This is a genomic window from Pectobacterium sp. IFB5596, from assembly GCF_021432585.1.
Lineage (GTDB): Bacteria > Pseudomonadota > Gammaproteobacteria > Enterobacterales > Enterobacteriaceae > Pectobacterium > Pectobacterium punjabense.
Genome location: NZ_LXFY01000007.1, coordinates 1 through 57671, shown reverse-complemented (window position 1 = coordinate 57671; position 57671 = coordinate 1). Strand labels below are relative to the sequence as shown.

49 protein-coding genes (1 of these 49 running past the window's edge) are annotated in these 57671 nt (G+C 52.8%); 31 read left to right on the top strand and 18 right to left on the bottom strand.

Annotated features, from left to right (window positions below; all coding sequences use genetic code 11):
• The 3 genes in view from hemX to hemC are tightly spaced (at most 23 nt apart) and all read right to left on the bottom strand, a layout consistent with a single transcriptional unit that may run on beyond the window.
• On the bottom strand, nt 1-782 hold the 5' portion of the coding sequence (gene hemX / locus A6301_RS07885; RefSeq protein ID WP_234257504.1) for a uroporphyrinogen-III C-methyltransferase. 343 nt of this gene lie to the left of the window's left edge; 782 of the gene's 1125 nt are visible here — the first part of the coding sequence; its start codon is at nt 780-782; its stop codon lies off the left edge, out of view.
• A 23-nt stretch (nt 783-805) separates the two neighbouring features.
• Nucleotides 806-1546: a uroporphyrinogen-III synthase gene (hemD, locus tag A6301_RS07880; RefSeq protein ID WP_107170511.1), complete on the bottom strand. Its 741-nt coding sequence runs from the start codon at nt 1544-1546 to the stop codon at nt 806-808.
• Nucleotides 1543-2484 carry a hydroxymethylbilane synthase gene (hemC, locus tag A6301_RS07875; protein WP_234257503.1) on the bottom strand — a complete coding sequence of 314 codons (942 nt, stop codon included), beginning with the start codon at nt 2482-2484 and terminating at the stop codon, nt 1543-1545. Before hemC ends, hemD begins: the two co-directional genes overlap by 4 nt.
• A 605-nt stretch (nt 2485-3089) precedes the next feature.
• Between hemC and A6301_RS07870 the strand changes: the two genes are divergently transcribed.
• Both A6301_RS07870 and A6301_RS07865 read left to right on the top strand, forming a co-directional pair.
• Nucleotides 3090-5648, top strand: coding sequence for a class I adenylate cyclase (locus A6301_RS07870; RefSeq protein ID WP_234257502.1), 2559 nt, complete (start codon nt 3090-3092; stop codon nt 5646-5648).
• A gap of 48 nt (nt 5649-5696) precedes the next feature.
• Nucleotides 5697-6869, top strand: coding sequence for an MFS transporter (locus A6301_RS07865; protein ID WP_234257501.1), 1173 nt, complete (start codon nt 5697-5699; stop codon nt 6867-6869).
• Between the two features lie 37 nt (nt 6870-6906).
• On the opposite strand, the gene cyaY is transcribed toward A6301_RS07865, so the two are convergent.
• Nucleotides 6907-7227 (bottom strand): iron donor protein CyaY, encoded by a 321-nt coding sequence (gene cyaY / locus A6301_RS07860; RefSeq protein ID WP_234257500.1) that lies wholly within the window; start codon nt 7225-7227, stop codon nt 6907-6909.
• Between the two features lie 59 nt (nt 7228-7286).
• Here cyaY and A6301_RS07855 point away from each other — a divergent pair, with 59 nt between their 5' ends.
• The 10 genes from A6301_RS07855 to A6301_RS07815 all read left to right on the top strand — a co-directional run bounded on the left by A6301_RS07855 (nt 7287) and on the right by A6301_RS07815 (nt 16482).
• Nucleotides 7287-7472 (top strand): lipoprotein, encoded by a 186-nt coding sequence (locus A6301_RS07855; protein ID WP_107170506.1) that lies wholly within the window; start codon nt 7287-7289, stop codon nt 7470-7472.
• Nucleotides 7473-7549: 77 nt separating this feature from the next.
• Nucleotides 7550-8374: a diaminopimelate epimerase gene (gene dapF, locus A6301_RS07850; protein WP_234257499.1), complete on the top strand. Its 825-nt coding sequence runs from the start codon at nt 7550-7552 to the stop codon at nt 8372-8374.
• Nucleotides 8371-9075, top strand: a complete 705-nt coding sequence (locus A6301_RS07845; RefSeq protein WP_107170504.1) for a DUF484 domain-containing protein — start codon at nt 8371-8373, stop codon at nt 9073-9075. The genes dapF and A6301_RS07845 overlap by 4 nt, the downstream gene beginning before the upstream one ends.
• Nucleotides 9072-10007: a tyrosine recombinase XerC gene (xerC, locus tag A6301_RS07840; RefSeq protein ID WP_107170503.1), complete on the top strand. Its 936-nt coding sequence runs from the start codon at nt 9072-9074 to the stop codon at nt 10005-10007. Before A6301_RS07845 ends, xerC begins: the two co-directional genes overlap by 4 nt.
• Nucleotides 10007-10723 (top strand): 5-amino-6-(5-phospho-D-ribitylamino)uracil phosphatase YigB, encoded by a 717-nt coding sequence (gene yigB / locus A6301_RS07835; protein ID WP_234257498.1) that lies wholly within the window; start codon nt 10007-10009, stop codon nt 10721-10723. Before xerC ends, yigB begins: the two co-directional genes overlap by 1 nt.
• Nucleotides 10724-10805: 82 nt before the next feature.
• Nucleotides 10806-12968 (top strand): DNA helicase II, encoded by a 2163-nt coding sequence (gene uvrD / locus A6301_RS07830; RefSeq protein WP_137740741.1) that lies wholly within the window; start codon nt 10806-10808, stop codon nt 12966-12968.
• A gap of 144 nt (nt 12969-13112) precedes the next feature.
• Nucleotides 13113-13859, top strand: a complete 747-nt coding sequence (locus A6301_RS07825; protein WP_234257497.1) for a cyclase family protein — start codon at nt 13113-13115, stop codon at nt 13857-13859.
• A gap of 189 nt (nt 13860-14048) precedes the next feature.
• Entirely contained in the window at nt 14049-14105 is a 57-nt protein-coding gene (ysgD, locus tag A6301_RS22470) for a YsgD/CorL family protein (protein ID WP_349814568.1), read from the top strand.
• 166 nt (nt 14106-14271) lie between these two features.
• A complete protein-coding gene (corA, locus tag A6301_RS07820) occupies nt 14272-15222 on the top strand; it encodes a magnesium/cobalt transporter CorA (protein ID WP_048262883.1) in 951 nt (316 codons plus the stop codon).
• Between the two features lie 201 nt (nt 15223-15423).
• Complete coding sequence (locus A6301_RS07815; RefSeq protein WP_234257496.1) at nt 15424-16482, top strand: AbrB family transcriptional regulator; 1059 nt, start codon at nt 15424-15426, stop codon at nt 16480-16482.
• Here A6301_RS07815 and rarD read toward each other — a convergent pair.
• Together rarD and A6301_RS07805 are read right to left on the bottom strand one after the other, a co-directional pair.
• Nucleotides 16448-17377 (bottom strand): EamA family transporter RarD, encoded by a 930-nt coding sequence (gene rarD / locus A6301_RS07810; protein ID WP_234257495.1) that lies wholly within the window; start codon nt 17375-17377, stop codon nt 16448-16450. The genes A6301_RS07815 and rarD overlap by 35 nt on opposite strands.
• A gap of 90 nt (nt 17378-17467) precedes the next feature.
• Nucleotides 17468-17938 (bottom strand): thioesterase family protein, encoded by a 471-nt coding sequence (locus tag A6301_RS07805; RefSeq protein ID WP_205543215.1) that lies wholly within the window; start codon nt 17936-17938, stop codon nt 17468-17470.
• A gap of 286 nt (nt 17939-18224) precedes the next feature.
• Here A6301_RS07805 and pldA point away from each other — a divergent pair, with 286 nt between their 5' ends.
• The 3 genes from pldA (at nt 18225) to rhtC (ending at nt 21666) form a co-directional block, all read left to right on the top strand.
• Entirely contained in the window at nt 18225-19091 is an 867-nt protein-coding gene (pldA, locus tag A6301_RS07800) for a phospholipase A (RefSeq protein WP_107170496.1), read from the top strand.
• Between the two features lie 82 nt (nt 19092-19173).
• The gene (gene recQ / locus A6301_RS07795; RefSeq protein WP_107170495.1) at nt 19174-21000 is read left to right on the top strand and encodes an ATP-dependent DNA helicase RecQ; all 1827 of its coding nucleotides are present in this window, start codon (nt 19174-19176) and stop codon (nt 20998-21000) included.
• 42 nt (nt 21001-21042) lie between these two features.
• Nucleotides 21043-21666 (top strand): threonine export protein RhtC, encoded by a 624-nt coding sequence (rhtC, locus tag A6301_RS07790; RefSeq protein WP_107170494.1) that lies wholly within the window; start codon nt 21043-21045, stop codon nt 21664-21666.
• Nucleotides 21667-21736: 70 nt separating this feature from the next.
• Here the strand turns inward: rhtC and rhtB are convergent, their stop codons facing one another.
• Nucleotides 21737-22357 (bottom strand): homoserine/homoserine lactone efflux protein, encoded by a 621-nt coding sequence (rhtB, locus tag A6301_RS07785; RefSeq protein ID WP_107170493.1) that lies wholly within the window; start codon nt 22355-22357, stop codon nt 21737-21739.
• A gap of 132 nt (nt 22358-22489) precedes the next feature.
• Between rhtB and pldB the strand changes: the two genes are divergently transcribed.
• Both pldB and yigL read left to right on the top strand, forming a co-directional pair.
• Nucleotides 22490-23527, top strand: coding sequence for a lysophospholipase L2 (pldB, locus tag A6301_RS07780; protein ID WP_234257494.1), 1038 nt, complete (start codon nt 22490-22492; stop codon nt 23525-23527).
• Nucleotides 23528-23575: 48 nt separating this feature from the next.
• A complete protein-coding gene (yigL, locus tag A6301_RS07775; protein ID WP_107170491.1) occupies nt 23576-24376 on the top strand; it encodes a sugar/pyridoxal phosphate phosphatase YigL in 801 nt (266 codons plus the stop codon).
• Between the two features lie 61 nt (nt 24377-24437).
• Here the strand turns inward: yigL and glpQ are convergent, their stop codons facing one another.
• A complete protein-coding gene (glpQ, locus tag A6301_RS07770; protein WP_234257493.1) occupies nt 24438-25523 on the bottom strand; it encodes a glycerophosphodiester phosphodiesterase in 1086 nt (361 codons plus the stop codon).
• 75 nt (nt 25524-25598) lie between these two features.
• The gene (gene glpT / locus A6301_RS07765) at nt 25599-26948 is read right to left on the bottom strand and encodes a glycerol-3-phosphate transporter (RefSeq protein ID WP_107170489.1); all 1350 of its coding nucleotides are present in this window, start codon (nt 26946-26948) and stop codon (nt 25599-25601) included.
• A 320-nt stretch (nt 26949-27268) separates the two neighbouring features.
• Between glpT and glpA the strand changes: the two genes are divergently transcribed.
• From glpA to glpC, 3 genes are read left to right on the top strand one after another with little or no spacing between them, the layout of a single operon-like run.
• Nucleotides 27269-28939 (top strand): anaerobic glycerol-3-phosphate dehydrogenase subunit A, encoded by a 1671-nt coding sequence (gene glpA / locus A6301_RS07760; RefSeq protein ID WP_370642189.1) that lies wholly within the window; start codon nt 27269-27271, stop codon nt 28937-28939.
• Entirely contained in the window at nt 28929-30191 is a 1263-nt protein-coding gene (gene glpB, locus A6301_RS07755; RefSeq protein ID WP_234257492.1) for a glycerol-3-phosphate dehydrogenase subunit GlpB, read from the top strand. The genes glpA and glpB overlap by 11 nt, the downstream gene beginning before the upstream one ends.
• Nucleotides 30188-31399 carry an anaerobic glycerol-3-phosphate dehydrogenase subunit GlpC gene (gene glpC, locus A6301_RS07750; RefSeq protein ID WP_234257491.1) on the top strand — a complete coding sequence of 404 codons (1212 nt, stop codon included), beginning with the start codon at nt 30188-30190 and terminating at the stop codon, nt 31397-31399. The genes glpB and glpC overlap by 4 nt, the downstream gene beginning before the upstream one ends.
• A gap of 326 nt (nt 31400-31725) precedes the next feature.
• Here the strand turns inward: glpC and A6301_RS07745 are convergent, their stop codons facing one another.
• The 4 genes from A6301_RS07745 to A6301_RS07730 are packed head-to-tail and all read right to left on the bottom strand — an operon-like array spanning nt 31726 to nt 34795.
• The gene (locus A6301_RS07745) at nt 31726-32967 is read right to left on the bottom strand and encodes an MFS transporter (RefSeq protein WP_107171079.1); all 1242 of its coding nucleotides are present in this window, start codon (nt 32965-32967) and stop codon (nt 31726-31728) included.
• 51 nt (nt 32968-33018) lie between these two features.
• Nucleotides 33019-34275, bottom strand: coding sequence for an acetyl-CoA carboxylase biotin carboxylase subunit family protein (locus A6301_RS07740; protein ID WP_107171080.1), 1257 nt, complete (start codon nt 34273-34275; stop codon nt 33019-33021).
• Between the two features lie 47 nt (nt 34276-34322).
• Nucleotides 34323-34592 carry an SDR family NAD(P)-dependent oxidoreductase gene (locus tag A6301_RS07735; protein ID WP_304622713.1) on the bottom strand — a complete coding sequence of 90 codons (270 nt, stop codon included), beginning with the start codon at nt 34590-34592 and terminating at the stop codon, nt 34323-34325.
• The gene (locus A6301_RS07730; RefSeq protein ID WP_234257490.1) at nt 34589-34795 is read right to left on the bottom strand and encodes a 2OG-Fe dioxygenase family protein; all 207 of its coding nucleotides are present in this window, start codon (nt 34793-34795) and stop codon (nt 34589-34591) included. Before A6301_RS07730 ends, A6301_RS07735 begins: the two co-directional genes overlap by 4 nt.
• Before the next feature lie 218 nt (nt 34796-35013).
• Between A6301_RS07730 and A6301_RS07725 the strand changes: the two genes are divergently transcribed.
• From A6301_RS07725 to gntR, 4 genes are all read left to right on the top strand, one after another.
• Nucleotides 35014-35925, top strand: a complete 912-nt coding sequence (locus A6301_RS07725) for a LysR family transcriptional regulator (protein WP_107171084.1) — start codon at nt 35014-35016, stop codon at nt 35923-35925.
• 143 nt (nt 35926-36068) lie between these two features.
• Nucleotides 36069-36764 carry a pirin family protein gene (locus A6301_RS07720; RefSeq protein ID WP_215482706.1) on the top strand — a complete coding sequence of 232 codons (696 nt, stop codon included), beginning with the start codon at nt 36069-36071 and terminating at the stop codon, nt 36762-36764.
• Nucleotides 36765-37082: 318 nt separating this feature from the next.
• Nucleotides 37083-39038: a glycoside hydrolase family 3 protein gene (locus tag A6301_RS07715; protein ID WP_215482704.1), complete on the top strand. Its 1956-nt coding sequence runs from the start codon at nt 37083-37085 to the stop codon at nt 39036-39038.
• A gap of 78 nt (nt 39039-39116) precedes the next feature.
• The gene (gene gntR, locus A6301_RS07710) at nt 39117-40112 is read left to right on the top strand and encodes a gluconate operon transcriptional repressor GntR (protein WP_205543213.1); all 996 of its coding nucleotides are present in this window, start codon (nt 39117-39119) and stop codon (nt 40110-40112) included.
• A gap of 9 nt (nt 40113-40121) precedes the next feature.
• On the opposite strand, the gene A6301_RS07705 is transcribed toward gntR, so the two are convergent.
• Entirely contained in the window at nt 40122-40634 is a 513-nt protein-coding gene (locus A6301_RS07705) for a gluconokinase (RefSeq protein ID WP_039474158.1), read from the bottom strand.
• 158 nt (nt 40635-40792) lie between these two features.
• Between A6301_RS07705 and A6301_RS07700 the strand changes: the two genes are divergently transcribed.
• Nucleotides 40793-42169 (top strand): GntP family permease, encoded by a 1377-nt coding sequence (locus tag A6301_RS07700; RefSeq protein WP_215482700.1) that lies wholly within the window; start codon nt 40793-40795, stop codon nt 42167-42169.
• Nucleotides 42170-42505: 336 nt separating this feature from the next.
• Here A6301_RS07700 and A6301_RS07695 read toward each other — a convergent pair whose 3' ends face one another.
• Nucleotides 42506-43099 carry a YhgN family NAAT transporter gene (locus A6301_RS07695; RefSeq protein ID WP_039484765.1) on the bottom strand — a complete coding sequence of 198 codons (594 nt, stop codon included), beginning with the start codon at nt 43097-43099 and terminating at the stop codon, nt 42506-42508.
• A 291-nt stretch (nt 43100-43390) separates the two neighbouring features.
• On the opposite strand from A6301_RS07695, the gene asd reads away from it, so the two are divergent.
• Complete coding sequence (gene asd / locus A6301_RS07690) at nt 43391-44494, top strand: aspartate-semialdehyde dehydrogenase (protein WP_107168949.1); 1104 nt, start codon at nt 43391-43393, stop codon at nt 44492-44494.
• Between the two features lie 155 nt (nt 44495-44649).
• Here asd and A6301_RS07685 read toward each other — a convergent pair whose 3' ends face one another.
• Both A6301_RS07685 and A6301_RS07680 read right to left on the bottom strand, forming a co-directional pair.
• Entirely contained in the window at nt 44650-45141 is a 492-nt protein-coding gene (locus A6301_RS07685) for a hypothetical protein (RefSeq protein WP_215482698.1), read from the bottom strand.
• Nucleotides 45142-45256: 115 nt separating this feature from the next.
• Nucleotides 45257-46975, bottom strand: coding sequence for a sensor histidine kinase (locus A6301_RS07680; RefSeq protein ID WP_234257489.1), 1719 nt, complete (start codon nt 46973-46975; stop codon nt 45257-45259).
• Nucleotides 46976-47343: 368 nt separating this feature from the next.
• Between A6301_RS07680 and glgB the strand changes: the two genes are divergently transcribed.
• The 5 genes from glgB (at nt 47344) to glgP (ending at nt 56803) form a co-directional block, all read left to right on the top strand.
• Nucleotides 47344-49521, top strand: a complete 2178-nt coding sequence (gene glgB / locus A6301_RS07675) for a 1,4-alpha-glucan branching enzyme (RefSeq protein ID WP_107168946.1) — start codon at nt 47344-47346, stop codon at nt 49519-49521.
• The gene (glgX, locus tag A6301_RS07670; protein WP_234257488.1) at nt 49522-51498 is read left to right on the top strand and encodes a glycogen debranching protein GlgX; all 1977 of its coding nucleotides are present in this window, start codon (nt 49522-49524) and stop codon (nt 51496-51498) included.
• A 36-nt stretch (nt 51499-51534) separates the two neighbouring features.
• The gene (gene glgC / locus A6301_RS07665) at nt 51535-52812 is read left to right on the top strand and encodes a glucose-1-phosphate adenylyltransferase (protein WP_137741813.1); all 1278 of its coding nucleotides are present in this window, start codon (nt 51535-51537) and stop codon (nt 52810-52812) included.
• 28 nt (nt 52813-52840) lie between these two features.
• On the top strand, nt 52841-54280 hold the full coding sequence (gene glgA / locus A6301_RS07660) for a glycogen synthase GlgA (RefSeq protein WP_234257487.1): 1440 nt from the start codon (nt 52841-52843) through the stop codon (nt 54278-54280).
• A gap of 75 nt (nt 54281-54355) precedes the next feature.
• On the top strand, nt 54356-56803 hold the full coding sequence (glgP, locus tag A6301_RS07655) for a glycogen phosphorylase (RefSeq protein WP_107168942.1): 2448 nt from the start codon (nt 54356-54358) through the stop codon (nt 56801-56803).
• Nucleotides 56804-57435: 632 nt separating this feature from the next.
• Here the strand turns inward: glgP and A6301_RS07650 are convergent.
• The coding region (locus A6301_RS07650) for a hypothetical protein (protein WP_234257486.1) at nt 57436-57671 on the bottom strand (236 nt) is incomplete at its 5' end.

Here is a 57671-nt window from a genome sequence, read left to right as displayed (position 1 = left end):
CGGCGAATAGTGATGAAATCAGCCATGAAGTTGTGCCAGCTTTTGCTCAGATTCTGGCGCCACTCGCTCAATGACGCGGACAACTCCGTACTGTTAGCGTCCATCGGCGCTTCATCGGTGTTGTTGTCGGCGAGTTGCAAGTTGTCCAATTGGTCGGTGAGCTGGTTCACTTTGAGAATGATGCCATCAAAATCAACTTGGCTCACGCCAGCCAGCGCGCTGATATCGCTGGTCAATGCACGACGGATGTCTATCAGGCTAGGGTCGTTCATTTCTGCCAGACTGGCATCCGCGCTCTTCAACAATGCGCCTGCGGTGGTGACATCTTTGTCGCTCCACAGCTTGCGTCCTGCCAGTTTCACCAGAAAATCTGCCTGAGCGATCAGCCAGGTATTGGTGTCATGGCTGGAAAGTGCCGCCAGCTTATCGCGCAGCTCGTCTGATTGACGCGTTAATGCCTCAAGACGCTGTGTGGCGCTGTCCTGCGCTTTACTTTGCTGCTGCTGAGCGTCCAGCCACTGCTGCTGTTCTTGCTTATGCTGCTGTTGCAATGCGTTTAGCTGTGATTCCAGACGTTGAAGCGAGGCAGTTTCTCTCTGTGCCTGCTGGTGGCCGTGATAATACAAGCCAGCGCCTATTGCCAGCGCAACCACGATGGCGATCGCCCCTAGTATGGCACCACTGCGCTTGGGCTGTGGTACGGGATCTTGCTGCTGATGAGCGGGTTCAACCCGTTCAGCAACCTCGTCGGATGGAGCTGTGGGGGTATTGTGTTCCGTCATAATGGTACATCCCATGATCAGGTTTATTGTAGTGCGCGCACAAGCGCATCGTTATCGGCGTTATCGGCCACCCGGATATCATGCCAGCCGAACTGACGTGCCTGTTCTGCCAGTCGTTCACTGACGACGATCAACTGGCAGCCAAGTAACCAGGAAGCCCGATAGTAATCAGGTACTAAAGTATAGATCCGTTGTAGCATTTCTCCGCTGGTAATCACCAGCTTGTCGATGCCTATTTGCTGCCAGTGGCGGCTTTGTTCCGAACCATCATAGTGAACATCTCTACGCTGATAGCATTCACAGTAGATGACCTGTACACCCCGCTCAGTTAATGTTTCTCCCAATAATTCCCTTCCGCCATTGCCGCGCAGTATTAGAGCACGTCTCCCTGCAACATCTTGCAGCTCAGGGAGCTGCAATAGCGTTTCGCTGGTTTCACGTTCAGGTGGATAGGTGACAGGGTGTGCGCTGATTTTATGCAGCGCCAGTGCTGTGGTTCGGCCAATGGCATAATAAGCGAGATGCGCAGGCCAGCTTATGCCCGTGCGTGCCAGCATGGGATCGGCGTAATGAATCGCGTGTTGTGAGAGTGCAAACACCAGATCGTCGGCGTGTAGCGCTTGTAATTGTGCAGGCAGACCAGCGAGTTCTCGTCCAGGCGAAAACTCGATCAGCGGGCTGTGCCAGGCGTGATAGCCGAGCTTCCTTAAACGGGTCACCAGTTGTTCGCCAGCGGGTGACGGACGGGTAACCAGAATCGTCATGATGAACTTGACCCTTGATAAACGGCCTGAAGGATGGCGCTAGCCCCTTTCGCTAACAGCTCTTCGGCCAAGGCAATACCGATTTTTTCAGCATCGACGATGCTTCCTTTACGTTCACCGACAATCATCTGGCTGCCATCCGGTGCACCAACCAGCGCACGCAACCACAGCGTATTGCCTTCCAGCTCGGCGTAGCTACCAATCGGCACCTGACAGCCGCCTTCAAGACGTACATTCATCGCACGTTCAGCCAGTACGCGGGCAGCGGTCTCGGTGTGATTGAGTGGAGCAAGGAGCTGGCGAATGCGATCGTCATCCAAACGGCATTCGATGCCGATAGCGCCTTGCCCGACAGCAGGCAGAGACTCTTCCGGGCTTAACGCACTGCGGATGCGTTCTTCAAGTCCAAGGCGTTTCAGACCCGCGACGGCAAGAATAATGGCGTCATACTCGCCGTTGTCCAGTTTTGACAGACGCGTACCGACATTGCCGCGCAAATCACGAATTACCAGATCGGGGCGTCGGGCGCGCAGTTGGCACTGGCGACGCAGACTGGAGGTACCGACACAACTGCCCTCCGGTAATTGATCGAGGCTGTCGTAATGATTGGAAACAAAAGCGTCGCGTGGGTCGTCACGTTCACAAATGGTGGTCAGGCCAAGGCCATCGGGAAACTCGACAGGCACATCTTTCATGGAATGAACAGCGATATCGGCGCGTCCTTCAAGCAGCGCTAATTCCAGCTCTTTAACAAACAATCCCTTACCACCAACCTTTGCCAGTGGCGTATCCAGAATGATGTCGCCGCGGGTTACCATCGGCACCAGTTCCACCTGTAAATCGGGATAGAGATGGTTCAAACACTGCTGAACATATCGTGCTTGCCATAGGGCTAGCGGGCTTTGTCGGGTGGCAATTCTAATAATATTGGCTAACATGCTTGATACCGTTTTTATCATTTTCCGCCATCGTATCACTGATGGTGCGTTGGTGTCAGGTTGTGGGCATGAGCGGCGCGCCTTTTAAAACGGTCTGAAATTCGGGTGCCGCAAATCTAGATATACTCTAAATAATTCGAGTTTCAGGACAAAAACGGCAAGGCGTTTTTGAACAGCGCTTGTGCTGACCCCGAAGGGGTGAGGCCATAAGGCCGAATAACGCGGCAAGGGAAGGAGTCCCGATGAGCTTACACAAGTAAGTGATTCGGGCGAGTGACAAATCTGCCAAAGGCAGATTTGAACGCTGCTGGCAGCGGCCCCAACGGGGCGAGGTGCACGTAAGTGTACCGAGTAGCGCAGCCAACGCACATGCAACTTGAAGTATGACGAGTAAGGAGACCGGGCTGATGCAGTCGGGTAGAGAAATTCGCAATAAAGCAAGATAGATAAGTCTAACTTTCTTTACTTTCTTTACGCCCAATCAGCAAGGTGTTAAATTGATCACGTTTCCAGCAATAATTCGCCACACATTCTTCTAATTTTATCATTGGCGAGTTTGGAACACGGGGTTTTTCTAGGCACTGGGATAAATCAGGCGAAGCGTCTTGTACTTCTACATCGAGACTTTGAAGCAAAGACTGGATGCGATCAACCAACTGCGTGTTGACCGTGCTCTGGGAGCAATGAAGCCAGCTTTTCAGCAGGTTTACAGTCTTCTGCCCATTTTATTACATCATCATCACCCGTTGATGCCCGGCTACCTTGAAGGCAAGGTGCCTCACGGTATCTGCACTCACACGCCTGATGAAAAGCAACAACAGTACCTTGATGGCATCGCGTTGCGTTGGGGTCAGTTTGACAGCTCTCATCCGCAGGGCGAACTGCCGATCACGGGCATCTATTCAATGGGAAGCACTTCGTCTATCGGGCAGAGCTGTAGCTCCGATCTCGATATCTGGGTGTGCCATCAATCCTGGCTGGATAGCGAAGAACGCCAGCTCTTACAGAAAAAATGTACGCTGCTGGAGCAGTGGGCCGCTGCGCAGGGCGCTGAAGTTAGCTTCTTCCTGATGGATGAAAGCCGTTTCCGCCATAATGAAAGCGGTAGCCTGAGCGGTGAAGACTGCGGCACCATGCAACACATCCTGTTGCTTGACGAATTTTACCGCACCGCTGTGCGTATGGCGGGTAAACGTATTCTGTGGAATATGGTGCCGATCGAAGAAGAATCCCACTACGACGATTATGTGCTGTCGCTGTACTCGCAGGGCGCGCTGGCACCGAACGAGTGGATGGATTTAGGTGGATTAAGCACGCTGTCGGCGGAAGAGTATTTTGGTGCGAGCCTTTGGCAGCTCTATAAAAGTATCGATTCTCCGTATAAAGCCGTGCTGAAAACGCTGCTGTTGGAAGCCTATTCCTGGGAATACCCGGATACCAGCCTGCTGTCGACTGAAATTAAAAAACGTCTGCATGATGGTGAGATCGTCTCTTTTGGCCTCGATCCTTACTGCATGATGTTGGATCGCGTTACGCACTATTTAACGGCGATTAACGATCCCACGCGCCTCGATCTGGCGCGTCGATGTTTCTATTTAAAAGTGTGTGAAAAGCTCTCCAGAGAACAAGCCTGTGTCGGCTGGCGGCGGCAGATTCTGAGCCAACTGGTGCAGGAGTGGGGCTGGAGCGACGAGCATCTGGCCATGCTGGATAACCGCGCTAACTGGAAAATTGAACAGGTACGCGAAGCGCATAATGAACTGCTGGATGCGATGATGCAGACCTATCGCAACCTGATCCGCTTCGCCCGCCGCAATAATCTGAGCGTCAGCGCAAGCCCGCAGGATATCGGTGTATTGACGCGTAAACTGTACGCCGCGTTTGAAGCGTTGCCGGGCAAGGTCACTCTGCTGAACCCACAAATTTCGCCTGATTTGTCAGAACCGAACTTAACCTTTATCTATGTTCCACCGGGTCGTGCTAACCGTTCTGGCTGGTACCTGTACAATCAGGCACCGTCGATGGATGCGATCATCAGCCACCAGCCGTTGGAATATAACCGCTATCTGAACAAGCTGGTGGCGTGGGCGTATTTTAATGGCCTGCTGACACCCAATACGCGCCTGTACATCAAAGGCAACGAGCTGTGTGATATCACGCGTCTGCAAGCGCTGGTGGACGATGTCGCCAGCCATTTCCCGCTGCGCCTGCCTGCACCTACGCCGAAGGCGCTGTACAGCCCGTGTGAAATTCGCCATCTGGCGATTATCGTCAATTTGGAACACGATCCGACGGCGGCGTTTCGCAATCAGGTGGTGCATTTCGATTTCCGTCATCTGGATGTATTTAGCTTCGGCCAGCAGCAGCAGTGTTTGGTCGGCAGTATCGACCTGCTGTATCGCAACTCGTGGAACGAAGTGCGTACCCTGCATTTCAGCGGCGAGCAGGCGGTGTTGGAAGCGTTGAAAACTATTCTGGGCAAAATGCATCAGGATGCGGCGCTGCCGGAATCACTGGAAGTGTTCTGCTACAGCCAGCACCTGCGTGGGTTGATTCGTACTCGTGTTCAGCAACTGGTGTCCGAATGTATTGAGCTGCGCCTGACCAGTACGCGTCAGCAGGAGCCTGGGCGCTTCAAAGCGGTGAAAGTGGCGGGGCAAACCTGGGGGCTGTTCTTTGAGCGGTTGAGTGTGTCAGTGCAGAAGCTGGAAAACGCGGTCGAGTTTTATGGCGCGATTTCTAACAACAAGCTGCAAGGCCAGCCGGTTCAGGTTGAAACCAACCATGTGCATTTACCGCCAGTGGTTGATGGTGTCGCGAGTGAAGGGATCATCCAATTCTTCTTTGAAGATGTGACGGAGAATCAAGGTTTTAATATCTATATTCTCGATGAGTCAAACCGCGTTGAGGTGTATCACCACTGTGAAGGCAGCAAGGAAGAACTGGTGCGCGATGTCAGCCGTTTCTATTCGTCTTCGCACGATCGCTTTACCTACGGTTCCAGCTTTATCAATTTCAATCTGCCGCAGTTCTACCAAATTGTACAGTTGGACGGCCGCACGCAGGTCATCCCGTTCCGCAGCAGTGCACTTTCTCATCTGTGCATTACGCCCGTGGTCGGGGATGAGGTAATGACGATGAAGCAGCGACTACAGATTCTCTAGTAGCCACCTGACACTCGGCTTTCAGCGTATTCAAAAAAGGATGTATTGATGGATTCGTTGCAACGCCGAAATCTGATACTGCTGGCGCTCGGACAAGGGCTGACCGGCAGTATTATTTCCCTGATGACGCTGTGCTCTACGCTGGTTGGCGTATCGATGACGCCAGTTCCTCTATTGACCACGCTGCCGATTACCGCAACGGTATGCGGCGCAGCGCTGATGATCTACGCCGTTTCCTCATTGATGACAAAATATGGCAGGCGCAATGCGTTCATCATCGGCACGCTGCTCGGGTTGTCAGGGGCGCTGTTGGCGGCGCTGGCGATTGTGCTACATAGTTTCCCCCTCTTTGTGTTTTCGACATTTGTTCTGGGAATGTCCTGCGCCTTTAATCAATATTATCGTTTCGCGGCTGCTGAAATTTTTACCGATAATCAGCAGAAAAATCGAGCAATATCATGGGTGATCAGCGGTGGTATTTTGGGGGGCTTCCTCGGTCCATTTGCCGCTAGCCAATCTTCTCAACTCTGGGCATCGTACCCGTTTCTCGGCAGTTTTATTGCCGCTGCATTTATCTGCATTGTGACATCACTGCTGTTGCTTGGTCTTAAATTGCCCCCGATGTCGGTGGTTACAGCCAGCGCTCAGCGTAGCGAACCGCTGGCGTCGATTCTGAAAAGTCGGGCATTTGTGTTGGGAACCGCAAGTTGTTCCGTCGGATTTGTGGTGATGACGCTATTAATGAACTCGGTGCCGTTGGCGATGCACCAGCACCACTTTTCCGTTGGCCACAGCGCGACGGTGTTGCAATGGCATTTTGTCGCTATGTATGCGCCAGCACTGCTATTAGTGCTGCTAGCGAAACGGTTGACGCCGGTTCAGGTTGTGGCGATCGGCGTGGCTTGTAACGTGGTTGGTGTGGTGGTCGCGCTGAGTGGTTTGACGTTCTGGCACTTTCTTTTTGCGCTGATGTTGTTTGGCATCGGGTGGGCGTTTATGTTCAACGGTGGAACATTTATGCTGAATGCTTTTACCCATTCTGTGCATAAATCTCGCTTGCAGGGCATTAACTCGTTGCTGATTTACCTGCCTAATGCACTGGCGTCGCTGTCTGCCGGTAGCCTGATGGCGCTAACCAGCGGCTGGCCGCTGGTGAATATGGTCGGTATTGGGATGCTGTTGTTGCTGGTACTGGTGCCGATCGTTCTGGGGCGGCGCTGAGGTACGCTGAACCGTGATGCCATTGAAAATGCGGCAGTTACTCGAAGTGAACGGTTTCCCCGGCCTGCGTCGAGCAGGCGGATGACAGCAATGTGAGAAAGTCTTCACCGCTGCGATTGCATATCCAGCGTTTTGCCTGAAGGGTGAAGTGGTAGCCACCCGCTTTGGTCGCTAACCAGATTTGGTGCAGCGGCTCCTGCCGATTAATCACGATTTTGCTGCCGTTCTCAAAACTCAGCGTCATCACGCCGCCGTTGATTTCGTAATCGATGTCGGCATCGCCCTCAAACCGATCCAGCGTTTCTTCCAACTGAAGCATGAGTTCGTCGGCTAATTGGTGGAACTCGCTATCGTTCATTTTCGATTCCTATTGATTTTCATGATCCACCTGCGATTATAGAGAGCATACGAGTATTAATGACAGGTCTTAACGTAATGAAAAACGTGTTTCGCCCACTTCTTCTGGTGTTATCAGTGGTAAGTTTACTCGGTTGCGGCCTGAAAGGTCCGCTTTATATGCCAACCGATAGCAAGTCCGGCGCGTCAACGACTCAGCAAAATGAGAACCAGCCGCCACAAAAGAAACCGTCAATGCGTCCTTAATGTGTGACGACAACAAATAATAACAGGTCACGTATACGTTTATCGCGCCCGGTTAAGTAAGCGGGGGAGTCAGGATAATGCAGTTCGCTAAGATGCACGGATTAGGCAACGATTTCATGGTTGTTGATGCCGTTACGCAAAACGTTTATTTTTCACCCGAACTGATTCGCCGTTTGGCGGATCGGCACTGTGGTGTGGGTTTCGACCAACTATTGGTGGTCGAGCCGCCCTACGATCCTGAACTGGATTTCCATTACCGCATTTTTAATGCGGATGGGAGTGAAGTGGCGCAGTGTGGTAATGGCGCGCGCTGTTTCGCCCGTTTCGTTCGCCTGAAAGGGTTGACCAACAAGCGTGATATCGCCGTGAGTACGCAGACTGGCCGGATGGTGCTGTCTGTGACGGATGATGAGCTGGTGCGTGTCAACATGGGCGAGCCGAATTTCGAGCCGCAACAGGTACCTTTTCGCGCGGTCAAAGCGGAGAAAACCTACATCATGCGTGCCGACGAACATACGGTGCTGTGTGGCGTGGTGTCGATGGGCAACCCGCACTGTGTGATTCAGGTTGAAGACGTGGATACGGCGAAGGTGGAAACGCTGGGGCCATTGCTGGAAAGCCACGAGCGCTTTCCTGAACGCGCCAACATTGGCTTTATGCAGATTGTCGATACCCAGACTGTCCGTTTGCGCGTATACGAGCGCGGCGCGGGAGAAACGCAGGCGTGTGGTAGCGGCGCGTGTGCGGCCGTGGCGGTCGGTATCCAGCAGGGATTATTGTCCGCGAAAGTTCGCGTATCGCTGCCGGGCGGAGAGTTGGATATTCAGTGGGATGGGCCGGGGCATCCGTTATTCATGACCGGACCTGCAACGCATGTCTACGATGGATTTATTCATTTATGAAGAATGTCGAGGAACAGGCAGAACGCGAGATCGCACTCAGTGATGAGATGGTTTTGCAGTTCCTGCAACAAAATCCTGATTTTTTTATCCGCAATGCGCGTCCCGTCGAACAGATGCGCATTCCTCATCCCGTCCGGGGAACCGTGTCGCTGGTAGAATGGCAACTGGCACGCCAGCGTAACCATATCACCCAGCTTGAGGAAGAAATCACGCTGCTGATGGAACAAGCGGGTGCGAATGAAGTGCTGTTCAACCGTCTGCTTGGGTTACAAACCGAATTGGCATCGGCGGATAGCCTCACAGACATGTTGGATCGGTTGCAGCGCTGGGCGCGTCAGCTTGGCCTGGCAGGGGCAACGGTTCGTCTGTTTAGCGACAAATGGCGCATTGGTGCGCCTTCTGGTTTTACCCACCTTGGGCTAAACCGCTCCACGTTTGAGCCGTTGCGCATTCAGCGCTTCGGACAACAGAACCACTACCTTGGCAGCCTGAATGGGCCGGAATTGTTACTGCTGTTGCCACAGGCTCGTCAGGTTGGTTCGGTTGCGCTGTCGCTGATGGGCAATCATCATGATTTGGGCGTGCTGATTTTCAGCAGCCGTGACAGCCACCATTATCAGGATGGCATGGGAACCGTGCTGCTTCAGCAAATGGCGATGATGTTGCCAGCGATGCTGGCGCGCTGGGTTGAGCGGGTATGAGCCGACAGCCCGAACCATCGGCGTCACCTTCCTCTTCTCTTTTGCAAACTGATGTTGATGCTTTCCTGCGTTATCTGAAAGTAGAACGTCAGTTAAGTCCGTTGACGCTGACCAGCTATTCGCGCCAATTATCTGCGGTTATCACGATATTCTCCGCTGCGGGTGTGGTTGACTGGCGCAAGCTGGATGCTTCTGGCGTGCGCGCCGTAGTGTCCCGCAGTAAGCGTGATGGGCTACATTCAGCAAGCTTGGCGCTCCGTTTATCGGCGTTACGCAGCTTTCTCGACTGGATGGTGTCACGCGGTGTACTGACGGCAAACCCAGCTAAAGGGGTATCCACGCCGCGAGCCGGACGCCCGTTGCCAAAGAATATGGATGTGGATGAGATGAATCGCCTGCTGGAGATCGATCTGGACGATCCCCTTGCGGTGCGCGACCGTACGATGCTGGAAGTGATGTACGGCGCGGGCCTGCGTCTGGCAGAGCTGGTTGGCATGGACTATCAGCACCTCGATCTGGCAAGCGGTGAAGTCTGGGTGATGGGGAAAGGCAGCAAAGAGCGCAAATTACCGATAGGAAAAACGGCGGTAACCTGGTTGGAACGCTGGCTGGCGCTGCGTGAGCTGTTCGGCCCGCAGGATGACGCCGTGTTTATCTCCAATCAGGGGCGACGTATTTCGATGCGCAACGTGCAGAAGCGTTTTGCCGAGTGGGGTGTTAAGCAGGGCGTGAATAGCCATGTTCATCCGCATAAGCTGCGCCACTCCTTTGCGACGCACATGCTGGAATCCAGCGGTGATTTACGCGCGGTTCAAGAGCTGCTTGGCCACGCTAATCTGACTACGACGCAGATTTATACCCATCTTGATTTTCAACATTTAGCCTCCGTGTACGATGCTGCGCATCCACGCGCCAAACGAGGGAAACCCTGATGCATTTTTACCGACCTCTTGGTCCGATCCGTGCGATCACGTTCGATTTGGATGACACATTGTACGATAACGCGGACGTCATTCGACGCACAGGGCAAGAGTCAATCCGCTTCCTGCAAGCGTACCATCCTGCGCTTCGCGATTTTCAGGCGGATGATTTCCAAAACTTACGCCAGACCTTGCTAGAGCGTGAGCCGGACATCTATCACGACGTCACCGAATGGCGTCGCCGCGCGGTTGAACTGGCAATGTTAGATTGTGGCCTGAGTGCTGCGGAGTCGAAGCGTGGCGCAAAAGTGGCAATGGAAAACTTTGCCCACTGGCGTAGCCAGATTGCGATTACGGAAGAGACGCACCAGACGTTGGCAGCATTAGCCGCGCAAGTGCCGCTGGCGGCGATTACCAATGGCAACGCCGAACCGCACCGCTTTGGCCTCGATCGCTATTTTTCTTTCACCCTGCGCGCTGGTCCAGATGGCCGTGCCAAGCCGTTTGATGATATGTACCATCTGGCGGCGGAAAAACTCAATCTGCCTTTGCATGAGATTCTGCACGTGGGTGACGATCTCACTACCGATGTGGCGGGGTCGATCCGCTGCGGTATGCAGGCCTGCTGGATTAACCTGCGTGAAGGCAGCCTGACGCAGATTGGCGACGCCCGGCTGCTGCCGCATATTGAAATTTCGCGATTGGCATCGCTGTCGGCGTTGTTATAATCACGGCATTAATCTGTATAAATCACCAGTGGAAACGCCCCTGATATGCGCGGCGTTTCCCGTCACCGGATAACCCGTACCTATGGACGTTTCTGATCTGCTCGATGGCCTCAACGACAAACAGCGCGACGCGGTAGCCGCACCTCGCAGCAATTTATTGGTGCTGGCGGGGGCAGGCAGCGGCAAAACGCGGGTACTGGTTCATCGTATCGCCTGGCTATTGTCTGTTGAAAACTGTTCGCCGTACTCCATCATGGCGGTGACGTTTACCAACAAAGCTGCGGCGGAGATGCGCCATCGAATCGACCATCTTATCGGTACGAGCCAGGGTGGCATGTGGATTGGCACCTTCCACGGATTGGCGCACCGTCTGCTGCGTGCGCACCATATGGATGCCAATTTGCCGCAGGATTTCCAGATTCTGGACAGTGAAGATCAACTGCGTTTGCTGAAACGGCTGATTCGGGCGCTGAATCTGGATGAGAAACAGTGGCCGCCGCGTCAGGCGATGTGGTTTATCAACGGTAAAAAAGACGAAGGTTTACGTCCGCAGCACATTGAAAGCTACGGCAACCCTATTGAGCAAACGTGGCAGCGTGTCTATCAAGCTTATCAGGAAGCGTGCGATCGCGCCGGGCTGGTGGATTTCGCCGAGCTGCTGCTGCGCGCGCATGAATTGTGGCTGAATAAGCCGCATGTGTTAAACCACTATCGTGAGCGTTTTACCAATATTCTGGTGGATGAATTTCAGGATACCAATCGTATTCAGTACGCCTGGATTCGCATGCTGGCGGGTGATAGCGCCAAGGTCATGATCGTCGGGGATGACGATCAGTCAATTTACGGCTGGCGCGGTGCACAGGTCGAAAATATTCAGCTGTTCCTGAAAGATTTCGCCGGCGCAGAAACAATCCGTCTGGAGCAGAACTACCGTTCTACCAGCAACATCCTGAAAGCGGCGAATGCCCTGATCGCGCACAACGGCGGGCGGCTTGGCAAGAACCTCTGGACGGACGGTGTCGAGGGTGAACCGATTTCGCTTTACTGCGCGTTCAATGAACTGGATGAGGCACGTTACGTCGTCAACCGGATTAAAGCCTGGCAGGAAAAGGGGGGGGCGCTGAAAGATAACGCCATTCTGTATCGGAGCAACGCCCAGTCGCGCGTACTGGAAGAGGCGCTGTTGCAGCAGAGTATGCCATACCGCATCTACGGCGGGATGCGCTTCTTCGAGCGTCAGGAAATCAAAGATTCGCTGTCTTACCTGCGCCTGATCGCCAATCGTAATGACGATGCGGCGTTCGAGCGTGTGGTGAATACGCCGACGCGCGGTATTGGCGATCGCACGCTGGACGTGGTGCGCCAGACGGCGCGCGATCGTCAGCTGACGCTGTGGCAAGCCACGCGGGCGCTGTTGCAGGAGAAGGTGTTGGCCGGACGTGCGGCGGCATCGCTGCAACGCTTTATCGAATTGATTGACGCGCTGGCCTATGAAACCTCTGAACTGCCGCTACATGTGCAGACTGACCGAGCGATTAAAGATTCTGGCCTGTGGAGTATGTACGAACAGGAAAAAGGCGAGAAAGGGCAGGCGCGAGTAGAAAACCTGGAAGAACTGGTGACGGCGACGCGTCAGTTCAGCTATCAGGAAGAAGATCAGGATCTGATGCCGCTTCAGGCGTTTCTGTCGCATGCCGCGCTGGAAGCAGGTGAAGGTCAGGCGGATGCCAATCAGGACGCCGTGCAGCTCATGACGCTGCACTCGGCAAAAGGGTTGGAATTCCCGCAGGTGTTTATCGTCGGTATGGAAGAAGGCATGTTCCCTAGCCAGATGTCGCTGGATGAAGGCGGACGTCTGGAAGAAGAGCGTCGTCTGGCTTATGTTGGCGTCACGCGTGCGATGGAAAAGCTGACGATAACCTACGCTGAATCTCGCCGTTTATACGGCAAAGAAGCCTATCACCGACCGTCACGATTTGTTGGCGAACTGCCCGAAGAGTGTGTTGAAGAGGTACGGTTACGCGCTAGCGTCTCCCGTCCGGTTAACCACCAGCGCCTTGGTACGCCGGTCACGCAAAATGACAGCGGTTACAAATTAGGGCAGCGGGTTCGCCATGCGAAATTCGGTGAAGGCACCATCGTGAATCTGGAAGGCAGCGGCGATCACGCCCGTCTTCAGGTCGCGTTCCAGGGACAGGGTATTAAATGGCTGGTCGCCGCCTACGCCAGACTGGAAACGGTGTGATCGTCACGATGCAGTTTGAAGTATGACGGGGTTATATATCTTATAAAAATCCTGTATTAACCTTTCTCGTCATTTTCGACAATGCTAGCTGGCCTGCCGCGTATCTATGGATGTGTGGTATCACAATAAAAAAGGAGCATGCCCATGACGTTAGACCAGATTATTGCCGAGCTACAGAAGAAAAAATGGGTCGATCTCACGCACACGATTACGGAGTCGATTCCTATTTTTGGCGCGTTTGAAGGCGTGTTGCAGCGCAAGACCTTATTCAACGTCGAAGATCACGGGTTTTATGCGCAGGCGGTGACGTTTGCGACGCAGACGGGGACGCATATTGATGCGCCAGGGCATTTCGTGGCGGGTAAGCGTTATCTGGATCGGATTGATAATAAAGAGCTGCTGCTGCCAATCGTGGTGCTTCATAAACAAGACGCCGTCGCGCGCGATCCCGATTATCGCCTTTCTGTCGACGATATTCTGGCGTTCGAGCGTGAACATGGGGAAATCCCGTCAGGCAGCTTTGTCGCGTTTGCTAGCGGCTGGAGTACGCGCTGGCCTGATATTGATGCCTTTGCGAATAAAGACGAGCAGGGACACAGCCATACGCCAGGGTGGTCGCTTGAGGCGCTAACGTTCCTGTTTGAAGAGCGCAGCATTAGCGCGGTAGGGCACGAAACGCTGGATACGGATTCCGCTGCTGATTTCCGTCGTAACAGCGGGCTTATCGGCGAGTTCTTTGTACTGAATCAGAATGCCTGGCAGGTCGAGGTGCTGAACAATCTGCATCAGTTGCCGTCTACCGGCGCTTATATCCAGGTTAGTTACCCTAATTTTGCGGGTGCGCCCGGTTTCCCCGTCCGCGCCATCGCCTATCTGCCAGACAACGCCTAATGTATAAACGCGGTTCCCTTTTGTTTTGGGGTAATCGCGTTTCTTATTGATTTAATGAATAATTTTCTCGCTTGCGGCTTGTCCTGTCGGTCAATATTTTACAGCGTGTTTCAGCCACGGTTTTAAAGTTGAAGTCTTTTTCATCTCAGCGTAACATGCGCGCATCATTATTCTCGGAGGACTAACGCCTTGGACACACCCAGTCGATACTGGCTCACTAACCTGTTCATTAGGTACAACTTCTAAGGCTATCTTCCTCTGCTGATACCCTTCGTGGTTGTCAGCGATGCTGTTTTTGTCGCTATGAGTCAGATCCGTCGAACGGACTGAAACCTGCTGGTGACACCTCACCTCTGTTTCTGTGCTTCAATCGCGTTATCCATCTCTGCTACTGAAAGGGGAGCTATGGCCCATGCTGAGCGCATTTAAACTGGATAATTGCCGTTTATCTCGTCTGGAATTGGATGACTCCGATGATCTCACTACGTCAATTTGGGTCGATTTGATCGAGCCGGAAGACGATGAGCGTGAGAAAGTACAAACCGAGCTGGGACAAAGCTTGGCAACCCGTCCAGAACTGGAAGACATTGAAGCGTCGGCGCGTTTTTTTGAAGATGAAGACGGCCTGCATATTCACTCCTTTTTCTTCTTTGAAGACGCGGAAGATCACGCCGGTAACTCTACCGTGGCGTTTACTATTCGCGATGGTCGCTTGTATACCTTGCGCGAGCGTGAACTGCCCGCGTTCCGCCTGTATCGTATGCGTGCACGTAACCAAACGCTGGTAGACGGCAATGCTTATGAACTGTTGCTCGATCTCTTTGAGACGAAAATTGAGCAGTTGGCGGATGAAATCGAGAACATCTACAGCGATCTGGAATCGCTGAGCCGCATCATTATGGAAGGGCGGCAGGGTGAAGAGTACGATGATGCGTTGTCTACGCTGGCGGAACAGGAAGACGTGGGCTGGAAGGTCCGCCTGTGTCTGATGGATACCCAACGTGCGTTGAATTTTCTGGTGCGTAAAGCCCGCTTGCCATCCGGCCAGTTGGAGCAGGCGCGTGAAATTCTACGCGATATCGAATCTCTGCTGCCACATAACGAATCGCTGTTCCAGAAGGTTAACTTCCTGATGCAGGCGGCGATGGGCTTTATCAACATCGAACAGAGCCGGATTATCAAGATCTTCTCGGTGGTATCTGTGGTGTTCCTGCCGCCGACGCTGGTGGCGTCCAGCTACGGGATGAACTTCGAGTTTATGCCTGAGCTGAGATGGTCGTTTGGCTATCCGGGCGCGATTGTGTTAATGATTCTCGCCGGGCTGGCGCCGTACCTTTATTTCAAGCGTAAAAACTGGCTGTAAGTTTTCACTGATGCGCCTGACGGAGATTAACCATCAGGCGCGTTGCGTTTCTTCTCTCCGAGGCAAAACTCCTTTCCTGCTTGATAGTTTGCGGCCTTACTATTCCTGTTTATTCTCTGGTTATTCTGTTTAGAATGGCGAATCGCTTTTCTGTTCTTACTTTCTATTATTACTTTCTATTGTCAAATACAGGTCGTGTACATGAAAGGGATGTCACCGTGGGTGCAATGGGGAATCCTGCTGTCGGTCTCATTAATTCTGGGGTTTGGGCTACAGGTTTACCACGTTCCTGCCGCGCTGTTGCTGGGCCCGATGATGGTTGGCGTAGCGATGGGGTTAAATGGCGCGACGATTCGTATTCCGCCTGTCGGCTTTGCAGGTAGTAATGCCATTCTGGGCTGTTTGGTCGCGCAAAGCCTGTCTTTTTCTATCCTGACCCCTTTACTAAACGAATGGCCGTTGGTGCTGTTCATTTTGTTGGCGACGCTGGCAGCCAGTGGATTATCTGGCTGGCTGTTGGTCAAATTTAGCGAGCTACCCGGAACGACCGGAACTTGGGGCGCATCGCCGGGCGGGGCGTCTGCCATGGTTGCCATGTCTGGCGAGTTCGGCGCGGACGTGCGATTGGTCGCCTTCATGCAATATTTACGGGTGTTGATGGTGACGGCTTCGGCGGCGTTTGTGGCACGCTTGAGTTTGGGGGATAACGCGGCGGAAAACAGCGCGATGCTGGTGTGGTTCCCTGTGTTGGACTGGCGTTTTCTGGCGACGCTCGGCGTGGCGTTTGGCAGTGCTTGGCTAGCAAGGCGCTTACGAATTCCCTCTGGAGCATTACTGGGGCCAATGATTATCGGTTCGATGCTGCATGCCAGCGGTACATTACAGCTACAAACGCCGGAATGGCTGCTGGCATTGGCTTATGCTGTGATTGGTTGGAGTGTGGGTTTATGTTTTACCCGCCCGATCTTTTTGCTGGCGATACGCACGTTGCCCCACATGATGGCATCGATTGTCGGCTTGATGCTGCTGTGTGGCGGAATGGCATGGATGGTGACGAAAATAATGCCGGTGGATATGCTGACCGCTTTTCTGGCGACCAGCCCTGGCGGGCTGGATTCGATTGCGATTATCGCCGCAGGCAGTCGAGTCGACATGGCATTTGTTATTGCCATGCAGACGCTGCGGCTGTTTTCGACACTGTTGTTTAGCCCGATCTTATCGCGCTTTATTTCCCGCCGTGTTGAGGTTGGGACGCTGTAGCTGGCGTGCGCCGTAGCTTACGCTGCGTATACAGCGCATCCAGAATGAATAGCGCCAGCGCGCCCCAAATGAAGGCGAAGGTAATCAGTTTGTCACTGCTGAATGTTTCACCGTAGAACACCACGGCCAGTATGAACATGATGGTGGGGCCGAGATACTGGAAAAAGCCGAGCGTTGACAAGCGCAGGCGCATGGCCGCCGAGGTAAAGAACAACAGCGGCACGGTGGTGACGATACCCGCCGAGAGCAGTAGCAGATTCAGCGACCAAGGGTTAGCAGTCAAATGGCTGCTTGGGGTGTCGGCAATAAAAAACAGATAAATGACCGCCACCGGCAGTAGCCAGAGTGTTTCGATCAGCATGCCGGTTTGCCCGTCGATGCCAATTTTTTTGCGCAGCAGGCCGTATAACGCGAAGCTGAATGCTAGCCCTAGTGCAATAACCGGCAGCGAGCCGAATGTCCATAGCTGAACCAGTACGCCAGTCACCGCGAGCAGTACCGCCAGCCATTGCAGACGACGAAAACGTTCCCCCAGAAAGATCATACCTAGCATGACGTTAACCAGTGGGTTGATAAAATATCCCAGACTGGCTTCCAGCATGTGATGGTTGTTGACCGCCCAGATATACAACAGCCAGTTCCCGCCAATAAGTACCGCTGTTAACGCCAGCAGAAACAGATGCTTGACGTTGCGGCAGGCATGGCTCACCTGACGCCATTTTCTGCCGACCGTCAGCAGGATCAGCATAAAGAAGAATGACCAGATAATACGGTGTGTCAGTATTTCATTAGGTGGAACGTGCTCAAGCAGCTTGAAGTAAACGGGAGCAATTCCCCAAATGAAATACGCGCCGAGGGCGAAAAATATCCCCTCACGGGTTTGTTGCGCATTCATGGGTGACTCGATAAGGACGGCGGGAAAACGCTAAGTCTACCCAAAACTGTGAGCGCTTTCACGTAAAGTGTTCATTACAGGGTTTGCTAGCTATCCGACAATATAGGTTGCGGTGGCACTGGCCAGATGCGAACCCTGTTCGTTATGCAATTCGGCGCGCGCGACGGCGATTTTATTACCACCGCGCAGCAGCGTGCTGGTAATGGTGAAGTGCTCCCCGTAGCCCGGTCGCAGATAATCGACCCGCATGTCAATGGTTCCCATGCGTGCAAGTCGGTGATGAAATTCCCGATCGCTGATCGTTTCATGGCGCAGCAGCGTGTTGCCGACGCACACTAATCCGGCTGCGACGTCCAGCCCCGCCGCAATCACGCCGCCGTGCAGAATCTGTTGTGCCGCATTGCCGATGAGCTTCTCTTGCCGAGCGAACGTCAGGACGGCTTTATCGGCGTCAAACTGCTGTAATTCAAGGCCAAGCTCGATGTTGAACGGCATCTTGTAAATGAAAATCTCGCCAACGAGCTGGCGCACAGTATCTCTGGTTAAGGTCGTTCCCTGCAATGAGGGGGCTCCCTGAAATGATGGTACGTCAGCCATAGTCGTTTCCCGCCCGGATAAGAGATACGCACAAATGTATTTAATTTGAAATTAAAGCGTTATGTAAGTGTTTATTTTATGCATTGATTTTGTTTCTTGCCAGAAAAGGCCGAGAAACCGGGGAACGGTAATTCAAACGTCGCGGAACTGTGTAGAATGGCGGGCTTGAGTGGGGAACGACTCACCACGAGTTAGTTAAACGAACGTCGGATAAAACGAACGTCGTATAAAAAAATGTCGGAGAAAATGAATGCGTAAAATAGTACTCGTACTGGCAGCATTACTGATGGCACAGGCTCATGCTGAGGATACAACAAACTCCCCTGCGCCGAATCAACCCGCGGTACGTGGCAGTATTATCGCCAGCCTGTTACAAGAGCATGACACCCCTTTTATTCTCTATCCTTACGAAAGCAACTACCTGCTGTATACCTACACCAGCAACATCAATAAAACGGCGATACAGAGCTATAACTGGGGTGATGAAGCCCGTAAAGACGAAGTGCATTATCAGTTGAGCCTTGGATTCCCGATCTGGCGCGGCATTCTGGGGGGGAACTCGCTGTTGGGCGCGTCTTATACCCAGCGCTCTTGGTGGCAGCTCTCTAATAAAAGCGAGTCTTCTCCATTCCGTGAAACGGATTATGAGCCACAGGTTTTCTTAGGTTGGGCAACCAACTACACATTAGCAGGCTGGACGCTGCGGGATGTGGAAATGGGTTTTAATCACCAGTCTAACGGCCGTTCCGAACCGACTTCACGCAGTTGGAACCGTGCCTATATGCGTCTGATGGCGCAGAACGGTAACTGGCAGGTTGATGTGAAGCCGTGGGTACGTTTTTCTGATAGCGAGGACGATAACCCAGATATCATCAAATACATGGGTCATTACCGCTTGCGCGTCGGTTATGTGTGGGGCGATAGCGTATTTAGTGCGGAAGGACGTTATAACTGGAACAGCGGCTACGGCGGTGGCGAACTGGGCTGGAGCTACCCGCTGACGCGCCATGTCCGTTTCTACACCAAGGTCTTCAGCGGCTACGGTGAATCGCTGATTGACTACAATCATCGTCAGACCCGCTTCGGTGTTGGGGTGACGCTGAACGACATGTTCTAACGATCGTGTGATTTAGCGATTGCAGTTTTACCCGACGGCGCTGAAAATAGCGCCTGTTTGATTTCATTGAATTGGGGAAGGCGTGTCTACGGCGGAAGTATTGAATAAGGAAGCGCTGGCGGTTCAGGTTCTACGGGACACGTTCGGCTACCAGCAATTCCGACCGGGTCAGCAGGAAATTATCAGCGCGACGCTCAGTGGGCAGGACTGTCTGGTCATTATGCCGACGGGGGGCGGTAAATCGCTGTGCTACCAAATCCCCGCGCTGGTAATGGATGGACTGACGCTGGTGGTGTCTCCACTGATTTCGCTGATGAAGGATCAGGTCGATCAGCTTCAGGCCTACGGTGTTTCGGCCGCTTGCCTTAATTCAACGCAGACGCGCGAACAGCAGCTTGAAGTGATGGCAGGTTGCCGTACCGGTCAGATAAAACTGCTTTATATCGCACCAGAACGCCTGACAACGGACAGCTTCCTCGATCACCTTGTCCACTGGCAGATTTCACTGATCGCGGTGGATGAAGCGCACTGTATTTCCCAATGGGGGCACGATTTCCGTCCTGAATACCGCGCGCTGGGGCAGATTAAACAGCGTTTCCCTCATCTTCCTTTTATTGCCCTGACGGCCACCGCCGATGAGACCACGCGCAACGATATTGTTCGCCTGCTGGATCTTCGCTCGCCGCTGATTCAGATCAGCAGTTTTGACCGCCCGAATATTCGCTATACGCTGGTGGAGAAGTTCAAACCGCTCGATCAGCTTTGGATGTTCGTACAGGGGCAGCGTGGCAAAAGTGGCATCATCTACTGTAATAGCCGTTCCCGCGTGGAGGATATCAGCGCGCGCTTGCAGGCCCGTGGGCTGAGTGCAGGAGCGTATCACGCCGGGTTGGACAATGAACGACGCGCACAGGTGCAGGAAGCGTTCCTGCGTGACGATCTTCAGGTCGTGGTCGCGACCGTCGCCTTTGGTATGGGCATCAACAAGCCTAACGTGCGATTCGTGGTGCATTTTGATATTCCGCGCAACATCGAATCCTACTATCAGGAAACGGGGCGTGCCGGACGTGATGGTCTCGCGGCAGAAGCGGCGCTGTTTTACGATCCGGCGGATATGGCGTGGCTGCGCCGTTGTCTGGAAGAGAAACCCGCCGGGCCACAGTTGGATATTGAACGTCATAAGCTCAATGCGATGGGCGCGTTTGCCGAGGCGCAGACCTGCCGCCGCCTGGTGCTGCTGAACTACTTCGGTGAAGGACGCCAAGAGGCCTGCGGCAACTGCGATATTTGTCTCGATCCGCCGAAGCGCTATGACGGATTAGTCGAGGCGCAAAAGGCGCTTTCCTGTGTGTATCGTGTCGGGCAGCGTTTTGGTCTGGGGTATATCGTCGAGGTATTGCGCGGTGCGAATAACCAGCGTATTCGTGACTTCGGCCATGACAAACTGCCGGTCTACGGTATTGGTAAGGATAAATCGCAAGAACATTGGGTCAGCGTGCTGCGCCAGTTGATTCATCTGGGTTTGCTGAACCAGAACATTACGATGCATTCTGCCGTACAGCTTACCGAATCTGCGCGTCCGGTATTGCGGGGAGAAGTGCCGCTGCAACTGGCCGTGCCGCGTGTGATTAACCTGAAACCCCGCACGAATCAAAAATCTTATGGCGGAAATTACGACCGTAAGCTGTTTGCCAAATTGCGCAAACTGCGTAAATCCATCGCGGATGAGGACAATATTCCGCCTTATGTGGTGTTCAGCGATGCCACGCTGCTAGAGATGTCGGAATTGATGCCGATCACGGCGGGTGAGTTGCTGAATATCAACGGGGTCGGTCACCGCAAACTTGAACGTTTCGGTGCGCCTTTCATGAACATGATTCGCGATCATGTTGATAATGATGACGAGTAACGCTCGCCTTATCTGATTGCATTTAAAAAAAGGAAAACCAACATGCTGATGCTATTTCTGACGGTGGCGCTGGTGCATTTCATTGCGCTGATGAGCCCGGGGCCGGATTTCTTTTTCGTTTCACAAACTGCGGCTAGCCGTTCGCGCCGCGAAGCGATGATGGGCGTGTTGGGCATTTCTCTGGGCGTGGTGGTCTGGGCGGCTATCGCGCTGCTGGGGCTGCACCTGCTGCTGCAAAAAATGGCCTGGTTACATACTGCTATTACCGTCGGCGGTGGTCTGTATCTGTGCTGGATGGGCTGGCAGATGCTGTGCTCGGCACGGCGTAAAGCACAGTTGGAAACCACGCAGGAAACGGCGGTGGTATTGCCGCAGCGTGGCAAAACCTTTATGCGTGGGCTGCTGACGAATCTGGCTAACCCAAAGGCGCTGATCTATTTCGGCAGCGTGTTTTCGCTGTTTGTTGGCGACAGCGTCGGCAGCGGTGCGCGTTGGGGGCTGTTTGCGCTGATATCGATTGAAACGCTGATCTGGTTCAGTCTGGTTGCGATGGTTTTCGCCCTACCTACCATACGCCGTGGCTATCAGCGTCTGGCTAAATGGGTGGATGGCGTAGCGGGCGTGTTGTTTACCGGTTTTGGCCTACACCTGATTTTCTCTCGCTAGCCGTTCTTCCTGAGCGTTCCCGCAGGAGAAACAACAGCGCGCCGTGATTCGATACGGCGCGTTGCCTTCATCAGGCCTTTCTCGCTGTGGCGAGTAATGCGCCGACTAGCACGAACAGCGATCCAAATATCCGGTTGAGTGTTTTCATCTGCCGTGGGCCTTTCAGCCACCCGGCGATACGTGTGGCCAGCGTGGCGTAACCAATCATCACGATAACATCGACCACGACGGTGGTGATACCCAACACCAGGTACTGTGCGGCCTGCGGTTGATGGGGGATAATGAACTGCGGAAACAGCGCTGCCAGAAACACAATGCTTTTCGGGTTGGTTAGATTGACCAATATCGCACGTTTAAACAACTTACGGCGCGGCATGGCGCTGGCAAGCGCCTGAAGGTCGAGTGCGCCAGCGGCGCGCCACTGCTGAATACCTAGCCAGATCAGATAAGCTGCGCCCAGCCATTTCAATACATCGAAAGCCAGCACGGACTGGTTAAGCAATGCGCCTAATCCGATGCCGACCAGCACGATATGGATAGCCAGCCCGACCTGCAAGCCACAGATGGAGGCCGCTGCACCGCGATAGCCGTGGCTGATGCCGGTGCTCATGGTATTGATGGCACCCGAACCGGGGGAGAGACTGAGAATAAGCGTTGTGAGTAAGTAGGTTAACCACCAATCCAATGTCATGAAATACTGCTCCTGAACCACGTTCTGTATTACGAGAGTCTGTCTGTTTTTTATGTCACAATACGCTCGTGCTCTACTGCTTGTCATGTTCTTCCGCTAGCTTTGTTTTCCCTGCGTCACCGGAGAGGTGTGATGATTCAACGCCCCAATACGTTGTTTACGTCGGAACCGTTAACGCCTGAATCGTTAATGACCAGTCTGCTGACGCGAGAAGCGCAGTTTGCCGCTTTTTCTACCGGAGAATTACTGGATTTCTGGCGTCAGCGCGAAGAAGGCGAATTCTCAGGCGTGGATGCTGTGCCAATCCGGTTTGTCCGTTTTACTGCACCCCAGCATGACAAGATCGTTGTTGTCTTTTCAGGCCGTATCGAAAGCTATGTCAAATATAGCGAAGTGGCTTACGATCTCTTTCATCACGGCTATGATGTGCTCATTATGGATCACCGTGGGCAAGGGCGATCTGGACGGATGTTGCAAGACGGCCACCGTGGACACGTGCTGCGCTTCAGTGATTATGTCGATGATGCCGAAACACTGTGTCAGCAACATCTTGATGTTAAGCGATATACCCGGCGGTTTGCGCTAGCGCATTCCATGGGCGGAGCGATTTTGGCACAGCTTCTGGCTCGCCAACCTGCGATATTTGATGCGGCGGCACTGTGTGCACCGATGTTTGGCATTCGTTTACCGCTTCCTCATTGTGTGGCCGGATGGATTGTTGATTGGGCGGAGCGCCGCCCGGCGATACGTGATTATTACGCTATCGGCACCGGGCAGTGGCGTCCTTTACCTTATCGGATGAATGTGCTGACGCATAGCCGTGAGCGTTACCAGCGCAGCATCCGCTTTTATGCGGATTCACCGGATTTGCGCGTAGGCGGGCCGACTTACCATTGGGTGCGCGAGGCACTACAGGCGGGAAAACAGTTGCTGGCACAGGCTAGCGCCATCACCACGCCGCTTCTGCTATTGCAGGCGCAGGAAGATCGCGTGGTCGATAACCGTAGTCAGAATGCGTTCTGTCAGGCACTGGTGCAGAATGGAAACGCCAATTCTGACGGCGTTTTACAGGTTATCTGCGGTGCGCGGCATGAAATTCTCTTTGAAACGGATAACCTCCGCGCTCAGGCACTTGCGCTGATCTTTTCGCACTTTGCGCGTTATCATTAATTTTTGCGGCGTATGCCGCCAATACACCAGAAGTGAGATCTCATCGTTATGTACCATGTCGTTGCGTCCGATTTAGATGGCACACTGCTGTCACCTGACCACTCGCTGTCCCCGTATGCGAAAGAAACCCTCAGGCTGCTGACGGAGAAAGGGATTCACTTTGTGTTCGCTACCGGAAGGCATCACATGGATGTCGCGCAGATCCGCGATAATCTCGGTATCAGCGCGTTTATGATTACCTCGAATGGCGCGCGCGTGCACAACTCGCAGGGTGAGCTGATTTTCAGCCACAATCTGGATCAGGATATTGCCCGCGACCTTTACAGCGTCGTACATAATAACCCCGATATGCTGACGCACGTTTACCGCGATGATGAGTGGTTTATGAACCGTCCGCGTGCGGAAGAAGAGCGATTCTTCAAAGAATCGATCTTTAAATACAAGCTGTTTGAACCTGCACTACTTGAGACTGATGGCGTCAGCAAAGTGTTCTTTACCTGCGATTCCCATGAACAGCTGCTGCCGTTGGAAGAAGCGATCAACGCGCGCTGGGGCGATCGCGTCAACGTAAGCTTCTCGACGCTCACCTGTCTGGAAGTGATGGCGGGCGGCGTGTCTAAAGGCCACGCGCTGGAGCAGGTGGCGAAGATTATCGGCTTCTCGCTCAAAGAGTGTGTCGCGTTTGGCGATGGTATGAACGACTACGAAATGTTGTCGATGGCGGGTAAAGGCTGCGTGATGCAGAACGCGCATCAGCGCCTGAAAGATTTACTGCCAGATCGTGAGGTGATTGGCTCTAACGCGGACAGCGCGGTGCCGAATTACCTGCGGGAATTGTTTCTGAAGTAAGTCGTATATTCTTGATCCGATGTCCCATCGGGCATGCGGTGCCCGATGGGAAAGCTGAACTTCAGCGCGGTTTTTTCAGGAAATCGACCGCTTTGTCGGGAAAATCGGTGAACAGGCCGTCAACGTCTGCCTGACGATAGAGAATATCGTAGAGCCGATCGATATCGTTGGCGTACGCCGGTAGCCGGTCTGCCCTTGCCGTAAACGGGTGTACCTGAAGTTTATGCTGGTGGGCTTCCTTCACCATGCCAGTAAAGATGATGTGGTCAGGCGTCGCCCCTTTCTGGACGAGCATGTGGTAGTCTGGGCCGATGCCATCGACATAGGTCGCAATCTGTTTCATTGCACCGGGCTGCTGCATCCAGTCGTAGTTGTAATTCACCCACGTTCCATCGGCCTGTTTCTCGTAGGTTTCATGCCAGTTGGTATAGGCGATCAGTTGAATCAGGTTCAGATCCATCTTCATTTGCGGCTGCAATTCGGTTTTGATGCGTTTTAACTCTGCAACATCAAACGATTGCAGAAAGACCTTATCGCTTTTCTTCGTATAGCCATATTGCTTCAGCACGGCCAGCGTTTCGCGGGCAATGTCTTTCCCTTCCTGATGGTGAAACCATGGCGCTTTGATTTCGGGGTAGAGGCCGATGTTCTTGCCAGTTGAGTGATTCAGACCCTGAATGAATTCAATTTCTTCCTGAAAGGTATGAATACGGAAATCGGATTTCCACATCGGAAAGCGGTTCGGGTAGCTCTGTACCTGCTTGCCGTCTTTGATGTCGAATCCTTCGGTGAATTTCAGCGACCTGATCTCTTGTAGAGTGAAGTCGATAGCGTAAAAACGTCCATCGTTACGGGCGCGTTGCGGAAAACGTTCTGCCACATCGGTAACGCGATCCAGATAATGGTCATGCAGGACAATGAGCGCGTTATCTTTGGTGAGCACCAGATCCTGCTCCAGATAATCGGCACCCTGCGCGTAGGCCATCGCTTTCGCCGGAAGCGTATGCTCAGGTAAATAGCCGCTGGCACCACGATGGGCAATGACGATTTTATCGGTTGATGAAGCGGAAGTGCCAGCGTGACTAACAGCACTAAAGGAAACGGAGAGCGCGAGGGCGGAGAGTAGGGATGTTACGGTAACGTTCATGCGATCAAACCTCTTTCTGTTGAGAGAAAGGCGGCGTCATCAGGACGCCGCCAGAGGGATGCTTACAAGAGCGGGTTAAGCGCGGTTGGCTAACTCGGCTTTATGCTTTTTCTCATTCAGCATAACAACAATTAGCAGAAGTACCGCCATAATGCTGCCGCCGATCATCACCATGAAGCCGCCGTCCCAACCGAAGAAGTCAACGGTATAGCCAACGATGGCGCTGGCGGCAACGGAGCCACCGAGGTAGCCAAACAGGCCGGTGAAACCCGCTGCGGTGCCGGCTGCTTTCTTCGGTGCCAATTCCAGCGCGTGCAGGCCAATCAGCATAACCGGTCCGTAAATCAGGAAGCCGATGATGATCATACACGCCATGTCCACACCCGGATTACCGGCTGGGTTCATCCAGTAAACGATGGTCGCTATCGTGACGAGTGCCATAAAGAACACGCCTGTTGCACCACGGTTGCCTTTGAAGACCTTATCAGACATCCAGCCGCACAGCAGCGTGCCCGGAATACCCGCGTATTCGTACAGGAAGTAAGCCCAAGAGGATTTATCCAGCGCGAAGTGCTTCACTTCCTTCAGGTAAGTTGGTGACCAGTCGAGGATGCCGTAACGCAGCAGGTAAACGAAGACGTTGGCAATAGCGATGTACCACAGCAGTTTGTTCGGGAAAACGTACTGCATGAAAATCTGCTTAGCCGTCAGTTCTTCTTCATCTTTTTCATTGTAATCAACCGGATAGTCGTTTTTGTACTCTTCGACTGGTGGTAGACCACAGGATTGCGGGGTATCACGCATTAAGGCAAATGCGATGAGTGCCACCAGAATCGCGGCGAAGGCTGGCATGTAGAGTGCGGCTTTCCAGTCGTTAAACCAGGCCATACCCAGCAGGAACAGCAGAGGTGGAAGCCCGCCGCCGACGTTGTGAGCACAGTTCCATACTGACACAATGCCGCCACGTTCTTTCTGCGACCACCAGTGAACCATGGTGCGCCCGCACGGTGGCCAGCCCATTCCCTGGAACCAGCCGCACAGGAACAGCAGGACGAACATAACCGCGATGCTTGATGTTGCCCACGGCACGAAGCCCATGAACAGCATCACGGCGGCCGCCAGAATCAGACCGGCAGGCAGGAAAACTCGTGGGTTGGAACGGTCAGATACCGAACCCATGATGAATTTGGAAAAGCCGTAGGCGATGGAGATACCGGACAACGCAAAGCCAAGATCGCCGCGCGAGAAGCCCTGCTCAATCAGGTAAGGCATTGCCAGGGTGAAATTTTTACGTACCAGATAGTAGGCGGCGTAGCCAAAAAAGATCCCCATGAAAATCTGCCAGCGTAGGCGGCGATAGAGGGGATCGACACGATCCTGCGACACGCGTGGCTGGTGGGCTGCGGGCCTAAAAATACTCAGCATAGATATCTCCAATGCGAAAAAAAACGATAGCTTTTTTGTTCTATTACGAACGTTATTGTAAGGGGATAGCGTGCAAATGAGTGTGATTCATGACGCTAATGTTACACTTTTATGAAACTGTGACGATTTTTGCGCTCATGTTAACAGAATCGGAAAATTACACAGTGTGGTTTTAGTGATGTAAATCACACTTATTGTTTTTAAACTCTCATTTATTTTCGTTTAGTGTTCGTTTTTGCTCTTTATCAAACATTAACCCTCCTTTTTGTGTCCCAATAGCAACATATATACCCTCTATATCCTCCGCCTGGAGCGAGAATATGATGCAAAACACTGGGAACTGGCGTGAAACTGACGTGGTTGTCATCGGCGGTGGTGCGACGGGGGCGGGTACGGCACGGGATTGTGCCCTGCGTGGACTGCGCTGCCTGTTGCTTGAACGCTATGATATTGCGACCGGTGCGACCGGGCGTAATCATGGTTTATTACACAGCGGTGCCCGCTATGCGGTAACCGATGGCGAATCTGCCCGCGAATGTATTGAAGAGAACCAGATTCTCCGGCGGATCGCTCGCCATTGCATTGAACCTACCGATGGCCTGTTTATCACCTTGCCGGAAGATGACCTCGGCTGGCAGACGCAATTCATTACCGCTTGCCAGCAGGCGGGGATTCGCGCACAGGCGATAGACCCGCAGGAAGCGCTTAGGCTTGAGCCGGCGGCAAACCCTACATTGATTGGCGCGGTTCGCGTGCCAGATGGCTCTGTCGATCCTTTTCGCCTGACGGCGGCCAACATGATTGATGCCTGCGAGCATGGCGCGGAAGTCCTAACCTATCATGAAGTTATCGGGCTGATTCGTCAGGGCGATCGAATTACCGGTGTGCGCGTTTTCGACCACAAAAAAGGTGTAGAAACAGAAATCTATGCGCAGGTGGTGGTTAATGCTGGCGGTATTTGGGGACAACACATTGCGGAATATGCCGATCTGCGTGTGCGCATGTTCCCGGCAAAAGGCGCGCTGTTGATTCTTGGGCACCGTATCAACAACATGGTGATCAACCGTTGCCGTAAACCGGCGGATGCCGACATTCTGGTGCCGGGCGATACGATTTCGCTGATTGGCACCACCTCAACCCACATCGACTACGATCAGATCGACAATATGCTGGTGACGCCTGCCGAGGTGGAAACGCTGATACGGGAAGGCTCGATGTTGGCGCCGTCGCTGGCAAGCACGAGAATTCTACGCGCCTATGCAGGCGTGCGCCCGCTGGTTGCCAACGATAGTGACCCTAGCGGGCGTAGCGTGAGCCGCGGCATTGTGCTGCTTGACCATGCCAGCCGTGACGGGCTGGAAGGGTTTATTACTATCACCGGCGGCAAACTGATGACCTATCGCCTGATGGCGGAATGGGTGACGGACGCTATCTGTAAAAAGCTGGATCATGACGTCGCGTGTTCGACGGCGCAGACGCCGCTGCCCGGCTCAGAATCGCTGGAAGAGGTGAGAACAGCCCCCCACGCCCTGTCAGCTTACCCTGCGGCAAAACCGCTCTCTGCGCCACTGCGCGGTTCGGCGATCTATCGCCACGGTAAGCGTGCCGGGCGAATGCTGTCCGGTGAACGTTTGGATCGCAGTCTGGTGTGTGAATGTGAAGCCGTGACGGCAGGGGAAGTGCGCTACGCCGTGGAATCGTTGCAGGTGAATAACTTGATTGATTTGCGTCGGCGTACTCGTGTTGGCATGGGCACCTGTCAGGGTGAGCTGTGCGCCTGTCGCGCGGCAGGTTTGTTATGCCGCCTAGGAACCGCGACGCCAGAGCAGTCGCTTACGCAGCTCAGCCAGTTTTTGAACGAACGTTGGAAAGGCATTCGCCCCGTCGCATGGGGCAATGCGCTACGCGAAAGCGAGTTTACCAGTTGGATTTATCAGGGACTGTGCGGCCTGACGGCCAGCGACAGTCAGGAGGATCGTCATGCGCTATGACGTTGTGATTATCGGCGGCGGGTTGGCGGGGCTGACCTGTGGCATCCGCCTGGCGGAGCAGGGAAAACGCTGCGCAATTGTTAGCGCTGGGCAGAATGCGCTGCATTTTTCTTCCGGTGCGCTGGATTTACTTTCCCATCTTCCTGACGGGCAGCCCGTTAGCCAGCCGCTTGAGGCACTGGGTGCGCTAGCGAGTCAGGCTCCTCATCACCCTTATTCTCGTATGGGGGCGGCCGCGATTGCCGCACTGTTGCCACAGGTCGAGGCGTTGCTGGAACGCAGCACTATCTCCCTGTTGGGCAACCATCAGCAGAACCACTGGCGTATGACGCCGTTAGGTAAGTTTCGTGCATGCTGGCTAAGCCCGGTTGATGGCGTAATGCGTGGTCTGCCGGATTCCCGTTTTGGCGACAACCCGCTGATTGCCGGTATTGAAGGCTTTCTGGATTTTCAGTCTCGTATTGTGGCCGGCACGCTTCAGACGCAGGGTATTGCGGCGCGCAGCGATGAGCTCAAGCTGCCCGTGTTGGATCGGTTACGTCAAAACCCCAGCGAATTCCGTGCGGTAAACATCGCCCGTGTGCTGGATCGACCAGAAAATCGTGCGGCGCTGGTGGACGAACTGTCGCTTCTGGCCAACGGTAACGATGCCATCATCATGCCTGCCTGTCTGGGATTGGATAGCCCCGAGATCGTGCATGAACTCGCTGATGCGTTAGGTAAACCGGTGCTGCTGCTGCCAACCTTACCGCCGTCAGTACTCGGGTTACGTTTGCATCAGGCGCTGTCGCAGCGTTTTCGCCAACTGGGTGGCATGGTGATGCCGGGCGATCGCGCGGTGCGTGCATCGCTGTCTTCGCAGGAGATTGCCGTTCACAGCCACCATCACCGTGATATCCCGCTACGGGCGAAGTACGCGGTGCTGGCGAGCGGTAGCTTCTTCAGCAACGGGCTGGTGACGCAGTTCGATCGGGTGACTGAGCCGGTCTTTGGGCTGGACGTTCGGTTTGCAGAGCAGCGTGAGGGCTGGAGCCAGCAGGATGTGTTTGCGCCACAGCCTTATATGCAATTTGGTGTGATTGTCGATGAACATCTGCATCCGCGTATCGGGGGAGAAACGGTCAACAATCTGTATGCGATTGGTGCGGTGCTGGAAGGGTTCGACCCTATTGTACAGGGATGCGGAGCGGGGGTTTCCTTGCTCAGTGCGCTTCATGTTGCCGAACAGATTTTGAAGGAGGGCAACCCATGAGCCTGCTTAGCGATAACAGTTTTGAAGATTGCATCAAGTGTACGGTCTGTACCACGTACTGTCCGGTTTCGCGTGTGAACCCGCTTTACCCTGGCCCGAAACAGGCTGGGCCAGACGGTGAACGTCTGCGGCGTAAAGATCCGGCGCTGTACGATGATGCGCTGAAATACTGTACTAACTGCAAACGCTGTGAAGTCGCCTGCCCGTCGGATGTCAAAATTGGCGACATCATTCAGCGTGCGAAAGCGACGCACAGCAGTCACAAGCCGACATTGCGTGACGCGATTCTGAGTCATACCGACTTTATGGGGTCGATTGCCACACCGTTTGCACCGCTGATTAATACGGCTACCAGCCTGAAACCTGTGCGGCAACTGCTGGATAAAGCGTTGAAAATCGACCATCGTCGCCAACTGCCAAAATATTCGTTTGGCACCTTCCGGCACTGGTATCGCCAGCAGGCGGCAAAGCAGAAGGCTTATGATGAACAGATCGCTTATTTCCACGGCTGCTATGTGAACTACAACCATCCACAGTTGGGTAAAGATCTGGTTCAGGTCTTTAACGCGATGGGCATTGGCGTTCAGTTGCTGAATAAAGAGAAATGCTGCGGAGTGCCGCTGATCGCCAATGGTTTTCACGACAAGGCTAGAAAACAAGCGCATGCGAATATCACATCACTGGATGAGGCGATCAATCAGAAATCCCTGCCAGTGGTCGCGACGTCATCTAGCTGTACGTTCACGCTGCGGGATGAATACCCGCACCTGCTGGGTGTGGATAACAGCCACGTGCGTGATGGTGTCGAATTGGTGACGCGTCAGCTTTATCGCCTGTTGGAAGAAGAAGGGCGAACGCTGCCGCTGCGTAAATTGCCGCTGCGGGTGGCGTATCACACGCCCTGCCATCTGGAACGTATGGGCTGGACGGCGTATACCTTAGCGCTGCTGCAACGCATTCCTGGTCTTGAACTGGTGATGCTGGATTCCCAGTGCTGCGGTATTGCAGGTACCTACGGTTTTAAAAAAGAGAATTACGCGACCTCGCAAGGTATTGGCGCTCCGCTGTTTCAGCAGATTGAAGAGAGCGGCGTCGATATCGTGGTGACAGACTGCGAAACTTGTAAATGGCAGATTGAGATGTCGACCAGCAAACGGTGTGAACATCCGATCACACTGCTGGCGAGGTCGTTAGCACAGCCAGAGTAACAAACAGCAGGGGAGAAAAACGGGCTGTTCCTCAGCCCGTATTGAGAATAAGAATTTATCGCAAAAAGCACTTTACAACTGCGAATGATAATGATTATTATTGCTGTGCGTTCCGGGGAACGGTGTCATATGCCTGTGTTAGTGGTGTTGATGACGAGCCGGTTTCCCTGTGAAGGCACGACATTGCTCACATTGCTTCCAGTATTATTTAGCCAGCTCGGGTGCTGGCTTTTTTTTTGCCATACTTTTTTGATTATCAATAGAAATGAGCCACGACCTCACTATCCATAAACGATAATCTCTAAAATTACCCTGCCGTAAGATAATTAGCTTGAAGCATTAGCCGTGATGACAGGCGGTAGCCAGCTACGATAGCCAAAGGCACGGCGACCGAACACAATCAGCGCAATCCCGAATATCAGTGCTGCAACCAAAATTATGGCGATAATTTGCAGAGGCATGAAGCTACCTGAGAGCAGTGACACGATTGCACCGCTGGCTGGCACTGAGCACATATTCATCAAGCCAATCAGTCCCATGGTTTTGCCTAAGTGTTCTTTAGGTATGACTTGGCTGCGCAGTGTACGTAGGTAAACACTGAAAGATCCGTCAAACGCCATCAGTACCGCATAACCGATTAGATACATCGTGTAATCGATGGACAGAGACATCACTGCTCCTGCCAAGATCATGGCACAAAATGATAAGGTACCCAGCGATGACAGGCCAAAGCGACGGGCAAATCGCGGTACGAAGAAAAACGTAATAATCGTTACTACGGCGGCAGTGGTCTGTAATACGCCGAAGTAACGATCCGATAGATTAAACTCCTGAAGAATCACAGCAGCACTCACTACCAGAGCTGAGCCGTACACTAAATTCACTACCCACGTTAGCGCACAAAGGTGCAACAGGATTTTATTTTGCTTCAGTACCGTTAGTGCCGTGCGGTTAGATTCTATAAGCGTACCCAATCCCATTTTTTCCGTGACATCTAGATCGTGTGTTTCCAGAAAGAGATAGTTGATGGCGGAAATGGCAAAAAGTACCGCAGCCACGAGCAGAATACTGTTAATGCCACCGTAAGCTGAAATGATGACGGCGATTGCTGGACCTAACACCATGGTTATCTGATCGACGCCTTGTAGCATGGTATGGGCTTTAGGCAACGCGTCGGACGAGATATGACGTGGTAGTAGGGCATCAGTGGCAACAAAGTTAAGCACATAGGCCACCGATAGCAGAGCCATCATTGTGGCTAGGGCTGGAAACGTGGCTTGTGGGTACAGGTAGAGAGCGACAAAAGTCACTATCATCAACACTGCACGAACCGCATCGACATTAAAGAAGATGAAACGGGGCTTAATACGGTCGGCCATAAAACCAGACAGTGGGAAAAAGATGATGCGCGGTAGCCACTCAATGACAAAAGCCAGAGATGCAAACGTGAGTGAGCCAGTGGCTTTTAGAATCGCGAGCGGAACGGCAAACAGCAGAAACTGATCGCACAGTGCACCTACAAAACGGGAAAAGACGAAACGTTTTAAACCAAAGTTGTCGCCGTTCATAAAATTCCTCAATCCTGATCCAAGAGTCGCTGGGTAGCGGCTCAGTTCTCATCAGACGTGACGTAGGGTAAAAAGTGAGCTCGCGTATTCATCTGCCGTCTTTAGATGTTCATTGAAGCCTTCTTCCGGCTCACGGTTAGGCCAAAAGAATTCCACCGAACCCTCGCGCGTTTTCCATGACTCCAGATTTTTCGATACATCCAGCGGTTTTGCGGTTATCTGCATATTGACGATGTGATCCGGCAGACTGGTAGGGAGTGTTACTTTCTCGATCACACCAAGCGGAGCTTTGATAAAGGCCACAGCGCTTAGACCTCTCGGCAGCAAGGTGTCTGGCAGCGGTTTCAGTGCGTTCAAGTGGCTAAGTATGTGAAGTTCATATGGATTAATACCATAACTACGTTCAACCAGATCCATAATGGTGTCGCCGCCGGTACGGGCACCTACCTCAATGATTTTGATTTCGCCCGCAGGCGTTATTCGTGCCTCAAAGTGTGCGACACCGTAATGGACACCAAGTGCATGGCAGGCTCGTTCGGCGATATCGCGTAGTTGGGTATTGTCGGAATGTACCGAGGGTACGGTATGGCCGATCTCCACGAAATGCGGCTCATTACCCAGGTATTTGTCGGTGACTGCAATGGCACGATGGTAATCTCCCTGATTAATCACCTCGACACTCACCTCTTGTCTGGCCGTAACATACTCTTCTACCTGAAAGAGATCTTCCGGCGCGTGGGATTCACCATTCAACGAAATAACATCGGCCACGCTGCGGGAAAAACTCGGCTCAATTTCCTCTTCACACGTAATTTTTAACACACCCAGACTGCCAGCCATTTCACGTGGTTTGATCACGACTGGCAGGCCAATCTCTCTAATGTGATCTTTGAGTTCCTCTAACGTACTGAAAGCAGCGAAGCGTGGCACCGGTAGTCCAGCATCTTTCAACAATTGCTTCATTACAAATTTGTCGCGGCAGTTATGAATAGTTTGACGGCTGTTGCCTGCCAAACCGTAGTGTTCGGTTACCAGACTTGCGGCGCGGACGGTGAAGTCATTCATTGGGATGACTGCTGCTGGAGTGCTCCCCGTTTTCTGTTCATAGGTTTTTACTGCTTCTAATACGGCTTGCTCATCGGCCACATCACCCGATAAGTAACCATCGAAAAACTTGATTGTGGGCGTGGTGCGGTTTTTGGCCATGGTGAGTACACGCATACCGCTGGAGGCTCTGAGTGCTCCTGCCAGCACGCGTTCACGAAGCGCAAATTCGCCTCCTAAAATTAAGAGGTAACGATTTTCCATATACTTTCTCCCAAATTATATTCGAGCCCCCAACGTGGCTCACAACATTAAAGGTCTTTGCCAAGCGTCCAGCCGCCATCAATCACCAGCGTAGAACCGGTGACAAAACGCGCCTGGGGCGAGGTGAGATAGAGTGCGGCATCAGCGATGTCACGCGTCTCCCCGAAAACCGGTAAAAACTGCCCACGTTGGATTTTTTCCAACTGTGTGGCGTTGTGGTAATAAGCTTCTGTGAGTGGCGTACGGATCACGCCGGGTGCAATGGCATTCACCCTTATATGGTGTTTGCCGTACTCTAGAGCTAGCTGTTTAGTCAGACCGATGACCGCATGTTTACGGGAGTGACGGCATGAAGCTTGTCGTGATTGACCACCAAAGTGTCGAAAAGCTGTTCGAGACGCAGTACCCGTTCGATACCGCGTGGGTGACTGGCAATCAAGCTGTCACCACCCAACATATTGGAAGAGACATTAATCAAATGGACAAAAACGATATCTTCATCGTCTTTGTGTAGCCACACTGGGGAACTGTATGCTGGGGTATCCCTTTAAACCCTAAACTGACGCCAACATTCAGAACATTATGCTGTTGAATACGTTTAATTATCGATTGTTCATACATAGGGAACCTATCAGAAAAGGTTAATAATAGTCATATTTTCGACATGTAAGCCTCTGTTGAACATCATACGGTTCGGTGATAATTTGAATAGATAGTTGAAAAGCAAAAGAGTTATGCGTGAAGAACATCAATGAGCTAACTGAAGTTTTACCGAGCTTAATGCTTTTTGTTCAAGTTGTTGAAAAAGGTGGGTTTTCATCTGCCGCTCGAGCGCTTTCTATGACTCCTTCTTCTGCCAGTCGCATGATTGACCGGCTGGAGAAACGCCTCAATCTGATTTTATTTACTCGTACCACTCGTTCGCTCTCGGTTACAGAAGCTGGGCAGGAAATATATCATCAAGCGTTAACTGTTCTTGCTGCCACCAGCTCACTTTTCTCACAGGCAGACAGTTATAGTGACAAACCTAAAGGCGTGCTGCGTATTACCGCTCCAATTACATTGGGGAAAATTCTGCTTACTCCGTTTCTTCCTGGTTTTCTACGCGACTATTCAGAGATTAATATCGAGTTGAACCTCACTGATCAGATAGAAAATCTGATGAATGGCTCCTATGATCTTGCGCTACGTGTGACGGATACGCCCCCGGCCAACATGGTCGCACGCGCACTGATGCCTATTGATTATGTATTAGTCTGCGCGCGGGAATACGAACAGCCCCTGCCACAGACGCCAAGCTTCCTGAGCCAGCACAATATTTTCTTTCCTAACGATTCACAGTTTCGCGGCGAGTGGTGCTTCTGGCGACATGATCAAATGGAAAGCGTGCTGCTTACCCCAAGGTTGATGATCAATAACAGTGATGCGATGATTGATGCGATATTACAGGGGGTGGGTATAGCACTGATTCCAACGTTTATCGCAAATAGTTATTTGCTTAACGGCCGCTTGAAACGCGTGCTGTCAGACTGGCGTATTGAGAATCCCATGCCAATGACGACCTACGCCATTACATTACCAAACCGTTTGTTGCCGCTGAAAACGCGTGTGTTTATTGACGATTTTATGGCGTGGTTGAAAACGAAATAACTAAGAGACGGGGATGTTCATGAGATGCCCCGGCAGCTCTCTATCCCGTTCTGATTTTTCGAACAGAGCGGTGAGTTTTTTGCGCTATCTTATTTACCACTGCCCGTTACACTTTCCTTATCAGAAACGCAGGAGGAAAGAACATGATCTATTTACGTCAAGCGCAAGATCGCGGACATGCTAACCATGGCTGGCTCGACAGTTGGCATACATTCTCATTCGCCGATTATTACGATCCTGATTTCATGGGGTTCTCAGCACTGCGCGTGATTAACGAAGACGTTATCGAAGGCGGTCAGGGCTTCGGCACACATCCGCATAAAGATATGGAAATTCTCACCTATGTGTTGTCCGGTGCGGTTGAACATCAGGACAGCATGGGAAATAAAGAGCAGGTGCCAGCGGGCGAATTCCAGATTATGAGCGCGGGAACGGGCATTCGTCACTCTGAATACAATGCCAGTAAGGATGCACCGCTGCACCTGTATCAGATCTGGATTATCCCAGAAAAAACCGGGCTAACGCCGCGCTACGAGCAGAAACGCTTTGATGTGCAGCAAGGGCGTCAACTGGTGCTCTCCCCGGATGCACGTGAAGGCTCGCTGAAGGTCTTTCAGGATATGACGCTGTGGCGTTGGGCGCTGAAAGCGCAGGAACAATCGGTGTATCAGATCCAGGCCGATCGTCGCGTTTGGGTTCAAGTGGTGCGCGGCAGTGTAGAGATTAACGGCCAGAAAGCGGAAACCAGCGATGCATTTGCGATCTGGGATGAAACGGCGATTTCCGTGCACGCCAGCGCAGACAGCGAAATTCTGCTGTTTGATTTGCCGCCGGTATAACGATTCACGGTCTTTACCAGACCGTCTTGTGCCGGCTCATCCTTTGAAGTGTGAATAGATTCACTGTTTTTAAGATGCAGTTAATCTATTGATGAATACCTATTTCGGCTCTGTCTTAGGATTGTTACTGTTCAAGCAGGCAAAACCTAAACGTCCCAACTGGCAGCATCGTACCCTATACGATGGCTACTGGCTGGTGTGTTTAGGTTTTTTTATGCCTGTTAATTGATGCGCTTTGCATACAGTCCTTAACGCTGTCGTTCTGAATGTAGCGAACTATTTTTCGGTATTCATTACTTCTGACTCATGGATGGTGATATGAACAAAGCATTATTGTCGTTGTGTCTTCTATGCAGTGCGCTGCCAGTGAGTGCGACGACAGAACAACCTGAATTAACCTACCGCTGGAGCAAATTGATTCATCAGGATGGGTTGACCTTCCGTGACCTGAACCATGATGGAAAACTGGCACCGTATGAGGACTGGCGTTTAACTGCGGAGGTGAGAGCCCGTGATTTACTGGCCAGAATGACGCTGGATGAGAAGGCTGGCATGATGATGCATGGCTCCGCACCGTCTATTGGGGATGCCATCGGCCGTGGTGCAATCTACGATCTGGCCGCTAACCGCAGACTGATTGTGGATAAAAAGGTCAACAGCCTTATTACGCGGTTGGATAAGGCTACACCAGAAGAATTTGCTCGCCAGAATAATTTGCTGCAAGAAATCGCCGAATCGTCCCGCCTGGGGATTCCGTTAACCCTCAGCGCCGATCCGCGCAGTGTCTATACCTATTCAGTGAATGCGACCCCAACTGTTGATGGTTTCTCCAAATGGCCGACGCCCCCCGGTATCGCCGCAATGGGTAGTGAAGCGTTTGCTCGTCATTATGCTGATATCATCCGTCAGGAATACCGTTCGGTGGGGATCACTCAGGCATTGTCACCTATCGCTGATTTAGTGACAGAACCGCGCTGGTCACGTATTGATGGCACGTTTGGTGATAATAGTGAGCTGGTCAAACGCATGGTGCGGGGCTACATCACGGGCATGCAAAATGGGGCGGGCGGGTTAAACCGGCAGAGCGTGAGTTCAGTCGTGAAACATTGGGTTGGATACGGCGCGTCGGATAACGGTTTTGATGGCCACCACTACTATGGCCGTTTTGCCTCTTTCGGCGATAGCGACGCTCTGGAAACGCATGTTTACCCGTTTACCGGCGCGTTTGAAGCGAATGTCGCGGGGGTGATGCCTACCTATCCGATTCTGAAAGATGCGGTCTATAAAGGTCAGCCGATTGAGCAGGTGGGCGTCGGCTTTAACCGTTTCTTACTACAGGATGTGCTGCGTGGTGAGTATGGTTTTCGTGGTGTCGTGATCAGCGATTGGCTCATTACGAAAGACTGCGTCGGAACCTGTATTACCGGATATCCAGAAAATGAGAAACCCGGTATTGATATTGGCATTCCTTGGGGCGTTGAGCATTTATCTCAAGCTGAGCGCTTTGTTAAAGCGATCGACGCGGGTATTGATCAATTTGGTGGGGTAGATGACTCTTCCATCATTGTGCAAGCGGTGCAGCAAGGCAAGATTTCGCCGCAGCGCGTTGACCAATCGGTCTTGCGTATTTTGGAACAAAAATTCCAGCTCGGTCAATTCGAGGTACCGTTTGTCGATCCAGAAAGGACGCAGCAGGTGTTCCAGCGCCCATCCATCACGGCACAAGCTGAACAGGCGCAATATGACGCGTTAGTGTTGCTGAAAAAACGACAGGGAATTCTGCCGTTGCAGAAGGGGAAGAAAATTTATGTGTGGGGAATGAATCCCGATGTCGTGCGTAATGCTGGCCTGGTTGTTGTTGATCACCCCGTTAAGGCCGATGTGGCGTTGATACGAGCGACGGCACCGTATGAGCAACCGCACAAGAATTTCTTTTTTGGCGCGATGTACCATGAAGGTGCGCTAGATTTCCGTCAAGATAATGAACAGTATCAAGCGATTGTGAATGCGGCTCGCTATGTGCCAACGATCGTGACGGTTTATCTTGATCGCCCGGCTATCTTGACCGCGATTGAAGATAAGGCCAGTGTTCTGGTGGCTAACTTTGGCGTCAGTGATACGATCCTGCTGCGTTCTCTGATGCATGAGCGGCGCTACACTGCCCGTTTGCCGTTTGAATTGCCCTCTTCGATGAAGGCAGTGGAACAGCAACGAGGCGATATACCGCATGATTCGCCCGCACCGCTCTATTTTTCCGGCTTTGGGCTACAGTAAAACGTGTCTCTGGGGGAGCCTCGACGGGCTTTTTTTGCTAGACTTAGGGCACTGTTTTTCAGACGCTTTTAGTCGATGATGAAGAAGAAAAGACCCGTTCTCCAGGATGTTGCCGACCGCGTTGGGATTACCAAAATGACGGTAAGCCGCTATTTACGTAATCCCGCTCAAGTGTCGGTTGCGTTGCAGGCAAAGATCGCCATTGCGTTGGATGAGCTGGGCTACATCCCTAATCTCGCCCCTAACATGCTCGCCAGTTCGACCAGCCGGGCGATTGGCGTGTTGCTGCCATCATTAACCAATCAGGTTTTCGCTGAAGTATTGCGTGGAATTGAACGTACGGCGGAAGCGCACGGTTACCAAACTATGTTGGCGCACTATGGCTATCATCCTGACAGAGAAGAACAGCGCCTGACCTCACTGCTGTCCTATCACATTGACGGGCTTATTCTGGCCGAACGCACCCACACGCCGCGAACGCGCCAGATGCTGGATGTTGCGGGTATTCCGGTGGTGGAATTGATGGATTCTGTGTCGCCTTGTCTGGATATGGCGGTCGGGTTCGATAACGTTGAAGCCGCGCGCCAGATGACGCTGCGTATGGTCGCGCTGGGACATCGTCACATCGTCTATCTCGGCGCGCGACAGGATGAGCGTACGATTATGCGTTGCCGAGGTTACGAACAAGCGATGTTGGAAAGCGATCTCAAAAGTTATTGCGTGATGAGCGAGCGGGCATCTTCCTATTCGCTTGGCGGTGAGCTACTGCGGCAGACGCAGGCGGAATATCCGCAGGTCGATAGCGTATTTTGCACCAATGACGACTTAGCCGTCGGCGCGATGTTCGAATGTCAGCGGCAAGGGCTGCGCGTACCGGAAGACATCGGCGTTGCGGGTTTCCATGGGCATGACATTGGGCAAGCGATGGTGCCGAAGCTGGCTAGCGTACTGACGCCGCGTGAACACATGGGGCGCGTCGGCACCGAGCGTCTGCTGGCCCGCCTGAGAGGCGAGCCTGTGGAGCAGGAAATGGTTGATGTCGGTTTTACCGTGCTGGATGGCGAAAGCCTCTAAGCCGCGACGTTAACCTGCTGCGCGCAGTGCTTCAACGCAACGCTGCACGACGTCTTCCCGCGTGCCGTCGATGTCGACCTTCAGGACATCCGGTTCATCACTGCCTGGTTCTTCCAGTGCATCGAACTGGCTTTTCAGCAGGTCTGTTGGCATAAAGTGTCCCGCTCTGGCTTTGTGACGCTCCAGAACCAGTTCAAAGCTGCCTTTCAAATAGATAAACACCATCTTTTCGTTCCCTTCGCGCAGGCGGTCGCGGTAACGCTTTTTCAGCGCGGAACAGACGATAATGCCCGTTTCATTTTTGTGCGCTAGGCTGTAGGCGACATCGCTGAGCCGCTCGAGCCACGGTGCGCGGTCGTCGTCATTCAACGGCGTACCGCTGGCCATTTTCTGGATATTGGCGCGCGGATGCAGATCGTCGCCATCAATAAATTTTGCCTGAATGGCGCGGCCAAGTTCAGCGCCAACTGAGGATTTTCCACTGCCTGATACGCCCATCAGAATAATGCTTCGACCTGACATAATTTGATCTCTATCTCAAACTGTAAATTAAATGATACTTAATGGTTCCAGACTTTAACATGTTACCCGTATCATGTTACCGGTATCAAATGATGATGTGATACACCTCACAAACAATCAGCCAATCCAGACTGGGTGCCCTAAAGAGATTATTAACGATGACAGAAATAACATCCGCTTATAGCGCCAGTGTGCTATTAACCATCGCCGCAGGTGCGGTTGCACTGTTACTGGTGCTGATTATGCGCTTCCGTGTCCACGCGTTTTTGGCGTTGACGCTGGTGAGCTTGATCACGGCACTGGCGACAAAAACGCCTTTCGAGAAACTTGTTCCTACGTTACTTAGTGGTTTCGGCAGTACGTTGGCATCCGTTGCCCTGCTGGTTGGTCTGGGGGCAATGATTGGCCGCCTGTTGGAAGTCACTGGTGGCGCAAATGTGCTGGCGGATACGCTAATCAATAAATTTGGTGAGAAACGTGCGCCTTTCGCGCTGGGTCTTGCCTCTCTGCTGTTTGGTTTCCCGATCTTTTTCGACGCCGGGCTGATTGTGATGTTGCCGATTATTTTCAGCGTGGCGAAACGCTTTGGCGGTTCAACGCTGACCTATGCGTTCCCCGCTGCGGGTGCCTTTGCCGTAATGCACGCCTTGCTGCCGCCGCACCCCGGCCCGGTTGCTGCCAGTGAATTGCTGGGTGCTAACATTGGTCTGCTGGTGCTGGTGGGCGCTGTGATTGCTTTCCCTACCTGGTATCTGGGCGGTTATCTGTTCGGCCTGTGGGCAGGTAAAAAATTCCATTTGCCATTGCCGTCAACCTTCCTGACTGAAGTCAAAGCGGACGAGCAGCATACGCCGCCTGCGTTCAGCGTGGTGATGTGGGTGCTGTTGCTGCCGCTGATCCTGATTTTCCTCGATACAGGATTGAATACCCTGACGGTGATGGGCGTCATCAGTGGTGATAGCGGTCTGGTACAGTTCCTGCGTATGTTGGGGAAAACGCCGGTTGCGCTGCTGATTACGGTCTTGTTCGCCATGGTTATGTTTAGCGGCCAGCATAGCCGTCGACACCTTGAGAAAATCTGTGAAGGCGCGCTGGGGCCAGTTTGTTCGATTATTTTGGTCACCGGTGCGGGCGGGATGTTCGGTGGTGTTCTGCGTTCCAGTGGTATTGGTGACGCGTTATCCGGTGCGCTGGCGGATACCGGTATGCCGGTGATTGTGGCTGCGTTTGTCGTGTCTGCGGCACTGCGCGTGGCGCAGGGGTCGGCGACGGTGGCATTGACGACCACGGCGGCATTGATGGCACCTGCGGTTGCAGCGACGCCTGGCCTGAGCCAGTTCGATCTTTGCTTTATCGTGGTGGCGATTGCAGGTGGTGCGACCGTGCTGTCGCATGTGAACGACTCAGGCTTCTGGCTGGTTGGCCGTTTCCTCGAAATGGATGAGAAAACAACCCTGAAAACCTGGACGGTGATGGAAACGCTGCTCGGTAGCATCGCGTTCCTGATAGCGTTAGTGGGAAGTATTTTCCTCTAATGTGTTTAACCCCCTCTTACAAGGGAGGGTTTTGACATTAATCCGGCGTAAAAATTATGCAGCGGTGATCATGAGCACCGAGTGAGCGACAGGACGTCGCGAAAGCCAGTGCCGCGTATGGAACGCGTCACTGGCGGCTCGAAGGGTGATCATGAACGCCGATGGCACCGCGTAGCGGCATGATTTAGCCGGAAGCCTGGGTTCGCAGGGCGGCGGCGACTGGGCGCCCTGCGTCGGGCGCGTGCTACGGGGTAGCATGGAAATTGCGGTATTATCGCGCACGAAACCACCTCTTAGTCGGCATAAAATGTGACTAAGACAGAGGGGTAACGACGCCTATAACTTCATATACGCACGTATGCCGTCGAGGAACATTTGCGTCGACAGCATCACCAGAATCAGCCCCATCAATTTCTCCAGTGCACTCACGCCTTTCTCACCCAACAAGCGCAAGAACAAATCTGACATCAGCAGGATGATGAAGGAGATCGTCCAGGCGATAAACAGCGCCAGCGTCAGGTGAGGTAACTGATTGGGATACTGGTGGGAAAGCAGCATCAGCGCCGCGAGGATCGACGGCCCGGCGACCAGTGGAATCGCCATCGGCACCAGAAACGGTTCTTCTCCGGCTGGCAGACCGCTGCTATTGCCTTCCTGCGAGGGGAAAATCATCCGAATTGCGATGAGGAAGAGGACGATACCGCCTGAAATGGACACGGTTTCAGTACGCAGATTCAGGAACGCCAGAATGTGTTCGCCAGCGAACAGGAAAATCAGCATCAGCCCAAGTGCAATCAGCATCTCGCGGATCAGCACCACACGCCGGCGTTTGGGATCGAGGTGCTTGAGTACGGACATGAAAATGGGCAAGTTGCCGAGTGGGTCCATAATGAGCAACAGCAGCACCGTTGCGGAGATCATTTCTGTCATGTTGGTTGTTGCTCCTGTTACCTGACGGTGGCAGCGATATGATGTATTGGTCGCGGTCCTTATCGTGAGTCAGGTTGATGATATTAGAATGACTGCTGAAAAATGCCGTACTATCGAATAAATTCACTTGCGACTTTATGTACATTTTGTAAGGTTGAACGACACGATAATTTACAGATTTACGGCACGGCACGCGCAACCTCTGCGGCAGTTCACTGAGTCAGCACTAACTATGCGCCCTCGACGTTAGCCGGAATTCTTTTTTGTTACCCCCAAAGCAGGACAGTTACCATGAAAAATGTTGGTTTTATTGGCTGGCGCGGTATGGTCGGCTCGGTTCTCATGCAGCGCATGGTGGAAGAACGCGACTTTGATGTTATTCACCCGGTGTTCTTTTCAACGTCTCAGCACGGCGAAGCTGCTCCGGCGTTGGGCGGTCATCAAGGCGTGTTGCAGGATGCTTATAATATCGAAGCACTGCGCGCGCTGGACATCATCATTACCTGTCAGGGCGGCGATTATACCAATGAAGTCTACCCAAAGCTGCGTGAAAGTGGCTGGCAGGGGTATTGGATCGACGCCGCATCCTCGCTGCGTATGAAAGATGACGCGATTATTATTCTGGACCCAGTGAACCACGGTGTGATTCAGCAAGGTCTGGATAAAGGCATCAAAACCTTTGCGGGCGGTAACTGTACCGTCAGCCTGATGCTGATGTCATTGGGCGGTTTGTTTGCTAACAATCTGGTGGAATGGGTTTCTGCTGCGACCTATCAGGCGGCGTCTGGCGGCGGTGCGCGTCACATGCGTGAACTGCTGGCTCAGATGGGGGCACTGCACGGTGAAGTCGCGAAAGAATTACAGGACCCGGCTTCTGCGATTCTGGATATCGAACGTAAAGTGACAGCGCTGACCCGTAGCGGTTCGCTGCCGACTGATAACTTTGGCGTGCCGTTGGCGGGTAGCCTGATTCCGTGGATCGACAAACAGCTGGATAACGGCCAGAGCCGTGAAGAGTGGAAAGGTCAGGCGGAAACCAACAAAATTCTGGGTACTAGCGGCGTGATTCCGGTTGACGGCCTCTGCGTGCGCGTTGGCGCGCTGCGCTGCCACAGCCAGGCGTTCACTATCAAACTGAAGAAAGATGTGGCGCTGCCGGAGATCGAACAACTGCTGGCTACCCACAACGACTGGGTGAAAGTGGTGCCGAACGATCGCGACATTACCATGCGTGAGCTGACGCCTGCTGCGGTAACGGGTACGCTTTCTACGCCGGTAGGCCGTCTGCGTAAGCTGAACATGGGGCCGGAATACCTGTCCGCCTTTACGGTCGGCGATCAGCTGCTGTGGGGAGCCGCTGAACCGCTGCGCCGTATGCTGCGCATCTTGCTGTAGTTATCTCGTAGTTATCTTGCCTTTCTGGCGCAATATCGGTTGGTGTTGCGCCTGTTTCTACTCGTATTTCTTCTCTCGTATGTTTTTGAGAGCCGCGACGGGCCGAGTATTTCAGAACGGCCAGCGTCCAAGGCGCGTATCACTTACTGTGACTTTCAGCAAAGAACCAGACCTCTTTGTTGCAGACACTGGTTTAGCTGATCCACTTTATCTTTATCCGTTGTGGTGCAGATAAAACGTGGGTTTTCATGTAAATAGACGTCGCCGTTCTGAAGTAATCCAACTTCAAGCAACTGCAATTCGGCTTGTTGTAGCTGTTGCTGTAACACTGGCAGGTAAAAACCGGATGCATCATAAAAGAACTCTTCAGGAGTGATGTCTCCGATTGGAAAACCCTGTTCGTCAAACAAACTGTCCACCGATAACGCGATCCCTGCTTGCTTAATAGGAATTAACGCCTCCAGAGCACGAAGATCAAATTCTTTCCATTCGATATAACAAAGAAAATCTTCCCCCAATAAATCATCCAGCCAATAGATCTGCGCATATTCACCATGCGACTGATCTAATGCTGGCGTAATGATATCTCGTGCTGAAAATCCGGGCACTGCCTGTTCAAATGCAGCATAAAGTGCGGTATCGGTCATAACGATTCCTTGTATTGTTAAACTTATTTTGCTCTGTCGTCATGGCATTCAACTATTCAACTATTCAACTATTCAACTATTCAACTATTCAACCCACAACGCCTTTATTTCCCTGTCACGCTACGCTATCAAGCTGCTCCAATACCTGGCGGGGTGAGATCAGCGGGACGTGTACTTCGACCCGTGTGAATTTATCCGCTTCGCTGACTACGGTGATGCCATAGCGGTTGCCATAGCGTGCTTTGATGCGGCGATCGACCAGGTTCATGCCTAGCCCATCGCCACCGCTGCGGGGTTGATAGGTACCCGCGTTATCTTCCACTGACAGCTCTAGCGTGTTGGCGTGCAGACGTCCGCTAATGTGGATGTGCCCGTGTTCAATCATCTGCGAGGTGCCGTGCTTAATCGCATTTTCGACAATCGGTTGCAGAGAGAACGCCGGTAATCTAGCCTCACGCAGTGCTTCTGGCAGAGAAATCTCTACCGTCAAGTGATCGGCAAAGCGTGCTTTTTCGATTTCCAGATAGGCGTTAACGTGCTCCAGCTCGTCATTGAGCGACACTTCATCGTTGCTGCGCTTGAGATTTTTACGGAAAAACGTCGACAGAGACAGCACCAACTGGCGGGCGTGATCGGGATTGCGTCGTATCACGGCGGACAGCGTGTTCAGTGCGTTGAATAGAAAATGCGGGTTGACCTGTGCATGCAGTAGCTTGATTTCTGACTGTGCCAGCAGTTGTTTCTGCTGTTCAAAGCGGCCTGTCAGGATCTGTGCGGAAAGCAGGTGGGCGATCCCTTCTCCTAGCGTACGGTTAATACTGGAAAATAGCTTGTTTTTGGGTTCATAAAGCTTGATCGTGCCGACAACGCGCTGATCTTCGCCACGCAGTGGGATCACCAGCGTGGAACCCAGCTTGCAGTGCGACGACACCGAGCAGGTGTAAGACACCTCGTTACCATCGGCGTACACCACCTGATTATTGTCTATCGCCCGGCGCGTGTGTGATGACGTAATGGGTGCTCCGACGTTGTGGTGGTCATCGCCCAGCCCGATAAACGCCAGTAATTTGTCGCGATCTGTAATGGCTACAGCTCCCACACCCAGCTCTTCATACAAAATACGGGCAACGCGCATACTGTTTTGTGGGTTGAACCCCTGACGCAGCGCCCCTTCGGCGCGGGCAGCGATTTGCAGCGCCTTGGCGGAAAATGCAGAGGTGTATTTTTCAAAAATAGCGCGTCGGTCGAGCAAGATACGCATGAACATGGCAGAACCAATGGTATTGGTGATCATCATCGGTAGTGCAATGTCTCTCACCAGTTCAGCGGCATTATCAAAGGGGCGGGCGACCAGCAGAATAATCGCCATTTGCAGTATCTCTGCAACCAGTGCGGTCAGGCCGACGACGAGGGGCTTAAAGAGCAAATCGATACGGTTGCGGCGTGCCAGATAGCGATGTAGCAGCCCGCCGAGCAGCCCTTCGGCAATGGTCGATAGCATACAGGCCAGTGCGGTCATGCCACCCATGGAATAGCGGTGTAACCCGCCCGTTAACCCGACGAGAAAGCCCACTGAAGGGCCACCCAACATGCCACCGAGCACGGCGCCCGTCGCGCGGGTATTGGCAATAGAATCGTCTATATGCAAGCCGAAGTAGGTTCCCATAATGCAAAACACGGAGAAAACCAGATAGCAGACCAGCTTGTGTGGCAGACGAATGGTGACCTGCATCAGCGGGATAAATAGCGGTGTTTTACTGAGCAAATAAGCGATCACCAGATAAACACACATCTGCTGTAATAGGGAAAGAATCAGATCAATCTGGCTAACCATGGTCGGTGTCTCGTCATTCAAAATCCGCCAAATTGTACTGCTTTTTACTCGCGGACGAATCGTTCTTTGAACGAAAAATGCTAATTGCTCTGTGTCATAACTTATTCATATAAATATAAACGGAAAAATTTGATCAGTTCTCGGTTATTTCTCCGTTCTTTGACTACGCTAAATGAAGGGGCGTAGTGCGAGAACCCTTTCATAGTATTCATTATTTTTACATGTCGCCGTTATTCGTTAGCAAGCTAATAACTCATTATTTTTATTGAGTTTTATCGAAAATAAAGTTTGGGAAAAATATAAGCGCCACATAACGTTTTATAGCGCTTATTTATTTAATTCAAATGGTTAATCAAAGGATGAATACCATGTCAGCGTTTTCTGATGCGATTAATTCACTTATTTCCGGGCATTATGCCGATCCATTTTCGCTGTTAGGTATGCATCATTCCTCCGAAGGTCTTGAAGTTCGAGCATTGCTGCCGGATGCGCAGGCAGCGTGGGTTGTTGATGCCAGCAATGGGCGAAAAATTGTCGAACTAGAACGTATAGACGAGCGCGGTTTTTTTTGTGGTCTGGTGCCACGCCGGAAAAATGCTTTTCACTATCAATTGGCTGTGACCTGGCGTGAAGAAACCTGGGTAATTGAAGATCCTTATCGTTTTGGCCCGTTGTTGCAGGATATGGATATTTGGCTGCTGGCCGAAGGCACCCACCTGCGACCTTACGAACGATTAGGCGCACATCTGGAAACGCTGGATGGGGTCGAAGGTACGCGCTTTGCCGTGTGGGCACCCAATGCGCAGCGTGTTTCGGTGGTGGGAGAATTCAACTTTTGGGATGGTCGCCGACACCCGATGCGGCTGCGTAGGGAAAACGGTATTTGGGAACTGTTTCTGCCTGATGTGAAAGCGGGGCAGCTCTACAAATATGAAATGATCGACAGCCACGGTAGCGTCCGGCTGAAGGCCGATCCTTATGCGTTTGAAGCGCAGATGCGCCCGGATACCGCCTCGCTGATTACGCCGCTGCCTGAGAAAGTCCCGACCAACGAGGCTCGCCGTGAGGCGAATGGCCTGCGTTCCCCTATCTCTATTTATGAAGTCCACCTCGGTTCCTGGCGACGGCATACGGATAACAATTTCTGGCTGAGCTATCAGGAACTGGCGAAGCAACTGATTGATTATGTGCAGTACATGGGTTTCACGCATGTGGAACTGATGCCGATTAACGAACACCCGTTTGATGGCAGTTGGGGCTATCAGCCGCTGGGTTTATATGCGCCAACGCGTCGCTTCGGCACGGCGCCGGAATTCAGAGCGTTTGTTGATGCGCTCCATGATGCGGGCATCAACGTCTTGCTGGACTGGGTGCCGGGGCATTTTCCCGGTGACGAATACGGTTTAGCACAGTTTGACGGCACCGCGCTGTATGAATACGCCGATCCGCGTGAAGGCTATCATCAGGATTGGAATACGCTGATTTATAACTATGGCCGTCATGAGGTGCGTAACTATCTGGCGGGCAACGCGCTGTTCTGGATGGAACGCTATGGCATCGACGGGCTGCGGGTAGACGCCGTGGCCTCCATGATTTATCGCGACTACAGCCGTAGCGAAGGCGAGTGGGTGCCGAACCATTACGGTGGTAAAGAGAACCTCGAAGCGATTGCGTTTCTGCGTTACACCAACCACACGCTGGGTCATGCCGCGCCTGCGGCGATCACGCTGGCTGAAGAGTCGACCGATTATCCGGGCGTTACGCTGCCGCCGGATTGCAACGGGTTAGGGTTTCATTACAAGTGGAATATGGGCTGGATGCACGACACGCTGGCCTATATGCAGCACGATCCGGTTCACCGCAAATACCATCACGATTTGCTGACATTCGGCATGTTGTACGCCTATAGCGAGAATTTCGTGCTGCCGCTGTCTCACGATGAAGTGGTACACGGTAAGCGCTCGCTGCTGGATCGCATGCCCGGCGATGTCTGGCAGAAATTTGCCAATTTACGCGCCTATTACGGTTTTATGTGGGCCTATCCCGGTAAGAAACTGCTGTTTATGGGGGGCGAATTTGCGCAGGGACGTGAATGGAACCACGACGCCAGTTTGGACTGGCATCTGCTGGATGAGCCGGAAGGGTGGCACCGCGGCGTGCAGACGCTGGTGCGCGACCTTAACCACTGCTATCGCCAGCAGCCGCCGCTGTATCAGTTGGATTTTCAGCCGCAGGGCTTTGAATGGCTGGTGGTAGATGACCGAGAAAACTCGGTCTTTGCCTTTGTCCGACGTGATGAACAGGGCAATGAAGTGCTGGTGGTCAGCAACTTTACGCCAGTGCCACGTTACGGCTATCGGATTGGCATCAACCAGCCCGGCGGTTGGCGAGAGGCCATCAACACCGATTCTGTTCACTACAACGGTAGCGATTTGGGCAATGTTGGGACGATTTACAGTGAGGAGTGGGGCAGCCATCAGCGTCAACATTCTCTCGTGCTGACCATTCCGCCGCTTGCCACGCTGTATCTGGTGAAGGAGGTGTAAATGGCGGAATTGCAGACGGGCAAACCGACGCCGCTGGGGGCGAGTTTTGACGGCAGCGGCGTGAATTTCGCGTTGTTTTCGGCGGATGCCGAGCGGGTTGAGCTGTGCATATTTGATGAACGCCAGCAGGAACAGCGCATCGAACTGACCGCGCGCAGCGGTGATATTTGGCACGGCTATCTCCCTGATGCACAGCCCGGCTTACGCTACGGTTTTCGGGTCGATGGGCCGTTCGAGCCGTCGCAGGGTTTACGCTTCAATCCGCATAAGCTGCTGTTAGATCCGTGCGCCCGCCAGCTTGATGGCTGGGTGGTGGATGATGCTTGCCTGCAAGGCGGGATTGACCAGCGAGATGAACGCGATAGCGCCGAGATTATGGCGAAGTGCGTGGTCACGGCGGAGGATTACGACTGGCAGAATGACCAGCATCCGCAAACCCCCTGGAGCCGGACGGTGATTTATGAGGCACACGTTCGCGGGCTGACGCAGCTGCACCCTGATATCCCCGAAGATATTCGCGGTAGCTATGCGGCGTTAGGCCATCCGGTGATGATTGACTATCTGACGTCGCTGGGCGTGACGGCGCTGGAACTGCTTCCTGTACAACAACATGCCGATGAACCGCGGCTTCAGCAATTGGGGCTGCGTAACTACTGGGGCTATAACGTGCTGCTGCCGTTCGCGGTGGATAACAGTCTGGCTGCGGGTGACGACGCGCTGAATGAATTTCGCGATGCGGTGAAAGCGCTGCATCACGCGGGGATCGAGGTCATTCTGGATGTGGTGTTCAACCATAGTGCGGAACTGGATGTCGAAGGACCCACGCTATGCCAGCGCGGCATCGATAACCGCAGCTATTACTGGCTGGGTGACAACGGCGAATACCATAACTGGACTGGCTGCGGCAATGTGCTGCGCCTGAATCACCCTGCGGTGATTGACTGGGTGATGGACTGTCTGCGCTTCTGGCGTGAAGTCTGCCACGTTGACGGTTTCCGCTTCGATCTGGCAACGGTACTGGGGCGTACCCCAGATTTTACCGCTGCCGCACCGCTGCTGTCCGCGATGAAAAATGATAGTCGCTTACAGGGCTGCAAGCTGATCGCTGAGCCGTGGGATATCGGGCATGGCGGCTATCAACTGGGTCAGTTCCCGACGCCGTTTGCCGAGTGGAGCGATCGCTATCGTGACGACATGCGCCGCTTTTGGCTGCATGGTGATATTTCTCTCGGCGCATTTGCCTGCCGTTTTGCCGCCTCCAGCGACATCTTCCAGCAGCGCGATCGCCTGCCTTACGCCTCTATCAACAAACTGACGGCGCATGACGGTTTTACGCTGCGCGATCTGGTGAGTTTCAACCACAAGCATAACGACGCGAACGGTGAAGGTAACCGTGACGGCACGGACAGTAACTTCAGCAACAACCACGGCACGGAAGGGTTAGAAGCCGATGACGACATTCGTCAACGCCGGCTGGCTAGCCAGAAGGCGCTGCTGACGACGCTGATTTTGTCGCAGGGTACGCCAATGCTGCTGGCGGGCGATGAACTGGGGCACAGCCAGCAGGGCAACAACAACGCCTACTGCCAAGATAATGAATTGACCTGGCTGCACTGGAAAAATGCAGATCGTGGCTTGCATGAATTTGTCGCTGGGTTGATCCAACTGCGCAGCACAATCCCGGCATTACAGCAGGAAACGTGGTGGCAGGAAGGGGATGGCGCGGTGCAGTGGCTGAACCGAGAAGGGCAGCCTTTAACGCCGCAGCAGTGGGAGTACGGGGAGCATCAGCTACAGATTTTACTTTCCGGTCATTGGCTTGTGCTGGTTAACGCCAGTCTGCATGCCGGAACGTTCATTTTGCCAGAAGGCCACTGGCAGGTTTCACCGCCGTTTGATGAGACGAACCCGCCTGAAGGCGGAATTTGGCACGGACAAGCGCAGGCGGTATGCGTCTTGATAAAACAGACCGCCTAAGCGCAAGCCATTAAAAAGAATAATCAGGAGATAGCCATGGTGAACAACGATAAGCATGACCCTCTGATGTTGGCAAGACAGCTCCCTCTGAAATCCGTGGCATTAATTTTGGCAGGAGGCCGTGGAACGCGACTGAAAGGGCTGACGGCATTGCGCGCCAAGCCTGCCGTCCATTTTGGCGGCAAATTTCGCATTATTGATTTCGCGCTCTCTAACTGCCTGAACTCCGGCATCCGCCGTATTGGTGTGATTACGCAATATCAGTCGCATACGCTGGTGCAACACATTCAGCGCGGCTGGTCGTTTTTGAATGCGGAAATGAACGAGTTTGTCGATCTGCTTCCCGCACAGCAACGCCATTCTACCGATCATTGGTATCGGGGAACCGCAGATGCCGTTTGTCAGAATCTCGACATTATTCGGCGCTACCGTGCGGAGTATGTGGTGATCCTCGCGGGCGATCACATCTACAAGATGGACTACTCACGGATGCTGATTGATCACGTGGAGAAGGGGGCAGAGTGTACAGTCGCCTGCCTGCCCGTGCCGCTGGAAGAAGCCAATGCTTTTGGCGTCATGAGCGTGGATAAACAGCATCGCATCCTCGATTTTGCCGAAAAACCGGATAACCCGACACCGATGCCGGATAACCCCGACATGGCGCTCGCGAGCATGGGGATCTATGTTTTTAATGCGGACTATCTTTATCAATTGTTGGAAGCGGATCGCAATGCGCCGGACTCTAACCACGATTTTGGTCAGGATCTGATCCCGAAGATCGTCTCGCAGCGTCTGGCCTGGGCGCACCCTTTTACTCTGTCGTGCGTCACGTCGGGTGAAGATGAGCACCAGTATTGGCGGGATGTCGGCACGCTGGAAGCTTACTGGCGCGCCAATCTCGATCTGGCGTCCGTCACGCCGGAATTGGATGTGTACGATCGGCACTGGCCGATTCGTTCCGCTATTGAATCGCTGCCGCCAGCTAAATTTGTTCAGGACCGCTCTGGTAGCCATGGCATGACGATGAACTCGCTGGTATCGGGGGGCTGCATCGTTTCCGGTTCGGTTGTCACGCATTCGGTGTTGTTCCCGCGTGTGCGGGTCAATTCATTTTGTAGTATCGATTCGACGGTGATCCTGCCGGATGTCAACGTGGGACGCTCCTGTCGTTTACGCCGTTGCGTGATTGACCGTGCCTGCCACTTGCCGGAAGGCATGGTGATTGGTGAAAACGCGGAAGAGGATAGCCGCCGTTTTTACCGGTCGGAGGAAGGGATCGTACTGGTCACGCGATCGATGTTGGAAAAGCTGTAAACGCCATCGGCACAAAATGGGAGTCATAATGCGGGTCTTACATGTTTGTTCAGAGCTGTTTCCACTATTGAAAACCGGCGGTCTTGCGGATGTGGCAGGTGCGTTGCCCGGCGCGCAAATTGCGGCGGGGATGGATGCCCGCGTCATCCTACCTGCCTTCCCCGATTTGAAAAAAGGGATCGCTGATATACAGGTTGTGCGTGAGCTGGATACGTTTGCCGGACATGTCACCTTACTGTTTGGCCATTTTAACGGCGTCGGCATTTATCTGATTGATGTGCCTGAGCTGTATGAACGCGCGGGCAGCCCTTATCACGACCCGGCGCTTTATGCCTATGCCGACAACTACCTGCGGTTTGCGCTGCTGGGGTGGATGGGGTGTGAAATGGCGTGCGGGCTGGACCACTATTGGCGGCCCGATATTGTGCATGCTCATGACTGGCACGCGGGGTTGACCTGCGCCTATCTGGCGGCGCGTAATCGCCCGGCGAAATCGGTTTTTACCGTGCACAATCTGGCTTATCAAGGGCTGTTTGATGCCCGACATATGGCGGATCTCCACTTACCGAGAGACTTCTTTCAGGTCTACGGGCTGGAGTTTTACGGCCAGATTTCCTACCTCAAGGCAGGTTTGTTCTACGCCGACCACATTACGACTGTGAGCCCGACCTACGCGCACGAGATTACGCTGCCAGCCTATGGTTATGGCATGGAAGGCTTGCTACAGGCGCGTGAAGAAGAGGGGCGCTTGTCTGGCATTCTCAATGGCGTAGACGAAACGATTTGGAATCCGGCGCATGACCCTTTGCTCACGAGCCATTACAGCCGCGATGCGCTGGCGAACAAAGCGGAAAACAAGCGACATCTGCAAACAGCGATGGGGCTGAAGGTTGATGACAAGGCTCCAGTGTTCGCCATTGTTAGCCGCCTGACCAGCCAGAAAGGCCTCGATATTGCGTTAAGCGCGATACCCGATCTGTTAGAGCAGGGCGGGCAACTGGTGGTATTAGGGGCGGGGGATGCCGATTTGCAGGAAGGTTTTCTGGCCGCCGCCGCCGAATATCACGGTCAGGTTGGCGTGCAGATTGGCTATCACGAAGCCTTCTCACACCGCATTATTGGCGGTGCGGATGTCATCATGGTGCCCAGCCGATTTGAACCCTGTGGGTTAACGCAGCTCTATGGCTTGAAGTATGGCACGTTGCCGCTGGTGCGCCGAACGGGTGGGCTGGCGGATACGGTATCTGACTGTTCGCTAGAGAATCTGGCAGATGGTCTGGCAAGCGGGTTTGTCTTTAACGATTGCAGTGTGGGATCGCTATCCCGCGCGATTCGTCGTGTGTTCGTGTTGTGGTCCCGACCTACGCTATGGCGCTATGTGCAGCGTCAGGCGATGGCGATGGATTTTGGTTGGCAGGTTTCTGCTCAGGCTTATGGTGCGCTCTATCAACGCTTGCATACCCACTAGTTTTCCTGCGGTGCGTCATCCGCGTGCAATCTGAAAACGACAGGGTAGGGTAACACTCACTTGGGAATGAATATTATGAACTCGCCGTTTATCTATACTTCACCAACGCTCAGTGTGGAAGCGCTGAAACACTCTATTGCTTACAAGCTCATGTTTAGTGTGGGGAAAGATCCCTCGATTGCGAATAAACATGACTGGCTGAACGCCACGCTGCTGGCCGTGCGCGACCGGATGGTGGAGCGCTGGCTGCGCTCAAACCGCGCACAGCTTTCGCAGGATGTACGGCAGGTGTATTACCTGTCGATGGAGTTTTTGCTGGGGCGGACGTTGTCGAACGCGCTGCTGGCGATGGGATTGTATGATGATCTGAAAGCGGCGCTGGATGGTATGGGGCTGGAACTGGACGATCTGCTACAGGAAGAAAATGATCCCGGCTTAGGGAACGGTGGCTTGGGGCGTTTGGCCGCCTGTTTCCTCGATTCGCTGGCGACGATGGCCCTGCCGGGGCGCGGCTACGGCATTCGCTACGAATACGGCATGTTCAAACAGAATATCGTTAACGGCAAGCAGGCCGAATCGCCGGATTACTGGCTGGAATACGGCAATGCATGGGAATTTCCACGCCACAGCACGCGTTACAAAGTGCGGTTTGGGGGACGTATCCAGCAGGAAGGCAGCAAAATGCGCTGGCTGGAAACGGAAGAGGTTATCGCGTGCGCCTACGACCAAATCATTCCCGGTTTCGATACCGATGCCACTAACACATTGCGTCTGTGGGGGGCGCAGGCCAGTAATGAAATCAATTTAGGTAAATTCAATCAGGGCGACTATTTTGCGGCGGTAGAAGATAAAAACCACTCGGAAAACGTGTCGCGCGTGCTGTATCCCGATGATTCCACCTATTCTGGTCGTGAGCTGCGTTTGCGCCAGGAATACTTTCTGGTTTCCGCGACAGTGCAGGACATCCTCAACCGCCATTGGATGATGCATAAGACCTATGCCAATTTGGCGGAAAAATTCGCTATCCACCTGAATGATACACATCCGGTGCTGGCGATCCCTGAGCTGATGCGCTTGCTGATTGATGAGCATAAATTCAAGTGGATAGAGGCGTGGACGGTCGTGAGGAAAGTCTTTTCCTACACCAATCACACGCTGATGCAAGAGGCGCTGGAAACCTGGCCGGTTGATATGTTGGGTAAAATTCTGCCGCGCCACCTGCAATTGATTTTCGAAATTAACGAACATTTTCTCGAGTACGTGCAGAAAGAAGTTCCCGATGACAACGAGCTGCTGGCGCGGGTTTCCATCATTGATGAAAACAATGGGCGTAAAATACGGATGGCGTGGCTGGCGGTGATCGCCAGCCATAAAGTGAACGGCGTATCGGAGCTGCATTCGGATCTGATGGTGCAGTCCCTGTTTGCTGACTTTGCCCGACTTTTCCCCAATCGCTTCTGTAATAAAACCAATGGGGTAACGCCGCGGCGCTGGCTGGCGCTGGCCAACCCGTCGCTCTCTAAGCTGTTGGATGACACCATCGGGCAGACCTGGCGTACCGATCTGAGCCAACTGAGCGAACTGAAACAGCACATCGATTATCCGGCGTTTGTGCAGAAAATCCGCAAGGTGAAGCTAAAGAACAAAGTGCGTTTAGCGACCTACATGGCGGAAAACCTGAATATTGTGGTTAACCCGGAATCACTGTTTGATGTGCAGATTAAGCGTATTCACGAATACAAACGGCAACTGCTGAATGTGTTGCACATCATCACGCTCTATAACCGCATTAAGGACGATCCAGGTGTCGAACGTGTTCCGCGCGTTGCTATCTTTGCGGGCAAGGCGGCATCGGCTTATTACATGGCGAAGCACATTATTAACTTGATCAACGATGTCGCAAAGGTGATCAACAACGATCCGGCACTGCACGATCGGCTGAAGGTCGTCTTTATCCCGAACTACAGCGTGAGTCTGGCACAGCTGATCATTCCGGCGGCGGATCTGTCTGAACAGATCTCGCTAGCGGGAACGGAAGCGTCCGGGACCAGCAACATGAAGTTTGCCCTGAACGGTGCGTTGACGATCGGTACGCTGGATGGGGCGAATGTCGAAATGCTGGAACATATTGGCGAAGAGAATATGTTTATCTTCGGTAACACGGCCGACCAGGTTGAAGCACTACGGCAGAACGGCTATAACCCACGGCAGTATTACGATCAGGACGAAGAACTACGCCGCGTGCTGACGCAAATCACCACAGGGGCTTTTAGCCCTGATGATAGCCGCCGTTATAGCGATTTGTTTGATTCACTGGTGAATTTTGGCGATTACTACCAGCTACTGGCAGACTATCGCAGCTATGTGGATACGCAGGATCGGGTGGATGAGCTGTACGAGAAAAAGGACGAATGGGCGCGCAGCGCCATCCAGAATATTGCCAACATGGGTTATTTCTCGTCTGACCGCACCATCGGTGAATATGCAGAAGATATCTGGAATATCAAACCGATACGGTTGTGATTGCGGGAACTTCATTGAGGGTTAATTTTTAAAAAGACAACAGGCGTTCAATGAACGCCTGTATATTATGGTTAGCATTTTTATCGGAGGTATGCGAATTTTCAATGATTCATCTTAATGTTTTCTAATGGGGTCGCTATTCCATATGCTGGTCGTGTTTTTTATGCAGATATTTCAACGTCAACGAACCAAAGATTGGGATGGTGAACATAATAATAAACAGTAAAGATGAAAGTATGTAATTAAAATCTATAGCGCTCACGATAAATATAAAAATAACGATCGCCATCATGACGATGAAATATTTTCTAATTATGAAATGAGAATAAATAGAAACAACCCCAGAAAATATGATGTAACTGGATATAACAATCCCTGCTACAAAATCCCAGCTATTAAAAAAATTCGTCTCACTATATCGATCGCCGCAAAAAAAAACATATAAAAATGATAAGAAACACCAAAGAAATGTTGGTGCTAAAAAGGCATAAATAATAGATGATTTGTTTATCTTTATCCTATTATTATCCGCATTTAATGATATATCCTGGTTCATCATCATCCTTAATCGTATTATCCATAACATTAAAGCCAATATTTATACTGTATCATCCTGATATATTCAGACAACTTTAATCTGCATTGGCGTGTTTGGTATTCCCCGTTGCACTGCTGCCAAAACGGGCGATTTCTCGTCTGACCGAACTATCGACGAGTGTGCAGAAGCTATCTGGAATAGTAAACCGATACGGCTGTGATGGCGGGAACTTCATTATTGCGGGTTTACATTGAGGAATGGTGATTGTTTCGTGCGTGGTGAGAATAGGAGTGGTTCTGTTACAGGGAGCCACGCCCGACACAGGGCAGC

Excerpts from the sequence above, each read along its gene's own strand:
- hemD (WP_107170511.1), bottom strand. The coding sequence starts at position 1,546 with ATGACGATTCTGGTTACCCGTCCGTCACCCGCTGGCGAACAACTGGTG.
- hemC (WP_234257503.1), bottom strand. The coding sequence starts at position 2,484 with ATGTTAGCCAATATTATTAGAATTGCCACCCGACAAAGCCCGCTAGCC.
- A6301_RS07865 (WP_234257501.1), top strand. The coding sequence starts at position 5,697 with ATGGATTCGTTGCAACGCCGAAATCTGATACTGCTGGCGCTCGGACAA.
- cyaY (WP_234257500.1), bottom strand. The coding sequence starts at position 7,227 with ATGAACGATAGCGAGTTCCACCAATTAGCCGACGAACTCATGCTTCAG.
- A6301_RS07855 (WP_107170506.1), top strand. The coding sequence starts at position 7,287 with ATGACAGGTCTTAACGTAATGAAAAACGTGTTTCGCCCACTTCTTCTG.
- dapF (WP_234257499.1), top strand. The coding sequence starts at position 7,550 with ATGCAGTTCGCTAAGATGCACGGATTAGGCAACGATTTCATGGTTGTT.
- A6301_RS07845 (WP_107170504.1), top strand. The coding sequence starts at position 8,371 with ATGAAGAATGTCGAGGAACAGGCAGAACGCGAGATCGCACTCAGTGAT.
- xerC (WP_107170503.1), top strand. The coding sequence starts at position 9,072 with ATGAGCCGACAGCCCGAACCATCGGCGTCACCTTCCTCTTCTCTTTTG.
- yigB (WP_234257498.1), top strand. The coding sequence starts at position 10,007 with ATGCATTTTTACCGACCTCTTGGTCCGATCCGTGCGATCACGTTCGAT.
- uvrD (WP_137740741.1), top strand. The coding sequence starts at position 10,806 with ATGGACGTTTCTGATCTGCTCGATGGCCTCAACGACAAACAGCGCGAC.
- A6301_RS07825 (WP_234257497.1), top strand. The coding sequence starts at position 13,113 with ATGACGTTAGACCAGATTATTGCCGAGCTACAGAAGAAAAAATGGGTC.
- corA (WP_048262883.1), top strand. The coding sequence starts at position 14,272 with ATGCTGAGCGCATTTAAACTGGATAATTGCCGTTTATCTCGTCTGGAA.
- A6301_RS07815 (WP_234257496.1), top strand. The coding sequence starts at position 15,424 with ATGAAAGGGATGTCACCGTGGGTGCAATGGGGAATCCTGCTGTCGGTC.
- rarD (WP_234257495.1), bottom strand. The coding sequence starts at position 17,377 with ATGAATGCGCAACAAACCCGTGAGGGGATATTTTTCGCCCTCGGCGCG.
- pldA (WP_107170496.1), top strand. The coding sequence starts at position 18,225 with ATGCGTAAAATAGTACTCGTACTGGCAGCATTACTGATGGCACAGGCT.
- rhtC (WP_107170494.1), top strand. The coding sequence starts at position 21,043 with ATGCTGATGCTATTTCTGACGGTGGCGCTGGTGCATTTCATTGCGCTG.
- rhtB (WP_107170493.1), bottom strand. The coding sequence starts at position 22,357 with ATGACATTGGATTGGTGGTTAACCTACTTACTCACAACGCTTATTCTC.
- pldB (WP_234257494.1), top strand. The coding sequence starts at position 22,490 with ATGATTCAACGCCCCAATACGTTGTTTACGTCGGAACCGTTAACGCCT.
- yigL (WP_107170491.1), top strand. The coding sequence starts at position 23,576 with ATGTACCATGTCGTTGCGTCCGATTTAGATGGCACACTGCTGTCACCT.
- glpQ (WP_234257493.1), bottom strand. The coding sequence starts at position 25,523 with ATGAACGTTACCGTAACATCCCTACTCTCCGCCCTCGCGCTCTCCGTT.
- glpT (WP_107170489.1), bottom strand. The coding sequence starts at position 26,948 with ATGCTGAGTATTTTTAGGCCCGCAGCCCACCAGCCACGCGTGTCGCAG.
- glpA (WP_370642189.1), top strand. The coding sequence starts at position 27,269 with ATGATGCAAAACACTGGGAACTGGCGTGAAACTGACGTGGTTGTCATC.
- glpB (WP_234257492.1), top strand. The coding sequence starts at position 28,929 with ATGCGCTATGACGTTGTGATTATCGGCGGCGGGTTGGCGGGGCTGACC.
- glpC (WP_234257491.1), top strand. The coding sequence starts at position 30,188 with ATGAGCCTGCTTAGCGATAACAGTTTTGAAGATTGCATCAAGTGTACG.
- A6301_RS07745 (WP_107171079.1), bottom strand. The coding sequence starts at position 32,967 with ATGAACGGCGACAACTTTGGTTTAAAACGTTTCGTCTTTTCCCGTTTT.
- A6301_RS07740 (WP_107171080.1), bottom strand. The coding sequence starts at position 34,275 with ATGGAAAATCGTTACCTCTTAATTTTAGGAGGCGAATTTGCGCTTCGT.
- A6301_RS07720 (WP_215482706.1), top strand. The coding sequence starts at position 36,069 with ATGATCTATTTACGTCAAGCGCAAGATCGCGGACATGCTAACCATGGC.
- A6301_RS07715 (WP_215482704.1), top strand. The coding sequence starts at position 37,083 with ATGAACAAAGCATTATTGTCGTTGTGTCTTCTATGCAGTGCGCTGCCA.
- gntR (WP_205543213.1), top strand. The coding sequence starts at position 39,117 with ATGAAGAAGAAAAGACCCGTTCTCCAGGATGTTGCCGACCGCGTTGGG.
- A6301_RS07705 (WP_039474158.1), bottom strand. The coding sequence starts at position 40,634 with ATGTCAGGTCGAAGCATTATTCTGATGGGCGTATCAGGCAGTGGAAAA.
- A6301_RS07700 (WP_215482700.1), top strand. The coding sequence starts at position 40,793 with ATGACAGAAATAACATCCGCTTATAGCGCCAGTGTGCTATTAACCATC.
- A6301_RS07695 (WP_039484765.1), bottom strand. The coding sequence starts at position 43,099 with ATGACAGAAATGATCTCCGCAACGGTGCTGCTGTTGCTCATTATGGAC.
- asd (WP_107168949.1), top strand. The coding sequence starts at position 43,391 with ATGAAAAATGTTGGTTTTATTGGCTGGCGCGGTATGGTCGGCTCGGTT.
- A6301_RS07685 (WP_215482698.1), bottom strand. The coding sequence starts at position 45,141 with ATGACCGATACCGCACTTTATGCTGCATTTGAACAGGCAGTGCCCGGA.
- A6301_RS07680 (WP_234257489.1), bottom strand. The coding sequence starts at position 46,975 with ATGGTTAGCCAGATTGATCTGATTCTTTCCCTATTACAGCAGATGTGT.
- glgB (WP_107168946.1), top strand. The coding sequence starts at position 47,344 with ATGTCAGCGTTTTCTGATGCGATTAATTCACTTATTTCCGGGCATTAT.
- glgX (WP_234257488.1), top strand. The coding sequence starts at position 49,522 with ATGGCGGAATTGCAGACGGGCAAACCGACGCCGCTGGGGGCGAGTTTT.
- glgC (WP_137741813.1), top strand. The coding sequence starts at position 51,535 with ATGGTGAACAACGATAAGCATGACCCTCTGATGTTGGCAAGACAGCTC.
- glgA (WP_234257487.1), top strand. The coding sequence starts at position 52,841 with ATGCGGGTCTTACATGTTTGTTCAGAGCTGTTTCCACTATTGAAAACC.
- glgP (WP_107168942.1), top strand. The coding sequence starts at position 54,356 with ATGAACTCGCCGTTTATCTATACTTCACCAACGCTCAGTGTGGAAGCG.